The 57,671-nt window shown below is 40.5% G+C and carries 58 protein-coding genes, 3 tRNA genes, 1 other RNA gene, 1 pseudogene and 1 other annotated feature (1 of these 64 cut by a window edge); of the genes and pseudogenes, 10 read left to right on the top strand and 53 right to left on the bottom strand.

Features of this window, described 5'->3' with window-relative positions; genetic code table 11:
- The 8 genes from G576_RS0109990 to G576_RS0109955 form a co-directional block, all read right to left on the bottom strand.
- Positions 1-1,564: the 5' portion of an ABC1 kinase family protein gene (locus G576_RS0109990; protein WP_027974474.1), read on the bottom strand. 5 nt of this gene lie to the left of the window's left edge; only the first 1,564 of its 1,569 coding nucleotides appear in the window; it begins with the start codon at positions 1,562-1,564; its stop codon lies beyond the left edge, outside the window.
- An 8-nt stretch (positions 1,565-1,572) separates the two neighbouring features.
- Positions 1,573-1,866 (bottom strand): phasin family protein, encoded by a 294-nt coding sequence (locus tag G576_RS0109985; protein ID WP_027974473.1) that lies wholly within the window; start codon positions 1,864-1,866, stop codon positions 1,573-1,575.
- 176 nt (positions 1,867-2,042) lie between these two features.
- Positions 2,043-2,873 carry a class C sortase gene (locus G576_RS0109980; protein WP_027974472.1) on the bottom strand — a complete coding sequence of 277 codons (831 nt, stop codon included), beginning with the start codon at positions 2,871-2,873 and terminating at the stop codon, positions 2,043-2,045.
- Positions 2,874-3,474: 601 nt separating this feature from the next.
- The gene (gene pflA / locus G576_RS0109975; protein WP_027974471.1) at positions 3,475-4,266 is read right to left on the bottom strand and encodes a pyruvate formate-lyase-activating protein; all 792 of its coding nucleotides are present in this window, start codon (positions 4,264-4,266) and stop codon (positions 3,475-3,477) included.
- 150 nt (positions 4,267-4,416) lie between these two features.
- Positions 4,417-4,806, bottom strand: a complete 390-nt coding sequence (locus G576_RS0109970; RefSeq protein ID WP_027974470.1) for a rhodanese-like domain-containing protein — start codon at positions 4,804-4,806, stop codon at positions 4,417-4,419.
- A gap of 9 nt (positions 4,807-4,815) precedes the next feature.
- On the bottom strand, positions 4,816-5,787 hold the full coding sequence (locus G576_RS0109965) for an ROK family glucokinase (RefSeq protein WP_027974469.1): 972 nt from the start codon (positions 5,785-5,787) through the stop codon (positions 4,816-4,818).
- Positions 5,762-5,989, bottom strand: coding sequence for a YqgQ family protein (locus G576_RS0109960; protein WP_027974468.1), 228 nt, complete (start codon positions 5,987-5,989; stop codon positions 5,762-5,764). Before G576_RS0109960 ends, G576_RS0109965 begins: the two co-directional genes overlap by 26 nt.
- 90 nt (positions 5,990-6,079) lie before the next feature.
- Positions 6,080-6,802 (bottom strand): metallophosphoesterase, encoded by a 723-nt coding sequence (locus G576_RS0109955; RefSeq protein ID WP_027974467.1) that lies wholly within the window; start codon positions 6,800-6,802, stop codon positions 6,080-6,082.
- 224 nt (positions 6,803-7,026) lie between these two features.
- Here G576_RS0109955 and G576_RS0109950 point away from each other — a divergent pair, with 224 nt between their 5' ends.
- Positions 7,027-7,425, top strand: a complete 399-nt coding sequence (locus G576_RS0109950; RefSeq protein WP_027974466.1) for an A24 family peptidase — start codon at positions 7,027-7,029, stop codon at positions 7,423-7,425.
- A gap of 57 nt (positions 7,426-7,482) precedes the next feature.
- Here the strand turns inward: G576_RS0109950 and G576_RS0109945 are convergent, their stop codons facing one another.
- The 6 genes from G576_RS0109945 to G576_RS0109920 are packed head-to-tail and all read right to left on the bottom strand — an operon-like array spanning position 7,483 to position 13,763.
- Entirely contained in the window at positions 7,483-9,234 is a 1,752-nt protein-coding gene (locus tag G576_RS0109945) for an ABC transporter ATP-binding protein (RefSeq protein WP_027974465.1), read from the bottom strand.
- Positions 9,224-10,966, bottom strand: a complete 1,743-nt coding sequence (locus G576_RS0109940) for an ABC transporter ATP-binding protein (protein ID WP_027974464.1) — start codon at positions 10,964-10,966, stop codon at positions 9,224-9,226. Before G576_RS0109940 ends, G576_RS0109945 begins: the two co-directional genes overlap by 11 nt.
- A gap of 60 nt (positions 10,967-11,026) precedes the next feature.
- Positions 11,027-11,524: an AAA family ATPase gene (locus G576_RS12740; RefSeq protein WP_037618927.1), complete on the bottom strand. Its 498-nt coding sequence runs from the start codon at positions 11,522-11,524 to the stop codon at positions 11,027-11,029.
- A gap of 25 nt (positions 11,525-11,549) precedes the next feature.
- Positions 11,550-12,062 (bottom strand): VanZ family protein, encoded by a 513-nt coding sequence (locus tag G576_RS0109930; protein ID WP_027974463.1) that lies wholly within the window; start codon positions 12,060-12,062, stop codon positions 11,550-11,552.
- Positions 12,062-13,213 carry a dual-specificity RNA methyltransferase RlmN gene (gene rlmN / locus G576_RS0109925; protein ID WP_037618918.1) on the bottom strand — a complete coding sequence of 384 codons (1,152 nt, stop codon included), beginning with the start codon at positions 13,211-13,213 and terminating at the stop codon, positions 12,062-12,064. Before rlmN ends, G576_RS0109930 begins: the two co-directional genes overlap by 1 nt.
- A 4-nt stretch (positions 13,214-13,217) precedes the next feature.
- Positions 13,218-13,763, bottom strand: coding sequence for a YutD family protein (locus G576_RS0109920; RefSeq protein WP_027974461.1), 546 nt, complete (start codon positions 13,761-13,763; stop codon positions 13,218-13,220).
- Between the two features lie 443 nt (positions 13,764-14,206).
- On the opposite strand from G576_RS0109920, the gene ssrA reads away from it, so the two are divergent.
- Together ssrA and G576_RS0109915 are read left to right on the top strand one after the other, a co-directional pair.
- Positions 14,207-14,553: a transfer-messenger RNA gene (gene ssrA / locus G576_RS13415) on the top strand.
- Between the two features lie 44 nt (positions 14,554-14,597).
- Positions 14,598-15,230 (top strand): DUF3862 domain-containing protein, encoded by a 633-nt coding sequence (locus tag G576_RS0109915; protein WP_027974460.1) that lies wholly within the window; start codon positions 14,598-14,600, stop codon positions 15,228-15,230.
- A gap of 39 nt (positions 15,231-15,269) precedes the next feature.
- Here the strand turns inward: G576_RS0109915 and G576_RS0109910 are convergent.
- The 10 genes from G576_RS0109910 to parE form a co-directional block, all read right to left on the bottom strand.
- Positions 15,270-15,341 (bottom strand) — tRNA-Arg (locus tag G576_RS0109910).
- Between the two features lie 63 nt (positions 15,342-15,404).
- The gene (gene rpsA, locus G576_RS0109905) at positions 15,405-16,610 is read right to left on the bottom strand and encodes a 30S ribosomal protein S1 (protein WP_027974459.1); all 1,206 of its coding nucleotides are present in this window, start codon (positions 16,608-16,610) and stop codon (positions 15,405-15,407) included.
- Positions 16,611-16,697: 87 nt separating this feature from the next.
- Positions 16,698-16,769 (bottom strand) — tRNA-Gln (locus tag G576_RS0109900).
- A gap of 144 nt (positions 16,770-16,913) precedes the next feature.
- Positions 16,914-16,994: transfer RNA gene (locus G576_RS0109895), tRNA-Tyr, on the bottom strand.
- A 59-nt stretch (positions 16,995-17,053) separates the two neighbouring features.
- Positions 17,054-17,284 carry a DUF2969 domain-containing protein gene (locus tag G576_RS0109890; RefSeq protein ID WP_027974458.1) on the bottom strand — a complete coding sequence of 77 codons (231 nt, stop codon included), beginning with the start codon at positions 17,282-17,284 and terminating at the stop codon, positions 17,054-17,056.
- Between the two features lie 79 nt (positions 17,285-17,363).
- Positions 17,364-18,410 carry a branched-chain amino acid aminotransferase gene (locus G576_RS0109885; RefSeq protein WP_281168666.1) on the bottom strand — a complete coding sequence of 349 codons (1,047 nt, stop codon included), beginning with the start codon at positions 18,408-18,410 and terminating at the stop codon, positions 17,364-17,366.
- An 83-nt stretch (positions 18,411-18,493) separates the two neighbouring features.
- The gene (locus G576_RS13045) at positions 18,494-19,672 is read right to left on the bottom strand and encodes a hypothetical protein (RefSeq protein WP_156875139.1); all 1,179 of its coding nucleotides are present in this window, start codon (positions 19,670-19,672) and stop codon (positions 18,494-18,496) included.
- Positions 19,673-19,713: 41 nt separating this feature from the next.
- Entirely contained in the window at positions 19,714-21,120 is a 1,407-nt protein-coding gene (locus tag G576_RS0109875; protein WP_027974456.1) for a DUF4767 domain-containing protein, read from the bottom strand.
- 275 nt (positions 21,121-21,395) lie between these two features.
- Positions 21,396-23,849: a DNA topoisomerase IV subunit A gene (gene parC, locus G576_RS0109865; protein WP_027974455.1), complete on the bottom strand. Its 2,454-nt coding sequence runs from the start codon at positions 23,847-23,849 to the stop codon at positions 21,396-21,398.
- A gap of 794 nt (positions 23,850-24,643) precedes the next feature.
- Positions 24,644-26,593, bottom strand: coding sequence for a DNA topoisomerase IV subunit B (gene parE, locus G576_RS0109860; protein ID WP_027974454.1), 1,950 nt, complete (start codon positions 26,591-26,593; stop codon positions 24,644-24,646).
- Between the two features lie 157 nt (positions 26,594-26,750).
- Here parE and G576_RS0109855 point away from each other — a divergent pair, with 157 nt between their 5' ends.
- Positions 26,751-27,443 carry an XRE family transcriptional regulator gene (locus tag G576_RS0109855; protein WP_156875147.1) on the top strand — a complete coding sequence of 231 codons (693 nt, stop codon included), beginning with the start codon at positions 26,751-26,753 and terminating at the stop codon, positions 27,441-27,443.
- A 121-nt stretch (positions 27,444-27,564) separates the two neighbouring features.
- Here G576_RS0109855 and yihA read toward each other — a convergent pair whose 3' ends face one another.
- From yihA to G576_RS0109830, 5 genes are all read right to left on the bottom strand, one after another.
- On the bottom strand, positions 27,565-28,164 hold the full coding sequence (yihA, locus tag G576_RS0109850; RefSeq protein WP_027974452.1) for a ribosome biogenesis GTP-binding protein YihA/YsxC: 600 nt from the start codon (positions 28,162-28,164) through the stop codon (positions 27,565-27,567).
- A gap of 10 nt (positions 28,165-28,174) precedes the next feature.
- Positions 28,175-29,404 carry an ATP-dependent Clp protease ATP-binding subunit ClpX gene (gene clpX, locus G576_RS0109845; RefSeq protein ID WP_027974451.1) on the bottom strand — a complete coding sequence of 410 codons (1,230 nt, stop codon included), beginning with the start codon at positions 29,402-29,404 and terminating at the stop codon, positions 28,175-28,177.
- A gap of 20 nt (positions 29,405-29,424) precedes the next feature.
- Complete coding sequence (locus G576_RS13640; RefSeq protein ID WP_027974450.1) at positions 29,425-29,595, bottom strand: hypothetical protein; 171 nt, start codon at positions 29,593-29,595, stop codon at positions 29,425-29,427.
- Entirely contained in the window at positions 29,595-30,104 is a 510-nt protein-coding gene (locus G576_RS0109835; protein ID WP_027974449.1) for a dihydrofolate reductase, read from the bottom strand. Before G576_RS0109835 ends, G576_RS13640 begins: the two co-directional genes overlap by 1 nt.
- An 82-nt stretch (positions 30,105-30,186) precedes the next feature.
- Positions 30,187-31,026, bottom strand: a complete 840-nt coding sequence (locus tag G576_RS0109830; protein ID WP_027974448.1) for a thymidylate synthase — start codon at positions 31,024-31,026, stop codon at positions 30,187-30,189.
- Positions 31,027-31,231: 205 nt separating this feature from the next.
- Here G576_RS0109830 and G576_RS0109825 point away from each other — a divergent pair, with 205 nt between their 5' ends.
- A complete protein-coding gene (locus G576_RS0109825; protein WP_027974447.1) occupies positions 31,232-32,404 on the top strand; it encodes a hydroxymethylglutaryl-CoA synthase in 1,173 nt (390 codons plus the stop codon).
- A complete protein-coding gene (locus G576_RS0109820) occupies positions 32,394-33,653 on the top strand; it encodes a hydroxymethylglutaryl-CoA reductase, degradative (RefSeq protein ID WP_037618917.1) in 1,260 nt (419 codons plus the stop codon). The genes G576_RS0109825 and G576_RS0109820 overlap by 11 nt, the downstream gene beginning before the upstream one ends.
- A gap of 297 nt (positions 33,654-33,950) precedes the next feature.
- Here the strand turns inward: G576_RS0109820 and G576_RS12730 are convergent, their stop codons facing one another.
- Positions 33,951-35,108 (bottom strand): Mbeg1-like protein, encoded by a 1,158-nt coding sequence (locus tag G576_RS12730; protein ID WP_037618916.1) that lies wholly within the window; start codon positions 35,106-35,108, stop codon positions 33,951-33,953.
- Between the two features lie 142 nt (positions 35,109-35,250).
- Between G576_RS12730 and G576_RS0109810 the strand changes: the two genes are divergently transcribed.
- Positions 35,251-35,877 (top strand): Pr6Pr family membrane protein, encoded by a 627-nt coding sequence (locus tag G576_RS0109810; protein ID WP_027974445.1) that lies wholly within the window; start codon positions 35,251-35,253, stop codon positions 35,875-35,877.
- Positions 35,878-36,289: 412 nt separating this feature from the next.
- Here the strand turns inward: G576_RS0109810 and rplT are convergent, their stop codons facing one another.
- From rplT to G576_RS0109785, 5 genes are all read right to left on the bottom strand, one after another.
- Positions 36,290-36,649 (bottom strand): 50S ribosomal protein L20, encoded by a 360-nt coding sequence (rplT, locus tag G576_RS0109805; protein WP_027971442.1) that lies wholly within the window; start codon positions 36,647-36,649, stop codon positions 36,290-36,292.
- A 49-nt stretch (positions 36,650-36,698) separates the two neighbouring features.
- Positions 36,699-36,899: a 50S ribosomal protein L35 gene (rpmI, locus tag G576_RS0109800; RefSeq protein WP_027974444.1), complete on the bottom strand. Its 201-nt coding sequence runs from the start codon at positions 36,897-36,899 to the stop codon at positions 36,699-36,701.
- Between the two features lie 35 nt (positions 36,900-36,934).
- The gene (gene infC, locus G576_RS0109795; RefSeq protein WP_027974443.1) at positions 36,935-37,465 is read right to left on the bottom strand and encodes a translation initiation factor IF-3; all 531 of its coding nucleotides are present in this window, start codon (positions 37,463-37,465) and stop codon (positions 36,935-36,937) included.
- 13 nt (positions 37,466-37,478) lie between these two features.
- Positions 37,479-37,604, bottom strand: a sequence feature (ribosomal protein L20 leader region).
- A 26-nt stretch (positions 37,605-37,630) separates the two neighbouring features.
- Positions 37,631-38,308: a (d)CMP kinase gene (cmk, locus tag G576_RS0109790; protein WP_027974442.1), complete on the bottom strand. Its 678-nt coding sequence runs from the start codon at positions 38,306-38,308 to the stop codon at positions 37,631-37,633.
- A 9-nt stretch (positions 38,309-38,317) separates the two neighbouring features.
- On the bottom strand, positions 38,318-38,833 hold the full coding sequence (locus tag G576_RS0109785; protein WP_027974441.1) for an SAG1386/EF1546 family surface-associated protein: 516 nt from the start codon (positions 38,831-38,833) through the stop codon (positions 38,318-38,320).
- Positions 38,834-38,878: 45 nt separating this feature from the next.
- Here G576_RS0109785 and G576_RS0109780 point away from each other — a divergent pair, with 45 nt between their 5' ends.
- Positions 38,879-39,076 (top strand): ferredoxin, encoded by a 198-nt coding sequence (locus G576_RS0109780; protein WP_027974440.1) that lies wholly within the window; start codon positions 38,879-38,881, stop codon positions 39,074-39,076.
- Here the strand turns inward: G576_RS0109780 and G576_RS0109775 are convergent.
- From G576_RS0109775 to G576_RS0109735, 9 genes are all read right to left on the bottom strand, one after another.
- Complete coding sequence (locus tag G576_RS0109775) at positions 39,063-39,554, bottom strand: EbsA family protein (protein WP_027974439.1); 492 nt, start codon at positions 39,552-39,554, stop codon at positions 39,063-39,065. The genes G576_RS0109780 and G576_RS0109775 overlap by 14 nt on opposite strands.
- Positions 39,555-39,640: 86 nt before the next feature.
- Positions 39,641-40,867 (bottom strand): peptidase T, encoded by a 1,227-nt coding sequence (gene pepT, locus G576_RS0109770; RefSeq protein WP_027974438.1) that lies wholly within the window; start codon positions 40,865-40,867, stop codon positions 39,641-39,643.
- Positions 40,868-40,878: 11 nt separating this feature from the next.
- On the bottom strand, positions 40,879-41,745 hold the full coding sequence (gene rsmI / locus G576_RS0109765) for a 16S rRNA (cytidine(1402)-2'-O)-methyltransferase (RefSeq protein WP_027974437.1): 867 nt from the start codon (positions 41,743-41,745) through the stop codon (positions 40,879-40,881).
- Between the two features lie 8 nt (positions 41,746-41,753).
- Positions 41,754-42,083 (bottom strand): DNA replication initiation control protein YabA, encoded by a 330-nt coding sequence (gene yabA, locus G576_RS0109760; protein WP_027974436.1) that lies wholly within the window; start codon positions 42,081-42,083, stop codon positions 41,754-41,756.
- A 15-nt stretch (positions 42,084-42,098) separates the two neighbouring features.
- Complete coding sequence (locus G576_RS0109755; protein ID WP_027974435.1) at positions 42,099-42,962, bottom strand: DNA polymerase III subunit delta'; 864 nt, start codon at positions 42,960-42,962, stop codon at positions 42,099-42,101.
- On the bottom strand, positions 42,959-43,603 hold the full coding sequence (gene tmk / locus G576_RS0109750; RefSeq protein ID WP_027974434.1) for a dTMP kinase: 645 nt from the start codon (positions 43,601-43,603) through the stop codon (positions 42,959-42,961). Before tmk ends, G576_RS0109755 begins: the two co-directional genes overlap by 4 nt.
- Positions 43,604-43,686: 83 nt before the next feature.
- Positions 43,687-44,346 (bottom strand): CBS and ACT domain-containing protein, encoded by a 660-nt coding sequence (locus G576_RS0109745; RefSeq protein WP_027974433.1) that lies wholly within the window; start codon positions 44,344-44,346, stop codon positions 43,687-43,689.
- 103 nt (positions 44,347-44,449) lie between these two features.
- Positions 44,450-45,358: a YihY/virulence factor BrkB family protein gene (locus tag G576_RS0109740; protein WP_027974432.1), complete on the bottom strand. Its 909-nt coding sequence runs from the start codon at positions 45,356-45,358 to the stop codon at positions 44,450-44,452.
- Between the two features lie 45 nt (positions 45,359-45,403).
- Positions 45,404-46,264, bottom strand: a complete 861-nt coding sequence (locus G576_RS0109735) for a methionyl aminopeptidase (protein WP_027974431.1) — start codon at positions 46,262-46,264, stop codon at positions 45,404-45,406.
- Positions 46,265-46,381: 117 nt separating this feature from the next.
- Here G576_RS0109735 and G576_RS13410 point away from each other — a divergent pair.
- A pseudogene (locus tag G576_RS13410) lies at positions 46,382-46,959 on the top strand (transposase family protein).
- Between the two features lie 57 nt (positions 46,960-47,016).
- On the opposite strand, the gene G576_RS0109730 reads toward G576_RS13410, so the two are convergent.
- Positions 47,017-47,205 carry a hypothetical protein gene (locus G576_RS0109730; RefSeq protein ID WP_027974430.1) on the bottom strand — a complete coding sequence of 63 codons (189 nt, stop codon included), beginning with the start codon at positions 47,203-47,205 and terminating at the stop codon, positions 47,017-47,019.
- Positions 47,206-47,260: 55 nt separating this feature from the next.
- Here G576_RS0109730 and G576_RS0109725 point away from each other — a divergent pair, with 55 nt between their 5' ends.
- The gene (locus G576_RS0109725) at positions 47,261-47,800 is read left to right on the top strand and encodes a hypothetical protein (protein WP_027974429.1); all 540 of its coding nucleotides are present in this window, start codon (positions 47,261-47,263) and stop codon (positions 47,798-47,800) included.
- Between the two features lie 128 nt (positions 47,801-47,928).
- Here the strand turns inward: G576_RS0109725 and spxR are convergent, their stop codons facing one another.
- The 8 genes from spxR to G576_RS13800 form a co-directional block, all read right to left on the bottom strand.
- A complete protein-coding gene (spxR, locus tag G576_RS0109720) occupies positions 47,929-49,212 on the bottom strand; it encodes a CBS-HotDog domain-containing transcription factor SpxR (RefSeq protein WP_027974428.1) in 1,284 nt (427 codons plus the stop codon).
- A 28-nt stretch (positions 49,213-49,240) separates the two neighbouring features.
- Positions 49,241-49,810, bottom strand: coding sequence for a GNAT family N-acetyltransferase (locus G576_RS12725; RefSeq protein WP_051178116.1), 570 nt, complete (start codon positions 49,808-49,810; stop codon positions 49,241-49,243).
- A gap of 112 nt (positions 49,811-49,922) precedes the next feature.
- On the bottom strand, positions 49,923-52,181 hold the full coding sequence (glgP, locus tag G576_RS0109710; RefSeq protein ID WP_027974427.1) for a glycogen/starch/alpha-glucan family phosphorylase: 2,259 nt from the start codon (positions 52,179-52,181) through the stop codon (positions 49,923-49,925).
- Positions 52,182-52,234: 53 nt separating this feature from the next.
- Positions 52,235-53,746: a 4-alpha-glucanotransferase gene (malQ, locus tag G576_RS0109705; RefSeq protein ID WP_027974426.1), complete on the bottom strand. Its 1,512-nt coding sequence runs from the start codon at positions 53,744-53,746 to the stop codon at positions 52,235-52,237.
- A 67-nt stretch (positions 53,747-53,813) separates the two neighbouring features.
- Positions 53,814-54,014, bottom strand: a complete 201-nt coding sequence (locus G576_RS13960) for an IS3 family transposase (RefSeq protein WP_425423384.1) — start codon at positions 54,012-54,014, stop codon at positions 53,814-53,816.
- A gap of 1,356 nt (positions 54,015-55,370) precedes the next feature.
- Positions 55,371-56,399: a UDP-glucose 4-epimerase GalE gene (gene galE / locus G576_RS0109690; protein WP_027974425.1), complete on the bottom strand. Its 1,029-nt coding sequence runs from the start codon at positions 56,397-56,399 to the stop codon at positions 55,371-55,373.
- Between the two features lie 2 nt (positions 56,400-56,401).
- On the bottom strand, positions 56,402-56,977 hold the full coding sequence (locus G576_RS0109685) for a hypothetical protein (RefSeq protein WP_027974424.1): 576 nt from the start codon (positions 56,975-56,977) through the stop codon (positions 56,402-56,404).
- Between the two features lie 220 nt (positions 56,978-57,197).
- Positions 57,198-57,671, bottom strand: a 474-nt coding sequence (locus tag G576_RS13800; RefSeq protein WP_156875138.1) for an LPXTG cell wall anchor domain-containing protein, incomplete at its 5' end; no start/stop codon positions are given.

The raw sequence follows: 57,671 nt of genomic DNA, 5'->3' as shown, positions 1-57,671 counted from the left end.
CCCGAAAAATTCCAACAAAAATCCAAATCAGAACCAGTCCTGCAAGTACAAACAGCAGTTTAGACATAACAAGCATCTCTGCATTTAGACTGAGCAAACTGGCGCTAATCAGAAGCGCTAGAAAAACCAAGCTCAGTACGAAACGATTAGCCATCCTCGTTACGATTTTGATACGATTGCTATAATCGTATAAATCATGATTAATCAAAATGCGACCGTTTAGGATTTGTTCCAAAAGCTGATTGGCTCGTCTAGGTATGTTTTTACCGTTTTTGAGCAGGTAAAAAAGCTCGATTAGCAGCGTTTCCTTATTTAAGGCCTGTTCGAGCATGTCTGGCCCCATATTTTCGATGAAATAATCCTTGGCTAGAGTCATCAAGTCCTTATCAGGTGCTAAGTCTCGGAAAATCCCCTCACTTTGTAGCGCAGCTTTTTCCAAGACCGTTATCTGAGGGGAGGCTTTGAGATGATTATTGACAAAAACTTTCACTAAATCTTCCAGCAAATCGGTAATCGATAAGGCTCCCAAATTTAGGCTGGAATACTTATTAAGCATACGCTCAACATCTCGACTCAGCTCCGCCTTGTTCATTGAAGTATCAAAGTTGGTTATTGTCAAAATGCCCTGAGTCATACCATCAATATCCTGAGCCGTAAAACTATACAGAATATCATTTAGAGCAGCTCGCATGTCATTTTCTAAATGACCCATGATACCAAAATCGATAAAGTAAATCTGCCCATCCTTGATGAGAAGATTTCCAGGATGTGGATCACCATGGAAATAACCATCCTTAAAAACCTGCTTGATAAAGGACAACATGAGCTTCTGCCCAATATCCTCCAAATCATAGCCCGCATGAACCAAATCTTCGTAGCGATTGATTGGAATCCCTTGGATAAATTCTTCGACCACCATATGGGGGGTCGTCAGCTCATCATAAACCTTAGGAACAGCCACACATTTTACCCTGCGATTAAGCTCAGCAAACTCAAGCATGGCTTTAGCTTCATTACGGAAATCAATTTCAGTAGTCAGGCTATCTTTTAGTTGGTAGAGAACATCTGTCAGATTAACCATAGGAATGAGTCCTGATGGCACCTTTTTCGACAAACCAATCAACAAAGACAAGTCTTCATCAACAATTTCTGCCAGATGTGGTCGCTGAATTTTGACCACAACCTCTTGACCTGTTTTTAAAATAGCTCTATGGGTCTGAGCGACTGACCCACTTGCCAATGGCCTCTCATCTATCGACTGAAAAACATCAAATAAGGGTTGTGTCAGCTCTGCTTCGGTTGCTGACATGACAAGCTCCTTGTCTAATGGAAGGACATTGCTTTGAAGTTTGGTCAATTCCTTAATATAAGCATCAGGTAATAGGTCACTGCGCGTCGATAAAATCTGCCCAATTTTGACAAAACTTGGTCCCAACTGCTCAAAAGCTAGACGCAGTTTAGCTGGTGCCATCTGCTCATCCAGTGGCTTTTTTCGCTCCTTTAAAGTTGTAAAGCCTACCGAACTAAAAACCCTAACAATTTCTCTCAGGCGTTTATTTGCCATAAATAAACCTATTCTTTACTTTCAGAGGTCAGGTGTTGTAAGAGCGCATCTAATTTATTCTCAAGACGTGAGAGATCATCTTTGGTAGCGTACTGCACCTTTTGTGTTTTTGCATTGACCCTATCAAAGACACCTTGAACCTCTGCTTGCCCTTTGCGCTTGAGTTCAGACTGCAGCTCCTTACCTTCTTCAACGGTCAAGCGCCCTTTCTCAACCATGTCTTTAACAAAAGCATCTGCTTTTTCCAAAGTCATAGATGTTAGACCAATTCCAGCTAACAAAACTTTTTTCAATTCATCCATGAGTAAGTCCTCCTTGATATATGTTACCTTTATTCTACTACTTTTCATAAGAAAGCGCTGATATTTATATTTTTTGGTAAAAAAGCAGAGCGAAAATAGTTTTCGCCTTAGCAAAAAAGAGTGGACACATTTTTAGTATCCACTCTCCCTATTCAATATCTATAGAACTCTCTAACTTAACCTTTAATCAGATGACCATATAATTTACTTACGATAAACAAAATCATCAGCAAAATAAGTCCCACAAACGGCGCCACCAAGATTGGTTTAACCTGAGTTGCTTCTGAAGTGACACGGGCCTGCTTCATTTCATTTTCAATACGATGTCCTCTCACCAGTAGTCGATGAGAATTGACTCTGTAAGGTGTACAGGTCACCAAAGTGACATAGTCTTGCTGAGGGTCAATCTCCAGAGCAGACACGTCATCAGGAGTAACCGTTAAAATCTGATCCACCTCATAAGTTAAGTTCTGATCCAAAACCTGGATTAAGAAAGTATCACCTTCTACCAGTTGATCAATATCTGTAAATAATTTAGCCGAAGGAAGTCCGCGGTGTCCTGAAATAACAGAGTGTGTCCCCAAGCCCCCAACGGGTAAAGATGTACCAGGTATGTGTCCAATGGCGACTTGCAAAACAGAATCATCAGTTCCATGATAAATTGGCATGATTGTATTCAGCTTAGGAATTTCAACATAAGCCATAATCCCACTCCCATCAATATCCAAGGTTTGATTATAGGTATCTTCAGTAGCCTTATCGATGTTCAAATCAGGAATAACGGTTTGCGGCAAAGAATCATTATAGTTCTGAGCTTCTGTCAATATTTTTTGGTAATCCAACTCGTCCATATTAGCTACCTTCTCAACATATCCTGCGACTGCCTTGGATTGGTGAAAAGAATTCCAATAATCACTAACTGTCGGATAAGATAGCATAGCTAGCCCTACAAGCAAAATGAAGACTAATAAAATAGTTATGAAATTTTGTTTGATTTTGTTAATCATAAGAACAAAGGGCTCTCCTCTTATTTGTCAGATTAGTTTAAAGTTAGATTAATTTATTTTGGAAAAGTATTAAAAATCTTGACAGTAGAATACCACACCTGCAAGAAAGGAGACAGCTCTGCCATCTCCTGACCTTATGTTTTAGAGTAAGCTATACTTAAGCGTAAAGATGAATTACGTTGGAATTGCTATGTTCACATTTGTAAAACTAAATAGATATTTTATTAGAGGGATATCAACAACAAAAAAGCCACTTCTAATATATGAAGTGACTAACGACCAGTCTATTTTATGGTATTAATTGGTGTCAATTTTATCCAAATTCATGGATTTTTGTCCATTTTCATGGAAGTTTCTTTTTCTTAAATGTTGATGTAAAGGGATTTGTAAGTGTTGAGTGCCCATAGTTTCTGATAGAGAAACTTTAGTAAACATGTTCTTCTAACAGCTTGAAATATAGATAAAAGCTGAATAGCAACTCAAATGTTGACCTAAAATTGAATATACTACACGATAAAACGCATAAAATAAAGGTTTTAATAACATGATTTTATGCGTTTTTCTATATTTTGAGGCTTTTACTCAGCCTCTTTTTAACCTGTTATGCATTTTGCATGCGTTTCATATAGTCCGTATAACTTTCTGTTTCCATCAGGTCTTTAGCGTTTTGGACCCGTTCGCGTGTCGGAGGTTTGACCCCCTCAAGCGGATATGGAATGCCTAGTTCACGCCATTTGAATTCACCCATGGTGTGGTAAGGCAGAATTTCAAACTTATCAACATTTTTCAATGTTTTAACAAATTTGCCAAGTTCAATCAAATGCTCGTCAATATCCGTCAAACCTGGCACCAAAACGTGTCGAATCCAAACCGGAATCCCCTTGTCAGACAAATAGCGAGCAAACTTAAGGATATTGGTATTTGGCTGACGCGTCACGAATTTATGCTGTTCAGGGTCAATTTCTTTCAAGTCCAGCAAAATCAAGTCCGTCACGGCTAACAATTTATCTAAAATCTCATGGTATTCAGGCGTTGGTCGATAAGCAAATCCACAAGTATCTAAAGTAGTATGGATCCCGAGCTTTTTAGCCTCTGTAAAGAGGGCTGTTAAAAACTCGATTTGAAGCATGGCTTCCCCACCTGAAACAGTAATCCCTCCATTTTTACCCCAAAAATGGCGGAAATTAAGTGCTTCATTCAAGACATCTTCTACTGTACGTTCTGTTGCTTTATTTGACACCATTTCCCAAGTGTCTGGGTTGTGGCAATATTGACAGCGAAGCTTGCAGCCTTGCAAAAAGACAATAAAGCGAATACCTGGTCCGTCAACTGAGCCAAAACTTTCTGTGGAGTGAACCAAACCTGTCACTTTCTTATAATCAATCTCAGTCATCTTATCTCCTTGTAACCGTTTTTCTTACTTTCATTATACACTTTTCAAAGTAACCTGACTAGCTTTCTGTCTTGATTCAAACAAAGTCTATGCTATAATAAGCGTTTTCTCGTGTACTATAAAAGCTGAGCAGTTGCCCAGCTATATCCTTTATTTCCCTGTCTTGACTTTTCCTTTCCAGTAATCAAAACCGTCTTTGAGAACATAAATGTCCTTAAAACCAGCCTTTTTTAGGATTGTGATGACTTTAGGAAGTTCTGTTCCTCGCGTAGCATCATAGAGCAAGACAGGCTTGTCCTTACGAAGAGCACTGATAGATTGGGCAAAGCCAGGCGCTGGCAGATTGCGAGCTCTCAGGATATGACTTTTTCGGAAACTACCCGTGTCCCTGATATCAATCAGCTGTGCGCCCTGCATTTTTACTTCAAAATCATCAGAGTTAAGAAAGGTTGCCGCTCGACGAACACGGATATAATTCCAAACCAAATAGGCTACCCAGATAATTAGAATAATCCAAAGAGCAATAGATAAAGGGGTCATAATCTCTCCTTAGTTTTGAACAAATTGTTGAGCCAAACTAGCTGCACCAATGATACCTGCGTCATTACCAAGCTCTGCAATTTTAACCTTGGTCGTTTTACGAACTTGCGGGAAAGCAAAGCGATTAAAATGTTTTTCAATGCGGCTACGCAAAAACTCTCCTGCGGCAGATACGCCTCCACCAACCACGACCGAATCAGGATTGAGAATGTTTCCAAGATTTGCCGCAGCAAGACCCAGATAGAAACCAACTTTTTCAACGACAGAATCTGCAAATGTATCGCCTGCCTGAGCTGCTGTAAAAATATCTTTACTGCTTACTGCTTCGCCATTATCAATGCTGGATTTTATAGCTGAGTCGCCTTCATAGCTCTCAGCCAAGAGACGCGCTACACGAACAACACCCGTCGCAGAGGCAACGGTTTCAAGACAGCCTTCATTGCCACAAGTGCAAGCAAAACCATGCTCAGGTTCGACAATCATATGTCCAATTTCCCCACCAGCACCTGCCACACCGTGAATCAGATTACCATCTGCAATGATACCACCACCGACACCAGTTCCCAGAGTCATAAAGACCACGTCAGGATTGTTTTCACCAGCACCAACCCAGCGCTCCCCTAAAGCTGCCACATTAGCATCATTATCAATAGCAAAAGGAATGCCTGTCTCAGCTTCGATGACAGAGCCTACTTTTTGCGTCTCTTTCCAGTTGAGATTAAAAGCTCCCGTAACCGTTTTTTTCTCACGGTCAACAGCCCCAGGAGACCCCATTCCAATTCCCACAAAATCGTCTTTTGTCAATCCATAAAGGTCCAAGCGATGCTTAATAGAAGCAACAATATCAGGAACGATGTGCTTGCCATCTTCCAAAATGTTGGTCTCAATCGCCCATTTTTCCTGAACGTGACCTTCCAAAGTCAAAATCCCAAATTTAATAGTTGTGCCACCTAGGTCAATCCCTAAAAGTTTTTTCGCCATTCGTTTCTTTCTCCATTTCTAAACGATGCTCCCGCCTTAAAATCAATTCAGCCAAGATATAATCATCCTTATCAATCAAGCCATTTTGATAAAGCCCTTCAAGTTCAATTTTCATGAGTTCAATGTCAAAAAGGCGCTTGCCTAGATAGATAATAATGCCAAATCGTTTCAATAACTGCTGCACATCATAAAGTGTTTTCATATAGAAATAGTACCAAAAAAACTGCCCTTTTTCAAGCGATTTTTGCAAACGATTGCAGTTTTCAGGAAAATGTTCCCTAGAACGGACTATTTAGTTTTTTAAATACTTTGGATGGAAGATTTGATAGTCCGCCTCAAGGCCCTCCTCCCCGATAACAACTCCGTGAAGACTGCCGTAATAGACTGCTCCGCCATCAATGTTGAGCTTGTTTTTCTGATAAAAAAACTGTGTTTGGCTAGAATCTTGACGAATCGAAATCACCGGCGTGTGACCATGGACAATCAATTTATCTGGGACAATCTGGCTATCGTAAAAATCTTCTCGAATCCAGATAGCATCATAAGGGTCCGTAGTCCGATAATCATCCAAAGTTAAATCAAAACCTGCATGAACGCAGATTGCATAAGGGTGTTCATAGTAAGTCGGAAGATTTCGAATAAAGTCCAGCAAGTCAGCGTAATCTTTCTTAAAAAGCTCAGCGATTTCCACAGGAGATTTTTCCTTAACAATGCCAGGATAAAACAGACTGTCAAATGTTGTCTCTGCTCCATTTTTCAGATACCAATTCATCTTTTGCTCTGGGTTTTCCAACCAGCGCAAAATCATATCTTCGTGGTTACCAGTTACACAAACAGCATGCTCCTTACTGACCAACTGTCTAACCAATTCAAAGCATTCCTTAGATTTCGGACCTCGGTCAGCCAAATCACCCAAAAAGACCAGTTGCTGAGTCTCCCTATCCCAGTGCTTGAGTAAGTCTTTCAAAAGGTCATATTCCCCATGAACATCTCCCACAATAAATAATTTTTTCATCTCAAACCTCCCGTCTCTTTTATCATACACTTTTCAATGAATTTTAGCTATGCTTTAGTGTTTCTCTGAACTTTTCAGCCACATCTCAAGAGATATAGTCGAATGAATTAGCTTTCAGGTAATGAACTGAGGTGCGGGCAATAAGAGTATGGCAAGCAGAAAGTGACAATGTATCAATGCTAATTCAAATGACAATAACACTTTGACTTTACGAATAGACAAGTATGAACACTATTTTTTACAGCTACACCTTTATCCTAGGTCTTATTCTCAGCTACTTCGACTTAAAAAGTCAGGAATACCCACTCATCATCTGGCTAGTCATGACCTTGATTCTGTTGCCCTTCTACCCTGCTAATCTGACATTTTTGCTTCTTTGTCTATTGGGGATTTTTTCAATCATTAGAAACATTGCCATCGGGGCAGGAGATTTTTTCTATCTAGCCACCCTTGGATTGTCCATTCATCTGACTGAGCTCCTTTGGACGGTGCAGTTGGCTAGCCTACTCGGTATTGCCTTTTATCTGCTAAAGCTTAACAAGCAAAAAACAATAGCTTTTATCCCTTTTTTGCTTGCAGGGTACGCCATCGTCTTGATAGGAAAGGTTTGGGGATATTTTTAAATCCCTAATTTATCGACACAAAGCAACCTTCTAACGAATCGCTAGAAGGTTCTTGTTTTAATCTCTTTGCATGGCACCTGCTTGGAGCTCATACATCTTGTGGTAGGTGCCACCAAGGGCTAGAAGTTCCTCGTGCGTTCCCGACTCGATAATTCGTCCTTTGTCAAGAACATAGATGCAGTTAGCATCTTGAATTGTTGATAAGCGGTGAGCGATAGCGATAGTCGTCCGCCCCTGACGCATTTTAGCCAGAGAATTTTGCACGATACTCTCCGTTTCAGAGTCAATATTAGCCGTTGCCTCATCTAGTATAAGAATTTTAGGTTGGCTAGCTACTGTCCTGGCAAAGGCCAAAAGCTGGCGCTGACCAGTCGAGAAAGATGACCCTCGTTCTGAGACTGGAGCTTCATATTTCTCAGGTAACTTCTGAATGAACTGGTCTGCATCTACAAACTCGGCTGCTGCCTGAATGTCTTGATCCGTCAGCTTCTGATACATGGCAATATTTGACTTGATTGTGCCGTGGTAGAGAAAAGGATCTTGCAGAACCAGACCAATATTCTTACGCAATTCAGCCTGGCTGTAATCACGAATGTCCACACCGTCCAGCAGAACCTGCCCTTCTGAAAATTCATAGAAGCGCATAAAAACATTAATAATAGACGATTTTCCAGATCCTGTATGCCCAACAAAGGCGATGGTCTCCCCCTTTTTCACTTCAAAGGAAATATCATCAAGAATCTTACGGCTACCGTCATAAGAAAAGCTGACATTTTTAAAAGTGATATTACCCTCCGCAACCCTTGCTCTGCTATTTTCCACCTGAACAGGCTCAAAGCATGTCTCGTCAATTAACTTAAAGACACGGCCGGCCGATACCATAGAAGTTTGCAGAGTCGAGAAGTTCTGACTAACCTCGATTAGCGGATCAAAAAGACGGTTGACATATTGGATAAAGGCGTAGATTGTCCCTGCCGTCACTGCCATTTTCATCCCAATCATACCAAAGTAGGCCATAAGCACGGCGTAGGCGAGAAGTTTTAAAAGGGACATGGCAGGGCGAAGCATGAGGCTGTCCAGAGCCATGAAGCGATTTGAGTAGAGTACATGCTCCTCATTGATGGCATCAAATTCATCCTTGAGACGTTCTTCTTGATTGAAGGCCTGAATAATGCGAATCCCTTCGATGCTTTCAGCCAATTTAGAGTTAATGTCTGATAGTAGGGAACGTGTTTTCTCAATGACAGCTGTTGACTTCTTGCGATAGAGATTTACCAAGATAAAAATAAAGGGCAAGAAAATCGCAACCAGACCGGTCAATTTGACGTCTAAGATTAGCATCGTATAAAGGGTCACTGTGAAAACAAAGATGGCTGAGATGAAGCTGGATAAAATGCCCGAAAACATCTCGCTGATGGACTCCGTATCATTTGTTAAACGAGAAACGATAGAACCCGCAGGTGTTTTATCAAAATAAGACATACCCAATCGTTCCATATTGGCAAAAGCATCGCGGCGAATGTCACGGACAATGCTGTAAGACACGCGGGCAAAAAGAAGGTTTCCCAGATAGGAAAAAGCTGCGCGCAAAAGATAGAGCACATAGTAGGCAGTCAAAATAAAAACGGCTGTATGGGTCATATTGCCCAGATAATCATCGATAAAGCGACTGGCTACCAGAGGAATAACCGTCTGTAAAACCGTTGTCGTCAAGAGAAAGGCAAGAGCCAAAAAGGTCAGCCACTTGTAGTTTTTCAAATAAGACAGGAGACGTTTCAGTACAGCCCATTGACTTTGATTAGTTTTCATCAGCTTCCTCCATATCTAATTGCTGGCTAGCATAGGTCTCCGCATACCATCCATCTTGCGCCAGGAGTTCCTGGTGAGTTCCTCGTTCAATGATACGACCGTCCTGCATAACCAAAATCAAATTCGCATGGACAACCGCACTTAACCTATGAGCTGTGATAATCGTCGTCTTATCCTGGCGAGTAGCTTTAAGATTTTCAATAATGGCATGCTCAGTTTTAGCATCTACGGCAGATAGACTATCATCCAATATCAAGATATCAGGATCCAAAATCATTGCTCGACTCATGGCTAAGCGCTGCTTTTGCCCTCCAGAAAGAGAAACACCTTTTTCACCGATAAGGGTGCTAAAGCCATCAGGCAGGAGCTGGATATCCTCATAAACATGAGCCAGCTTTGTTGCTTTTTTCACTTGTTCCAATGGCAGAGCAGGATTTCCGAAACGAACATTCTCTAAGATGGATGTTGCAAAGAGAAATTGGTCTTGAGGCACATAGCCCATAAGACTACGCAAATCAGCTAAACGGTAATCACGAATATCATGCCCATCAAGTTTGATACTACCATCATTGATATCATACTCACGCAGTAGCAACTTAATCAAAGTCGTCTTACCTGAACCCGTCTGACCAACAAGCCCCAGAGTTTGACCTTTTTCAAGACTAAAATGAACACCTGCTAAGGTCGGTTCTCCCTCATATGTAAAGGAGTTAATATCGTATTCCAAACGGCCATTTGAAATCGACTCAATCGGATGCTCTGATTCCTGAACATCAGATTCTTGGTTCAAAAGTTCAGAGATGCGGTCGTAAGAGACATTTCCGCGTTGAGTAATATTAAAGAGGAAACCAATCGCCATCAATGGCCAAACCAACATATCCAGATAGGTCACAAAGGTCACCAGATTCCCGACTGTGACCTGCCCTGCTTGTGCCATAAAAGAACCAACCAAAAGGGTCAGAACATAGGAAGCACCGACAAAGAGCATAACCGTAGGATCAAACATGGAATTATACTTCATGGAAACCATATTTTTCTCAAAAGCAGCCTGATTGACGTCTTGAAAAGCTTGCGCTTCTTGCTTCTGATAACCAAAGGACTTAGTCACTTTAATGCCCGACACCGACTCTTGAACCTTATTATTCAACTCTGAAAAAGCGGCTTGTGACTGGCGGAAAGACTCGTGATTTTTTCGTCCCAAACGGCTAGTGGCTAGAGCCATGAAAGGGAGAGGAATAATCGAAACAACTGTCATTTGCCAAGAAATGCTAAAGAACATGGTCGCTAAGGTCACAAGAGCAGTCACCGACGCGTCCACTGCAGACATGACTCCCCCGCCCGCCAATCTGGTCAAGGAGTTAATATCATTGGTTGCGTGAGCCATCAAATCGCCCGTTCGATACTTCTGATAGAAAGATGGGGACATTTGGGTAAAATGCTCGAAAAGTCGAAAACGCATGATTTGTCCCAAACGATAGGAAGTCCCAAAAATATACATACGCCAAACATAGCGTAAGAAATACATGCCTAGCGCCGCTAGCAATAAGTAAACAATATTGATTACCAAATCCACACTTGTCAAATTCTGACTAGCGATGCGGTCAACAATAACCCCCATAACAAATGGAGGAACCAAATTGAGCACCGCAACTAAACTCAGTGCCACAATTCCAATCATATAACGGCGTTTCTCTTGATTAAAAAACCACCACAGTTTAGAAATAATTTGCATCTTTTTCCCTAACTATTAAATCACATCATAACTTCCATCTGGTGCCTTAGCCCTAGAGGATTAAGTATTTTCTCTCAAAAATGCCTGGATTTCTGACCACTCTCTCACCCTTAACAGACTCACATTCGGAAAGTCCTTCAAAAGTTCCTCCGTCCGCTGATAGGATTTGGGAAAATTCCAGACAAAGCGAACAAAATCCCAGTCAATTCGCCTTGGATTACCAGATAGATTTTCTTGCAGCAAGCTGAGCAGAAACCGTTTGACAATTCGGTACAGACAAATAAGTCTAGGTACCTGCAGCCAGATGACCAGCTCTGCCCTTTTCAATCGAAGCGCCATGGAAGACTCATAATTGCCATCAATAATCCATGACTTCCCCGCTACTGCTTTATTTAACCTTTCCAGAAAAATCTCTTCTGAAACTGTCTCTTTATCATCAATCCAGTTAAGCTTGTCTAGATGAATCAAGGGTAGCTTCAAGTCTTGCGATAGTTTCCGAGCTAAGGTTGACTTGCCAGAACCAGGCGAGCCAATAATCATAATACGCTGATAGGTCATAACTTCTCCCACAAATAAAAATCTCTCAATCGAGAGATTTGAAACGTCTGGTTACCGCTCTGTAAGCCAGATAAGCCAGAGCACCGCCCAAGGTATTTGTCCAAAGATCATCAATCTCAAAGACACGATTGGCATCAATAAGCAAGTCTAATATTAACTGCCCCGTCTCAATACTTAGTGAAATGGCAAAGCTGAGCAAGAGTACCTTCTTTAAGTTTCTAAGTTGAGGAAAGAGAGCTAGAAGTCCCAGTATCAGTGGAAAAATGAGAAAAACATTAGTCACATTTTGCCCAAAAACCCAGAATAGTTTCTGGAAACTATCCAGCTGATTTAAGGATAGCAAGGAGTTAAAAGGAACTAAGAGAAAGACAAGCCGTCCTAGGTAGATAATATTTGGTGTGTCAATGCCCTCAATTTTAAAAGGCTGGGGCGCCCAACAGAGTCGTATCAAGACAAATACATATATCCCCACCAAAAACCACGTAACCTGGCGACCACGTTTTGTCAACTCCGCCTCATTATCAAAAAAACCAAACATCACTTACCGGCAGCCTCAACCACAGCCTTTCGACGGTCAGCTTTCATGGTATTTGAACGTAACTGTCCACAAGCCGCATCAATATCGGTTCCATGTTCTTGACGGACAACACAGTTGACACCATTTTTCTTGAGAACATCATAGAAAGCAGCTGTACGCTCCTTGGTCGAACGGCTGTACTGGTCGTGTTCAGAAACTGGGTTATAAGGAATCAGATTGATATATGATAGCTTACGAATCTTCTTGGTCAAATCAGCCAATTCCTGAGCGTTTTCAACATGGTCGTTGACTTCATTGAGCATGATGTACTCAAAAGTCACACGACGGTTGGTCGTTTCGATGTAGTATTCAATGGCTTCAAATAGTTTTTCAAGCGGGAAAGAACGATTTATGCGCATAATACTTGAGCGCAGGTCGTTGTTGGGAGCGTGAAGGGAAACAGCAAGGTTTACTTGCACTCCTTCATTTGCAAAATCCTTGATTTTATGAGCCAGACCTGAGGTTGACACGGTGATATGGCGAGCCCCGATTGCTAAGCCCTTATCATCATTGACGACACGCAGGAAGTTCATGACGTTTTTATAGTTGTCAAGCGGCTCACCGATTCCCATGACCACAATGTGGCTGACGCGTTCGCCTTCATTACGCTCATCAAAGTATTTTTGCACCAACATGATTTGTGCCACAATTTCGCCACTGACTAGATCACGTTGCTTTGGAATCAAGCCAGAGGCACAGAAAGTACAACCGATATTACAGCCTACTTGAGTAGTGACACAGACAGAGAGGCCATAGTGCTGACGCATTAAAACTGTTTCAATCAACATCCCATCTGGCAACTCAAACAAGTACTTGACCGTACCATCTTTAGATTCTTGAACAATGCGCTGCTTAAGGGGATTGATGCAGAACGTCTCGTCCAATTTTGCAATAAAATCTTTTGAAATATTAGACATGTCCTCAAAAGATTGCACGCGTTTACGGTAGAGCCAGTCCCAGATTTGAGTGGCACGGAACTTCTTCTCACCATTTTCAAGCGCCCACTCAATCAACTGTTCCTGAGTCAGGTTGTAGATAGAAGGCTTATATCCTGGCATATCTTCTAGTTTTGGACGACGCTTTGGTCGCGTCGTTTTTACATCATCTGTCATTATCTTATTTCTCTTTCTTTCTGATTGTAAAATGCTGCTGAGCTTCTTGAACATCACGTTCAAAATCACGGCGGCGCATCTTTTCTTGTTTGTTGCGATCAATGCTGGTCATTTTAAAATCTTTTTGATTTTTAGCGCCAGCTGGCTTACGGCGACGTCTGCGGCGACGTTTGGTTGGCACCTCGTCTTCTGAAACGAGCTCGCGGGGCTCTGCATTTTCCAAAACAAAATAGGCACATCCAAAAGCACAGTACTCTTTCAGATAATCCTCTAAGTGTGAAATCTTATAAGGACTTGCCACTGGCCTATCGTCCTTGTAAAATCCTTTGAGACGGAGCTGCTCATTGCCCCAATCACCAACGATATAGTCGTACTTGAGCAACCACTCTGAAAATCGCTGGCTAAAAACCTCCGCATCAAAAGCTTCTTTATGATTATCTAAGAGGATAAAACTGATGTCATCCGACTTGACAATCTGGTCAAAATGGACAAAGACCGGACCTGGAAACTTGTTGTAATTGTACATTTCTGGGGAAATCTCTTTTCGCATAGAATCCCTTTCTTTTTTCTACTATCGTAACCTTATTATTATACCTTATTTTTTGAAAAATTGTTAGCAAAAAGAGAAATCTGAAAGTTTTGTCTTCCCATGCCATTTTCTTAGAGTCAGTTTACCTGTCCTCCCTAATCTTGCAGGACAAACGCATGAAGAAAATCATTTATTGAAAAAGTTTTGAAAATATCAAAAGTCTAAATTTTTAGGTGTTTTGTGAAATTTTACTCAAAAATATTTGGTTTCTTTTCTATCAATAGCTCTTGAAAAGATTGCTTTCTGTAACTATTGTTCTTGACCGCCTAACTTTTCAGAATAAATTTTTGTATTTCAGAAATTTATTGGAACTCTTTTCTTCATGCGTTTGTCGTGCTAATCTTGCCAAAAGATTGCAAGAGCTTTTAAAATTTGTTATACTTAAAAAGTATTTATACTCATAAGGGGTCGTTACGGATTCGACAGGCATTATGAGGCACATTTTGCAACCCGCGTGACGGCGTTAACGTTCAGTTAAATATAACTGCAAAAAATACAAACTCTTACGCTCTCGCTGCCTAAACACCAGCAGACGTGACTTCACTCAGATTGCTTGTGTCTGGGCTGAAGTCTTAAAATAGCAAGCTACGTTTCATTATTGTCTAGCTGATGAAAAAGAGATCGATAGACTCGCAAGGTTTGGGCTTGAGCTATGTGTCAAAAACTTGTTAAATTAAGACATAGCCTATGGTTGTAGACGAATGTGTTGGCAGGTGTTTGGACGTGGGTTCGACTCCCACCGGCTCCATAATTACTTTGGCAGGCTAGATCTGCCATTTTTTAAAAGGAAAAATCATGAAAAAGAGTTTAATAAGTTTATGTCTCTCTTTAGCCTTGCTAAGTTTAGCAGCTTGTTCTTCTAAAAAAGAGACTAAGGTGACCAATACTGAGCTGGAGACTACCATTGTTAAAGAGGATACCACACCTGCACATCAGGATATTCGCATAAAATTCAATGACATTAAGCTAGCAAGTGCTGCTGACAATTTTGTCGGAGGAACCAACCTTGAGACCCTGAAAAAATTGTTTGGCGAGCCCGTTAAGCACGAGTCTGTTCCAGCAGGCGATGTTACAGTGGATCTCTACAGTTGGACTTTCGATCAGGTAGCACTCAGTGTCCATCTTTACAAAGATAGCAGTATTGTTCGCTCCATCTCACATTTCCAGTTTAATCGTGAACAAACTGTCAAAAAATCCGATGTTGATGCCTTAAAAATCAGCCAAAACGGTGATAAAGGCGATACATTCAAAGCAATCTCAGATCGATTCGGTCAGCCTGATGTCATGTCCCAAGCCATCTCTTCTGAAAAAGAGGAAATCCAAGCTATTTGGACCAGCGGTTTAAAAACTGATAAGGGAGCAACTCTAATTCTCAACTTTGAAAATAACCACCTGATTCATGTCGAGCAGACTGGTATCAAGGACTAATAAGTGACAAAAAGACTTGAGCATCTGCTCAAGTCTTTTTCCACTCTAAGGGAATCGAACCCCTATTTCAAGAACCGGAATCTTGCGTGATATCCATTACACTAAGAGTGGGAACCTGTTTATTATAGCACGAAAATCAAAAAAATAAAAGACCCATCGGGTCTTTTAACTGAATTACAATTCAATATCACCAAAAAGGTCAGCCATTGAGAAACCAGTTTGTGTTTCTGGCAATTCGTAGTCACGTTTTGCTTCACGTTTTGGTGCACGACGACGTGGTTGACGTTTTTCTTCGTTGTTTTCACCTTCAGCTTGTGCTGGACGTTCTTCCAATGCTTTGATTGAAAGTGATACACGTTCAGCATCAGCATTTACTTCAAGTACTTTAACAGTTACATCTTGACCAGCTGAAAGAACATCTTTTGGATTTTCAACACGTTTGTGTGAAATTTGTGAGATGTGAACAAGTCCATCAATACCTGGCAATACTTCAACAAAGGCACCGAAGTCAGTCAAACGTTTAACTTTACCTTCGATAACATCGCCAGCAGCAAGTTTTTGCTCAACGCCATCCCAAGGTCCAGGTGTTGTTGCTTTAAGTGAAAGTGATACACGTCCTTCTTCTTCATCAATAGCAAGAACTTTAACTTCGACTTCTTCACCAACAGATACTACTGATTTTGGAGAAGCATTACGCTCGTGTGACAATTCAGTCACATGAACAAGTCCGTCAACTCCACCAAGGTCGATGAAAGCACCAAAGCTTGTCAAGCGTGCAACTTTACCGGTAACAACTGAACCAACTGCAATGTTTGAGAAGATTTCTTGGCGAGCTGCAGCAGCTACTTCTTCTACAACTTCACGACGTGACAAGATGAAACGGTTTTCTGCTGCATCAACTTCTTTGATTTTAGCATCAAATTCTTGACCTACAAATTGCTCTGTGTTACGAACAAAACGAGTGTCAATCATTGAAGCTGGGATGAAACCACGAAGTCCTTCAAATTCAACTGAAAGGCCACCTTTAACTGCGCGAGTACCTTTAACAGTAACCACTTCGCCTTCGCGACCAACCAATTTGTCCCAAGCTTTGCGAGCTTCCAAACGTTTTTTAGAGACAAGGTAAGTAACTGTATCAGTATCTTTACCTACTACTTGACGAAGAACAAGCACTTCAAGTGTTTCGCCAGCTTTTACTAGGTCGTTGATATCTGCATTTCGGTCGTTTGTCAATTCACGAAGAGTCAAAACGCCTTCAACACCAGTTCCACTGATGATGAGGTTAGCTTGACCAGCGTCAACTGTCAATACTTCAGCAGTGACAACATCACCTGGGTTAACTTCGCTAACACTGTTTAGCAAATCTTCAAATTCATTCATTCTAAAAAATCCTCCAACAAAACCCAGCCAATTCTGGGTCTTGGTATATATTAAATTTTCAAGGTCACTCGCAAGAGCTTACCATGACTGGGGTAGCTGGATTCGAACCAACGCATGAGGGAGTCAAAGTCCCTTGCCTTACCGCTTGGCTATACCCCAAGATGTGTAACAGAAAAACAAAAATGCAAAGATGAACACGGACTAAAATCCTAGTGAAAATGATAAACTTCCTTGTGTGTTTAGCACACTGCATCAGTTTCCTATTTTCGTACGAATTTTTAACGTCCTTTGTATCCTGTTATATGGAAAGAGAGGGATTCGAACCCCCGAACCCGAAGGAGCGGATTTACAGTCCGCCGCGTTTAGCCTCTTCGCTATCTTTCCAAAACACAAGGAATAGTTTACCACAGTTCCTTATAAAAATCAAGTGTTTTATTTGAAAATCAATGGTTTAAATTGTAATTTTCAATAATTTTTTCGACAGCCTGATCTATATTTTTGAAAAAGCTATCAACTTTACCATTTTTAACCAAGGCAAAGCGGTCATCAAGCTCAGCAATTTCACCAATCAACTTTTTAGAAATATTAAGTTGGTATCCGTCGACTTTAGTTCCGTTTACCTCTACCTTAGCGTCTGTAATCTGAATTTCAATTTTTTTATCTTTTTTGCTCATGTTAACTTTCCTTCTTCAGTCATTCATTTTATTTTACCGAAAAGCTAAAAAGCTTGCAAGCGCAAGCCTTTAATTTTTTCTACAAATCGACTGGAACAATCCAGCCTTCTGGGGCTTCCTTGTCTCCAAACTGAATGCCCGTCAGTTCGTCATAGAGTTTTCGAGTAATTGGTCCCACTTCAGTTTCGCTATAAAAAACATGGAAATCATCGCCGTGCTTTACTCCTCCAATCGGTGAGATAACCGCCGCTGTTCCGCAGGCTCCAGCTTCGACAAACTGGTCTAATTCTTCGACAAGAACTTCTCGTTCCACTGCCTTCATCCCCAGACGATGCTCTGCCAAGTACAAGAGAGAATACTTGGTAATGGACGGCAAGATTGATGGCGAAATCGGTGTGACAAACTCGTTATTGACTGTGATACCAAAGAAATTTGCAGACCCTACTTCTTCAATCTTGGTGTGGGTAGCTGGGTCTAGGTAGATGACATCAGAGAAGCCCTGCTTTTTGGCATATTGGCCCGGTAAGAGCGATGCCGCATAGTTTCCTCCAACCTTAGCAGCACCTGTTCCATTCGGAGCAGCACGGTCATACTCATCTTGAATTAAGAAGTTGGTCGGTGCAAGGCCACCTTTAAAATAATTTCCCACAGGCATGGCAAAAACAGTAAAAATATACTCATCTGCTGGTTTTACGCCGATGATGTCGCCGACGCCAATCAGGAGTGGGCGGAGATAGAGCGTGCCACCAGTTCCATAGGGAGGAACGTAGTCCGCGTTGGCTTTGACCACCTCTTTACAAGCCTTGATGAAAAGGTCAGTCGGTACAGGCTCCATGAGCAAGCGGTCAGCTGTTCGTTGCAGGCGCTCAGCGTTTTGGTCTGGACGAAAGAGCTGTAGTTTTCCCTCCTTGGTGCGATAGGCCTTGAGGCCTTCAAAAGCTTGCTGGCCATAGTGAAGAGCTGGTGAGCTTTCTGAAATGTGCAGTTCCGCATCTTCTGTCAGCTGCCCCTCAGACCACTGGCCGTTTTTGAAATGAGCGATGAAGCGGTAAGGTAGTTTCATATAAGAAAAACCAAGGTTTTCCCAGTCGATTGTTACTGTCATAGTGTCATCCTTCTTTACAATTGATTCTCTTATTATAGCTTTTTTTAAAGAAATCTACAAGGAAATAATGGAATTTTCTGAAAATTTTAGAATCCTATGAAATGTTATTCATAATAGACTTTTCCGAGACTAAACCAGGTACTTCCTCTCTCTCCACTCGCTACAGCTCCATGTGACTCCAATTCTCCCATAGCATTCACTCGATAAAGCCAAACTTCCTCTTGAGTTTCGTCTATAAGGCTAGCATAGACCAGCCCATCTTCCGCTTTGTTTACTACAACATGCCAGCCCATGTCTCTATAATATGAGGCTGTTGAGTGCATAGAAAGTGCATAAGAAGCTAAAACCCAATTTTCTAATTGTCCTTGTGTTAAATTCTTAGTATCGACCTTTGGAATATAAACCACCGCTGATTTCCCCAATAAAATCCTATCTCCTGGATATAGATTCATCGAAGATTGGGAATCTATATCTATTTTATCGTAATCAAAGGATTCATTTATATCAGCTGTTATGTAAAATGGTTGGATGAAACTATAGTCTGGATCAATGTATAATCCAAAATCATATACTATTCCTGTGCCTCCGATATTAGCAATACCAAAATTAATATGATCTCCTCTCTCGTTTTCAAAAACATAAAAATTTTGTCGGACTTCATACATGGAAATGGCATGAAATCGCTCTCCATTCACATAAAAAGTGTTCCGTATTCCTCCATCTTCTTCAAAAATCAATGACCATCCCGAATGCGTTAGAGGATGTATCCCCGTCCACGAACCAATCAATCCTTCTGGGAATATATCTTCATCATTTTCTTCAGGGAATGATTCTTCGTCCTTAAAAACAATTGGATTCTTTCCGCCACTGGTAAGGATACGCTGTCCGAATTCTGTCTGAAATCCATAGAAAATCATATCCTGTCCCTTGATTGAAAATGTTACCATTACTTCTGGAAGTGTTTGATAGATTGTTGCATCACTTGGAGCTAGTATATTCAAACTGGTAACTTTTTTATCCGAATCGTATTTTTGACTTTTCCAACTTCCCTGAACTTCTTCTCCTGAACCATCTATTGCAACAAATTCAGCATTATTTTTTATCTCTACAAGATTCAAACTGCTATGACTACTAACCTGTCGATAACGCCCCTGCCAAGCAGAGTTATTTTTTTCTGTTGTGGCTGTCCCTTCAGCCACATTTTCTACTGTGACCTGTTGTTTTTGACATCCTGCGTGGAGCAAACAAACAACTGCAGCCAGCAATAGATTTAGCTTTTTCAAATTTACCTCCATTTTTGTAACACCTCTACAATAACCTGATACTACTGTTCCACTAACCGTTCCGAACTGATTGGTAGATTCACAATTTCAGAAAATCCTTGCAATAATTCTTGGTTTTCTGTGGTTTTTACATAATATAATGACGCATCTCTGACATTAGTGTACAGAACGGTTGCAGTTTGGTCTTCTCGTATAGCAAAATAATAACGATGAACGGTAGATTGATCAATAATATACTCATAAGTAGCTACGATTGTATAATCTTTGGGTATCAACAAATTGTAACTTACTTCTAATTGATTCTCGTTGTATAAAATATGTTCACTTTGATGTATCAAGTTATAAGGACTTTGCCCCATTCTCTCTCCAAAACTCGCCATAAAAGTTGCAAGTTCTTGGGGCTGATTGCGACTCCAAAGGTGCATCAATCCATTATTCAAATCACTTGTTAATAGTTGTTCCTTATTTCTTATCATACTATAGGAATGTTGAACATATCCTTGGAAAAAACTAGGGTCTGGACGATAATTAAACTCTTCATCTTCTTTTAATCCCCATACAATCGAATTGAGGAATTTCCCTTCTGGATGCACAAATATTCCATATTCAACTTTAGGGGTAAATATATCGCCGAAACCATCATACACTGCAAAGATGCTATTTTCTTTATCGGTATCTAAAATATAATGGTAAAGATGTGGAATCGTTTCTATTGGGACCATTCTCTTCACATAGGCAACATCGATTCGTCCATTCGATCCCCTCTTCTCCACACGACCGTCCTCATAAAACGTTCTAGCAAAAGTAGTTTGTGAGCTAGGTTCCCAACCATACCACGTCCCTAGCATAGTATCTGGGAAAACTGAAGATGATGTTTGTACAGCATCATTGGAAGCTATGAAGACCTGCAAGTCTTCGTCTGTCTTACCATTTGTCAGCACCAAAATCCCATCTCTTGTCTGATAGGCATAAAAAGTAGTTTTCTCATCCCCTTTACGCTCAGGATCTGCTTTTTGTAATTCTGCTTCAGAAACATCAATTTGCACAACTAAATCTGGTAAAACTTTTATCCTTTCTGGTTCCGTACCAGTTGTCGTTTTTGCATCCAAAATCAAATACGTTTCAACAGTTTCCTTTTTATCATAGGATTTTAGTCTAAAGGTCCCTCGTACAATCTTTCCTTGATTCCAAGCCATCAACTCACTACCTGAACGATAGAGTTGAACCTCTTGATTGCCCTCCAAAGAAAAACCTGCCATCATCAAAGTGGAAGTATCCGATGCTACAAATGCATATCTAAAATTCTTCTGCCATTTTCCATATAATTTGTCTGAACTATCAATGTATGAAGTGCTAATAGCTGTATCTTCTACACTATCAGTCTTTTTTGGTTGACAAGCTGTAAGACAGATCAGTAGCAAAACCAAAAACGGAACAAGTCTTTTCATATTCTCACCTCTATAAAATTTTAAAAATTATATAAATCAAACGATGATAATTCAACGATACATTCTAATTATATCATTTTACAGAAAATGCTTAAATAAATTATGTAATAGAAAAACCCACCTGAGCGGGTTGATTTCTTCATTTGTTAATACCAACCAATCAGCTGGTGAAGCCATTCCTCAAAAGCAGGAAAGAGATTCATGGCAAGCAATGTCAAAATCAGGACTGCTGTCAGAATCAGGAGTACAAGGCATTTCTTCTTCACTTGCTTCTCCTATTTCACCCAGGCAGATTGAACTTCCTCATCAGAAATGGTATCTGAAATAAAGCTACCGTTGCTAGTCCGTTCAGACAGGCTGATTTGGGTCACATCGACTTCATAAAGTTTGCCAGTTTTGGACTGTACATGAAGCACTTGACTAGTCGTTTCATCTTCATTTGCCGTGCTAAAGAGGTCAAAATCACCCTGATCTGTCAAGACTGGACCTGCCGTAAAGACACGGTGAGGCTTAGCCTTGAGTTCGCGGAGAACTTGAAGACCACGGCCAGCTCGCTTCGTTTGCGGAATGTCACCTGTTGCCACACGCTTGAGGCTACCACGTTGGGTCAGAAGGTAGAATGAATCCGTATTGGCGATAAAAGCTGATTGAATAACGTCATCACCCTTGAGGTTGATAGCTTTAACTCCTGCTGCTTTCGCCCCAATGACCGGTACTTCCTCGATGGAGAATCGCAGGGCATAGCCACTGTGAGTGATTAGCATGACGTCATCTAGCAAAATTGGCGATACGGTTACAATGCTGTCGCTAGCATCTTTGACTTTAGCAAACTTGACCGACTTGGACTTATAAGTGCGCCAAGGAGTAAATTCCTTGCGCTCCACGCGCTTGATTTGTCCATATTTTGTCACGGCAAAGTAAATACCAGACTCAAAATCATTGACAAGTTCAGCGTAGAGAACTTCTTCATCAGTAGCAAAATTAGTCAAAGTTTGAGAGAGATGTTCACCTATATCCTTCCAACGAATGTCTGCCAGCTCATGGACAGGTCGGTAAATCACATTACCTTGATTGGTAAAAATCAGCAAGTGCTGCGTTGTTTTTGCCTGACTGTAGAAGATCAGCTCGTCTTCATCTCGTTTTCCGATTTCGTCTAGAGAGGATGCGTTAAAGGAACGGGGGCTAGTACGCTTAATGTAGCCACCACGCGTGATACTAACAAAAGTATCCTCTTCAACGATAAGGCTTGCTGTATCAATTTCAATAGTTTGAGTTGTTGCTTGAAGTTCTGAACGACGTGGGTTCCCAAAGAGTTTTTTGATTTCACGGAGTTCACGTTTCATAACATTGTACATGGTGCGTTCATCGCCGATGATAGCAGCTAGCATAGCAATTTTCTCACGAAGTTCTGCTTCTTCATTTTCCAAGGTCACAATGTCAGTGTTTGTCAGGCGGTAGAGTTGTAGGGTCACGATGGCTTCAGCTTGTTCTTCTGAAAACTCATAACTGACTTTGAGATTTTCCTTGGCGTCAGCCTTGTTCTCGGAAGCACGGATAAGGGCAATGACCTCGTCTAAAATCGAGATAACTCGAATCAGTCCCTCCACGATATGGAGACGGCGCTCTGCTTTTTCCTTATCAAAAATCGAACGGGCAACAATAACCTCACGGCGGTGGGCGATGTAGCTTGATAGAATTTTCTGCAGGCCTACCTGACGCGGTGTGAAGTTGTCAATCGCTACCATGTTGAAGTTGTAGTTGACCTGAAGATCCGTGTACTTGAGCAGGTAGTTGAGAATGACCTGAGCATCGGCATCCTTTTTGAGCTCAATGGCAATACGGAGCCCCGTACGGTCCGACTCATCACGAACCTCTGCAATTCCTGGCACCTTGTTATTGACGCGAACGTCGTCAATTTTCTTGACTAAGACAGACTTGTTAATCTCGTAAGGGATTTCGGAAATGATGATTTGTTCTTTACCACCCTTGAGTTTTTCAATCTCTGTACGGGAACGAACAACTACGCGACCTTTACCAGTTTCGTAAGCCTTACGGATTTCATCAGCTCCTTGGATAATGCCTCCAGTCGGAAAATCTGGTCCAGGCAGAAACTCCATGAGTTTATCAAGCTTGGCAGATGGATGATCAATCATATAGACAACCGCATCAATGACCTCTGCTAGATTGTGTGGTGGAATATCTGTAGCATAACCTGCTGAGATACCAGTGGCACCATTGACTAAGAGATTTGGAAAGGCAGCTGGTAGAACGGTCGGCTCTTTCTCAGTATCATCAAAGTTCCAAGCCCAAGGAACCGTTTTTTTGTCTATGTCTTGGAGAAGGTAGCCTGCCATTTCAGACAGACGTGCCTCCGTATAACGCATAGCAGCTGGTGGATCCCCGTCCATAGAGCCGTTGTTTCCGTGCATTTCGACCAAAATCTCACGATTTTTCCAGTCCTGAGACATACGGACCATGGCATCATAAATAGAGCTATCACCATGCGGATGGAAATTCCCCATGATATTACCAACCGATTTGGCTGATTTGCGATAGCCTTTTTCAAAAGTATTACCATCTTTATTCATGGAATAAAGAATGCGACGCTGAACGGGCTTGAGCCCGTCACGAATATCAGGCAGCGCACGCTCCTGAATGATGTATTTGGAGTAGCGACCAAAGCGCTCTCCCATGATGTCCTCAAGGGACATGTTTTGAATATTGGACATTGTAATTATCCTTTTTTGTCAAATTTTCTTTTTGTCTCTTTGGTAGTCCTCTTAAATAGTGCGGACGTCGTGAGCTAAGTTTGTGGAGGTCTAAGATTCTCTCTTCCGTTAGCCTAAGGCTATCGGGGAAAAATCAAGTCCAACATCAAACTGAATTTCACTGACTAACTCTTGAGCTTAGAGTCTCAAGAGTTCTGAGTTGAGCAGCTCTAGGCTGCTCAACCTTCCACTATTGCGAGGAACTATCGTTTTGCGCTCACTGCGTTCGCAATGACGGAGCTTGCTTGGGAGTATTTTTTTCAAGTTACATCGGAGTATAGCAATATTAGGCGCTAAATGTCATGCTGGTTTCTTCGTTTTTTATAGTCACTTTTTTGTGTTCTTTGTAAGTAGTCCACTAATGATCAGAAAAATTACTAAACAAATAGCTAACACATTTGTTTGAGTACTAATTTTAGAGTTATAAAGGGAAATTTGAACAATGCTAATTTCAAAGCTACCAACAATCGTTTGAAAAAGTCGCTTATCCTTTATTTTTCATACTTACGGATCTCCTCTATAAAAAAGTCTATTTGGGTTTTCTCATTATTAAATTTATTAACTTGATATTTCATCATATCATTACTTTACTAACCCAATAATCAAACTCAAAAATTTTCACAATTTCTCCTACGACGCGAGAAAGCAAAATCGTTATTATTTTGCTTTCGGGCTAGTAAGGCGCTTAGGTAAGTCCAGGATAGGACTTACCCTGCTAGAAATAGAAAGATTTCCTTTTATTTCTAGCTAGCGAGTTAAAACACCGTATTCTCCTCAAGGGTAAACTTCACATTATCCTCAATCCATTGGCGGCGTGGGGCTGGTTTGTCACCCATGAGGACAGAGACTCGGCGTTCTGCACGCGCTAGGTCATCAATGGCAACACGGATAAGGGTACGAGTTTCTGGATTCATGGTGGTCTCCCAGAGCTGGTCTGCGTTCATTTCACCCAACCCCTTGTAGCGTTGGAGAATGGCTCCTTTGCCAAAATCACGGCGCAGATCTTCTAACTCACCATCTGTCCAGGCGTAGGCAATCTTTTCTGCTTTGCCTTTGCCCTTAGACATCTTATAAAGTGGAGGAAGGGCGATATAAACGTGGCCTGCTTCTACCAAGGGACGCATATAGCGGTAAAAGAAGGTGAGGAGCAGAGTCTGAATGTGGGCACCATCGGTATCGGCATCGGTCATGATGATAATCTTATCATAGTTGATGTCATCTAAGCTAAAGTCTGCACCTACACCAGCACCAATGGTATAAATCATGGTATTGATTTCTTCATTTTTGAGGATGTCGCTCATCTTGGCTTTTTCGGTATTAAGCACCTTGCCTCGTAATGGCAAAATAGCCTGAAACTTGCGGTCACGGCCTTGCTTAGCAGAACCTCCTGCGGAGTCTCCTTCGACCAGGTAGAGTTCATTTTTCTTAGGATTTTTAGACTGAGCTGGGGTCAGTTTTCCTGATAAAAGCCCCTTATCTTTCTTGTTTTTCTTACCATTTCGGGATTCATCACGCGCTTTACGAGCGGCTTCTCTGGCATCTCTTGCCTTAATAGCTTTGCGAATTAAATTGCCTGCTAACTCACCATTTTCAAGAAGGAAAAAGGTTAATTTCTCAGAAACAATGCCATCCACCACAGGTCTGGCAAGTGGCGAGCCTAGCTTATCCTTGGTTTGCCCTTCAAACTGTAAGTGCTCCTCAGGAACAAGGATTGAGAGAACAGCTGATAGGCCCTCTCGGTAGTCTGAGCCTTCCAAGTTTTTATCCTTGTCTTTTAAAAGCCCTGTTTTACGAGCATAGTCATTCATGGCCTTGGTGATGGCAGTCTTGAGACCTGTCTCATGGGTACCGCCATCCTTGGTGCGGACATTATTGACAAAGGATAAGATATTGTCCGAATAGCCATCGTTGTACTGCATGGCAATCTCGATTTGGAAACCTTGGTCTTGCCCCTCAAAATAGATAACGGGTGTCAGCAATTCCTTATCTTCATTGAGGTACTCAACAAAGTCCATTACCCCATTTTCATAGTGAAATTCTTCAAAAATGTCTTCATCGCCACGCTTGTCCGTCAAGGTCATGGTGACATTTTTTAATAAGAATGCTGATTCTTTCAGACGCTCGGAAATGGTATTAAACTTAAAATCGATCGTTGAAAAAATACTGTTATCTGGCATAAAGGTGACCTTTGTTCCAGATTTGGACTTGGGTGCTGTCCTAACTTTTTTCAAAGTCGTGACAGGAACTCCACCATTTTCAAAACGCTGACGATAGGCAGCACCATCACGTATAATCTCGACTTCTAGCCAGCGTGACAAGGCATTGACAACCGAAGAACCTACTCCGTGCAGACCCCCAGAGGTCTTGTAGCCCCCCTGACCGAACTTACCGCCAGCATGAAGAACAGTAAAAATTACTTCGACCGTCGGCTTTCCAGTTGCATGCATACCAACTGGCATGCCACGCCCGCTATCCGCCACGCTAACAGAACCATCTGCATTCAGGGTCACATCAATCTTGTCCCCAAAACCTGAAAGAGCCTCATCGACCGCATTGTCAACAATCTCCCAAACCAAGTGATGAAGCCCTGTGCTATCGGTTGATCCAATATACATGCCTGGACGCTTACGAACCGCATCTAACCCTTCTAGCACCTGAATGGCGTCGTCATTGTAATTGTTTACGTTAATTTCTTTTTTAGCCAAAATAGCCTCCAAAATTTTTCATCCCTATTATTCTACCGATTTTTGTTCTATTTTGCAAAATAAAATTTCTTTTATTGACTTTTTTTCAATTAACTTGATTTATTTTCAACTACATGTTAGACTATGTTAAAAGGAGTAATGGAGGGATTTTATGTCTTTGGAAATAGCAGAGCGCTTAAAAGTGTTACGAGTAAAAGCAGGATTTGAGCAGGCAGAACTTGCTAGTCAGCTGGGCTACAAATCAGATAGCACTATCTCCAAGTGGGAATCAGGAAAAACATTGCCAAGAGGACGACATTTGAGTAAACTAGCAGAACTCCTGGATACTACAACTGACTATATTCTCTACGGTCAGAAAGACCTGTCCCCTCAATTAGAAACCGTCTTTTCACGACTGGAAAATGACCGTCAGGAGAAAGTCATTGACTTTGCCAAGGAGCAATTAGACGAGCAAACACGTCTTGCTAAGCCCCGCTTTGAATACAAGGTCTATGAAAAATTATCAGCGGGTGGGGGGTTCTCCTACTATAACGATGGTAACTATGACTCTGTCTTTTACGAGGAAGAACTGGATCACGACTTTGCCTCTTGGATTTTTGGTGACAGCATGAATCCTGTCTATCTCAATGGAGAAGTTGCCCTCATCAAGCAAACAGGATTTGATTACGACGGAGCTGTCTATGCTGTGGATTGGGATGGACAAACCTATATCAAGAAAGTCTACCGTGAACCCAATGGGCTTCGTCTGGTCTCACTCAATCCAAAATACAAAGATAAATTCGCCCCTTACAAGGAAGAACCTCGCATTATTGGAAAAATCGTTGGCCACTTCATGCCTATGGAAGCATAGATAAGGGAAGGCAAAATAAAACGTTGAACTAAAACCTAAAGACTATTTACATAAAAAGCCTAAAATCAAGATTTTGATTTTAGGCTTTTTACTATTTTAAGATTTTTCTAAAATTCTTTCCCTATAGATGGTCCAGAATCGCATCCCATGCCTCGTCGTAACCTTGACGAGTCTCTGATGAAAAGATGATAAAACTATCTTCTTTATCAAAATTCAGTTTCTTTTTGATAGCAGACTCATGCTTGTTCCACTTACCACGAGGAATTTTGTCTGCTTTGGTAGCTACAACTATGACTGGAATCTCGTAATACTTGAGAAATTCATACATCTGGACATCATCTGTTGAGGGATCATGACGCATATCTACCAGACTGACCACCGCACGCAAATTGTCACGACTGGTCAAATATTCTTCAATCATTTTACCCCACTTAGCACGTTCTGTTTTTGAAACTTTGGCGTAGCCATATCCTGGTACATCGACAAAGCGGAGCTTGTCATCAATGTTGAAAAAGTTGAGCAACTGCGTTTTCCCCGGTTTGCTGGAGGTTCTAGCTAAATTTTTTCGCCCCAGAAGGCAGTTGATAAAACTAGATTTTCCAACATTAGAACGACCAGCCAAAGCAATTTCTGGCAAGTCATCTTGAGGATAGTGTGACTTATTGGCTGCGCTTAAAAGAATCGAGGCGTTATGGGTATTTAAAAAGGTTTCTTCTGCCATTACGTCCCCCTCAAGCTGTTTCCAAGATAGGATTGGCCTTACCTTCAACAGCCTCCTTGGTAATACGTACGCTGGTCACTTCCTCTTGACTTGGAATCTCAAACATGACATCTAACATGGTTTCCTCGATAATGGAACGCAATCCACGCGCCCCAGTTTTGCGCTCGATAGCCTTAGCAGCAATGCTTTCAAGCGCTTCTTGATCAAATTCCAAATCAACACCGTCGTAAGAAAGTAGGGTCTTATATTGTTTAACCAGAGCATTTTTAGGTTCAGTCAAAATTTTCACTAAATCATCAACTGTCAGCTGTTCAAGCGCTGCAACAACAGGTAAACGTCCAATAAACTCAGGAATCAAACCGAATTTTTGAATGTCCTCAGCAATAATTTCCTGCATATAAGAGGCATCATCATCAATTTTTTTATTATTTTGCCCAAAACCGATAATTTTTTCACCCATGCGTTGCTTTACGATATCTTCGATTCCATCAAAAGCACCGCCAACGATAAAGAGAATATTTTTTGTATCAATCTGAATCATCTCTTGGTTTGGATGTTTACGACCACCTTGTGGCGGTACGCTGGCTACAGTTCCCTCAATGATTTTCAACAGAGCTTGCTGAACCCCTTCGCCAGAAACATCACGAGTAATGGAGACATTTTCACCTTTTTTGGCAATTTTATCAATCTCATCCACGTAGATAATCCCACGCTCAGCACGCTCGATATTGTAATCAGCGGCCTGAATAAGCTTGAGTAGAATATTTTCTACATCCTCACCCACATAACCTGCCTCGGTCAGCGAAGTCGCATCGGCGATAGCAAAAGGAACATTAAGGCTTTTTGCTAAGGTTTGAGCTAGGAAGGTCTTCCCAGAACCCGTCGGACCAATCATAAGGATGTTAGATTTTTGCAAATCCACATCGTCATCATTGCGACTTTCCGTAAAACTGATGCGTTTGTAGTGGTTATAAACCGCAACTGCAAGTGCACGTTTTGCACGGTCTTGACCGATGACATAACTGTTTAGAATCTCTAGAAGTTCTTTTGGCTTTGGTACTTCAGATAAATCAGCCAGAACTTCTTCTGCTAACTCTTCGCGAATGATTTCTTGGGAGAGTTCCACACACTCATTACAGATAAAAACGCCATTACCAGCGATAATTTTGCGGACTTCTTCTTGATTTTTACCACAGAAGGAACAATATACTCTGTGATCCATTTGTCGATTTGAGGCCATGATATTTACTTTCTAAATGTTTAAAATAGGGTGCCGTAAAAGGCGTGAATGCTGTTGACAAGGTTGGTAAAAGCGTTAAGCAGGAAAAAAATGGCTAAGCCATATCGTTTTTTGCGAAGCGCAGGCATGATGGCCAAGATGCAAGTGACGCAAAGACAGGCGGTAAAGACACCAAAAAGGCTACGTTGCACTATCTTTCCTCCTTTTCAAAAATCGTGACGGTGAAGTCATAAGCATTTTTCTCATCCCGACTCACCTTTTTTTCTGCCCTTGGGATAAAGCGTGTCATGTCTAGTTCTGGGAAGCTAGTATCTCCCTCAAATTTAGCATGAATCATTGTTTGTATCAAGCTATCATAGTGCTGTTCAAAAGCCTTGTAAATAGCAGATCCACCAGCGATATAGAGGTTTTTATCGTTTTGTTCAAACCAAGCCAGGGCTTCCTCTACTGAGTGTACAACAATGACGCCCTCAACTTCAAAATCCATATCACGTGTCAAAATCAAGATCTCACGTCCCGGTAAAATGCGGCGGTTCATACCATCAAAAGTGACCCGCCCCATCAATATAGCTTGCCCCATCGTTGTCTCTTTAAAATGCTTAAACTCAGCGGGCAAATGCCAAGGCATGGTCTGATTTTTTCCAATGATGCCATTTTCAGCCTGAGCCCAGATGGCAATAATTTTTTTCTCTTTTGTCATAAGTCTAGTTTACCAAAAAAGCGCTAAAATTGCAGGATTTTGCTAGCTTGAACAGTAAAATGAGTGTCTGTCAGCCACCATCTTAAATTGCCAAATCAAATTTCAACTGCGGTTTTACTGGTTCATAATTTACTAATTCAAAATCCTCAGCCTTAATATCAAAGAAATCTGTCCCATCAGGAACATTTAAAACCAAGTGAGGTTGGCAGTCGGACGGCTCACGGCGCAACAATTCTTCTGCATTGTCAAACTGATTGTCATAGATGTGGAGATTGTTGATGAAGTAGAAAAATTTTCCAACTTTCCAGCCAAAATGCTTGGCAATCATCATCTGCAAAGCCACGTATTGCATAGCATTAATGTGATGAGCCACTAGCATGTCGTTTGAGCGTTGCGTCAGCGTTGCATCTAAGTAAATATCACCATCAACACGACGAACATCAAACATTGTTTGAAAGGCGCAAGGTAGCAATCCTGCTGTTTGCTCAAAAGCTTCGTAATCCCAGAGGGAAATGACATTACGACGGTTCCAAGGATTATCTTCTAGCTGTTTGAGAATTTTAGTCATAATATCATGCTTTTTGACCACCGCACCATAACGCTGACCAATCGTACGGCTACCTTCAACCTCCCAGTCATTCCAATAATGGACATTGTACTTTTCTTCAAGAAGATCCAGGCTATTTGACTGGTCTTGGTAAATCCAAAGCACCTCTTTAATCGCAGACTTGATTGCGATCGGACGAAGGGTAGTAATGGGAAATTCTCCCTTGCTCAAGTCATACTCAGCAAAGGATCCCGTAATGTATTTAGAATTAGCAGTTGTCCCATCCTTATACTTTGGTCTGGCTTGTTCTGACCAAACTCCTTCTTCCAAGATTTTTCTGATATTTTCTTTAAAAATGCCATCTGCTTTTGTCATTTCTAGCCCAATTTCCTTATTCTTTTAAACTTTATTGCTCTGTTATTTTACCGAAAATCCCCCTAAAAATCCAACGAAAAAATTGGTCTCAAGTCTGAGGCTTTTTTCCTAAAATATGATAAAATGAAGAACGGTAAAAACGTTTAATAAACTTAATAAACTAAGATATCCTAAAAATAAAACGATGAGTATCGGAGAAAGAAAGATGAGTATTGGAATTGATAAAATAGGTTTTGCGACCTCGCAATATGTCCTCAACATGGCCGATTTGGCTAATGCTCGCGGGTCCGAACCTGAGAAATTTTCGATAGGTCTCATGTTGGACGCCCTCAGCATTACCCCTATCTCAGAAGACGTCGTGACCTTGGCAGCCTCAGCTAGTCAAGAAATCCTAACTGAGCAAGATAAAGAAGCTATTGATATGGTCATTGTAGCTACCGAATCTGGAATCGACCAGTCAAAAGCTGCCAGTGTTTACGTACACAGCCTTTTAGGGATTCAACCGTTTGCGCGCTCTATTGAAATGAAAGAGGCTTGTTATGCAGCAACGGCAGCTCTCAACTACGCTAAACTCCATGTGGCTACACGACCTGACAGCAAGGTTTTAGTGGTCGCATCTGACATTGCACGGTACGGTATCGGATCTGCTGGTGAATCGACACAAGGTGCTGGCGCGGTGGCTATGTTGATTACCTCAAATCCTCGCATTTTGGTCTTCAATGACGATAATGTGGCGCAAACCAGAGATGTTATGGACTTTTGGCGTCCCAACTATTCAAGCACCCCTTTTGTCAATGGAATTTTCTCCACAAAGCAATATTTGGATAGTTTGAAAACAACTTGGTCTGAATATCAAAAGCGCAACCAGACTGATTTGACTGATTTTGCAGCTTTCTGCCTGCACCTACCATTTCCAAAACTAGCCCTCAAGGGCCTCAACAAAGTGATGACAAAGGATCTTCCAGAAGTCAACAAAGCCCAGCTTTTAGGTAATTTCGAACACTCGATTGCCTACAACCGTAAAGTTGGCAATATCTATACCGGTTCTCTCTACCTTGGACTCCTATCACTTCTAGAAAACAGCACTAATATCAAGGCTGGAGATAAGATTGCTCTCTTTTCCTATGGTTCTGGCGCTGTTTCTGAGATTTTCTCAGTAGGTTTGGTGGAAGGCTACAAGGACATGCTAAAATCTTTCCGTACGGCTGATTTAGAAAAGCGGATTCCGCTTTCCGTAGCTGATTACGAAAAACTTTTCTATCAAGAAGCTGACTTGGATCAAAACGGTTCAGCAAATTTTGACCTCTACAAGGCTGGCGCCTTCCGCCTCAGCCATATTCAAGAACACCAACGGATATACACAAAAAATGAAGATTAACTGGACTGGATTTTCCAAAAAAACACCTAAAGAACGGCAAGAATTAGTGTCCTCTCTCTTGTCCCAAGACAAGCAAGTTTTCCTCACCCAAAATCAGCAACTTCCCATCCAAACTGCTGATCAGATGGCGGAGCACTTGCTAGGAACTTTCTCACTGCCTTTTGCTCTGGCACCCGATTTTCTTATTAATGGCAAGACCTATCATATCCCTATGGTGACTGAGGAGCCATCCGTTGTCGCGGCAGCTAGCTTTGCTGCCAAGCTCATCAAACGTTCTGGAGGCTTCACGACCACTGTCCACAATCGTCTTATGATTGGGCAGGTCGCTCTTTATAATGTTCCAGATAAAAAAATGGCCGAACAAGCTATTTTATCTCACAAATCACAGCTATTGTCCCAAGCCAATGATGCTCATCCTTCTATCGTCAAGCGAGGCGGAGGTGCCTGTGACCTCTGGCTGGAGGAAAAAGAAGATTTTCTCGTCACCTACCTGTCCGTGGACACCAAAGAAGCTATGGGGGCTAATATGCTCAATACAATGCTAGAAGCTCTGGTGCCAGAACTCGAGGAGCTTTCTGGTGGTCAAAGCCTTATGGCAATTTTGTCCAACTACGCCACTGAAAGTTTAGTGACCGCCACCTGTCGCGTGGAGGTACGCTATCTCAGCCGCGATAAAACCGAAGCTCAGCAACTAGCCCAAAAGATGGAACTGGCTAGCCAGTTAGCGCAAGTTGATATCTACCGTGCTGCCACCCATAATAAGGGCATTTTCAACGGTATCGACGCCGTGGTACTTGCCACTGGTAACGACTGGCGCGCCATCGAGGCTGCTGGACACTCCTATGCTAATCAACAAGGCTCTTACCGTGGTCTTTCAACTTGGACCTATGACCTAGAAAATCAACAGATAGTTGGTGAATTAACCCTGCCCATGCCAATCGCCACCAAGGGAGGCTCGATTGGACTCAATCCAACCGTTCAAGTAGCTCATGAGTTATTGGGAAATCCAAATGCAAAAGAACTGGCAGGAGTCATCGCATCACTTGGTCTGGCTCAAAACTTTGCAGCTTTAAAAGCTCTGACTGGAACTGGTATTCAAGCAGGCCACATGAAACTACAAGCCAAATCTCTCCTCCTGCTAGCTGGAGCAAACGAAGCTGAAGTTACCCAGCTCCTCCCAAAACTCCTCAAAGAAAAACATCGAAATCAAGAAACTGCCCAGCAACTCTTAGCCCAATTACGCCACTGATTAAAACAAGTCAGGTTGAAGAAAAGCCCATTTTCTTCAACCTTTTTATCTTTACAAAAAAAACTCTTAAAAATGGTATCAAATCAACATTTTTAAGAGTATGCTTTAGTTAAAATCACAACATATATTTCAATTTTCCCATTCTTCAGAAAGCATGCCTTCAGCCTGAGTCTTAAGATTCCTCATCACTAACTCTGCAAACAGATTACTTAAACATAGAAGACGAATACTGCTGATTTCTGAGGTATGCTCTGAGCATCAGAAAACTAGTCGTGTTCGCCTTTTTTTAACTTGAGATTAAACTTTTGTCTCAGATTCTTTTAAATTAAATTTTTTCAGAAGCTCATCGACATGCCGACTAGGTTTGAACTCAGGTTTACTATTTTGAGCAAAAGCAGCAATCAGATTCCAAAGTGATTTTTGGAGTAGAGTTTGCTGGCTCTTATTCAACTGTTTCATAGCAGCCAGAGCTGATAAGAGTTTTAGACCAAACTCTCTAGTGCCTAGATCATTCAAACTTGTGATTCCAGCGTCAATCAAGGTGTCAAAAAGCAAATCAACAATCAACTTCAACTCAGACTTACTCAACTCAGATATCCACTGATCAAAGGTTTTATCCAGCCTTTTACTAAGATCCGTTTGTTGGCCAGCAATAAAATTCCCCTTTTCCGAGACTTTCCAAGTAGTAACCGCATGTTGCATCACCCCAAATTGATTGGCATCAACGACAAGTGCAGTCACATCTAGCTTCAACATGACCCCCACAATGGATTCCTTAGGCTTGATGACCACTAATTTGCTCCTAATATTTTGATAGCCTTCCTTTTGAAAAAAAGCGGTGCTAAAGCCAGGAGCATCAAGCATATAGATTGCTTTGATTTTTTGCTGAAGTTCTGGTTCCTGAAAGCTAGCCGCATAAACAGCTAAATTACCACCTTTTGAGTGACCCGTTACATATACTGGATGCTCTGCCTTCTCCAAAAAATCCCGAAGATACATTACCGCCGAACGCTGAGCTGGAATCTCGCTCAGGTAGGTAAGTTTGAAATCCTCTTTCCACCCAATCAACGTATCATCAGTCCCGCGAAAAGCTACCTGCCAATAGTTAATTGATGGCAGACAGAAAACAGCTGCCGCAAACTGCTTCTCAAACTCCGAATTAATGTCATTTACATAGTGGGATAGCTCCAAATCCGAAAAGCGGTGGCTATTAAGCATCAAATCAAATAGCTCAATCCTCTCCTTGGTTACTATAAAATCCGTCTTAATATCTGCCTTTACCTCCTCGAATCTTTGGCGAATATCAGCAAACTGAACGGTGCAATCCACTTCCAGATGCTCACCAAAAGGTAAATAGGCCAACTCATTGAGACAGACAATATCCAACTCATTCAAAGACAACTGCTGAAAGTCCAATTCGGCAACAGACCTGACATAATCACTAATTGTTGACATGATTTCTCCTTTACTTAATCTCTTGATTTTACCGATTTTTCAGTCGCCAGTCAAGAAAAAAAGTGATATAATATAAAACAGTTTGAATATCAAAGAAAGGTAATGACAGTTCAATCACTGACTGTTTAAACGATTTAAAATTATGTCAAAAACACAGCTCTATCGCCTTATCATTGCCCTTTGCGGGCTGACGGGCGTTACCATGCAAATCAGCCAAGATGGTTGGAATATGCTACTCTACTACACTGTCCTTTCAAACATTCTTGTCTTTGTCACCCTTTTTTTCTTGATTTTTTGGGAACAAAAAGTTGGCACTACCAATCAATTTCCAACCTTGCTTAGACTCAAAGGTGGAGTAACTATGGCTATTGCCATTACGTTTATCATCTACCACTTCCTATTAGCACCGCTTGTGACCGATCCTCAAGATTACTGGAACATCCGTAACTTCTTGGTTCATTATATCGCACCACTCGGACTGATTTTAGATACTTTGTTCTTGGATAAAAAAAATACTTATAAACTTTCCGACCCTATCCCATGGACAAGTTTTCCAATAGCCTACTTTGCGCTAGCCATTTTCAACGGTATGGTCTTAAAACTCCCAATTCCAGGAGCTACTAATAGTCCTTACGCCTACTTCTTTATTAACGTCAATAAATTCGGACTGACCAGAGTGATTACAAATGCACTGGTCATTGCAATCGCCTACCTGTTTGTTGGATACCTCTTAGTCCTTATCAAAAGATTTGTCGGGCAGAGAACATAGAACATTGCCAGCTCTAAGCTGGTTTTTATTATACTTTGATACACTCTATGCTTTCAAAGAAAATGGGAGGGACCTTATTTTCTACTAACCATTCTAGAACACTTTGTAATACTATCGTGATTGGGGCAAAGTTTTTCGTTTCATCTCCAGTTTATTGGTCTCTAATAGACCACATAGGATACAATCAACAATTTATTGTTGGTGGATATCAGTTCCACAATAAGAAAAGGTTCGGATTATTTGGCTACGGACTGAAAAGTGAGTGAGTCAGAAACCAAAATCAGCCTTATCTTATCGACTTGACACAAGTAGCTTATACTGTTCAAAGATAAGGGAGTTAAAAAAGAGGCTAGAACCTTTGTCCTAACCTCTTCAATCTGAAGAACCGAGTCAACTCAGTTCTTCTTAATGATTATTTCCCAAGTTTTGCTTTAGCAGCATCTGCAAGAGCTGTGAAAGCTGCTGCATCGTTTACTGCCAAGTCAGCGAGCATTTTACGGTTCACTTCGATTTCAGCTAATTTCAAACCATGCATCAATTGTGAGTATGACAAACCGTTCATACGAGCTGCCGCATTGATACGAGAAATCCAAAGTTTACGGAAATCACGTTTTTTCTGACGACGGTCACGATATGCATAGTAGTAAGAGTTCATTACTTGCTCTTTTGCTGTACGGAACAAGATGTGTTTTGCTCCATAGTAACCTTTAGCTAATTTAAGAATACGTTTACGACGTTTGCGTGATACAACGCCACCTTTAACACGTGCCATTTATATTTTCCTCCAAATAATTCAGTAAGTGATTGAATGCTTGTAGCGATTAACGCATTTGAGTAAGCATTGCTTTGATACGTTTGAAGTCACCAGCATGTACCATGCCTGCTTTACGCAAGTGACGACGTTGCTTTTTCGTTTTACCATGGAAACGGTGTGACGTGAAAGCACGGAAACGTTTAAGTCCACCAGAACCTGTACGTTTGAAGCGTTTAGCTGATGCACGGTGTGTTTTTTGTTTTGGCATTTTAAAATTCTCCTTAAAATAATTTCAACGACAAGTTACTTCTTGTCAGGGATTGGTGCAAGTTGCATGAACATTTGGCGTCCATCCATTTTAGCGCGTTGCTCAATAATGGCAATGTCTTGCGTTGCTTCAGCAAAATCAGCCAACACTTTTGCCCCAATTTCTTTATGGGTAATCATACGTCCTTTGAATCGGATAGAAACCTTAACTTTATTACCTTTTTCAAGGAATTTACGACCGTTACGGAGTTTTGTCTCAAAGTCACCTTTGTCAATAACCGGGCTAAGACGCACTTCCTTGACAGTCACAACGCTTTGCTTTTTACGTTGTTCTTTTTGTTTCTTCTGATACTCAAACTTGAACTTCCCATAGTCCATAATTTTGGCAACAGGTGGTGTCGCTTGTGGCTGGATAAGAACCAAGTCAACATTTGCCTGATCGGCAATGGCTTGCGCTTCTGACAAGGGCTTGATACCTAATTGTTCACCTTCAAGACCAACCAAACGAACTTCGCGAACACGAATTTCGTCGTTGATGAATAGATCTTTTTTAGCTATGATCTTCACCTCTTCATTTTTTTAGAGAAAAACAAAGCGGACTTGACAAATCAAGCCCGCACACATAATTTCTACCCAGTAGAATTTGACATGTTGGGCCAGACAACCTAAGTCGCAAGGCGAGAAGTTCTCACTTCTGCTTTTCTCATTGTTACTATGATAACAGAAACCCAATCACTTGTCAATCATTTTATTTGCTTTTTCTTTAATAAAGTTGACAACACCCTCGATAGACACACCCGTTGTATCAAAAGTGATGGCGTCGTCAGCTGCTTTCAGTGGTGATACCTTCCTATGGCTATCCTTGTAATCACGCGCAGCTATTTCTTCTTTCAAGGTTTCAAGAGTCGTCGGAATACCCTTTTCAAGATTTTCCTTATAGCGACGCTCTGCCCTTTCATCAACAGAAGCAACTAAGAAAATTTTCAACTCAGCATCTGGAAGCACCACTGTTCCAATATCACGACCATCCATGATAATAGCGCCACTACTAGCGATTCGACGTTGCTGAGCCACTAGCTCCTCACGTATCTCTGGTAAAGCTGATACCCAAGAAACATTATTAGTAATGTCATTTTGGCGAATAGCAAGACTGACATCAACATCGCCAAGAAAAACCAACTGATTGCCTTTCCCGTCTCTACCAAATGAAATGGGATGTTCGTCTAACTGCGCTAAAATCTCTGCGACATTTTCTTCTTTTAGGTCATTTTTTAGGGCTAGATAGGTTGCACAGCGGTACATCGCACCTGTATCCAAATAAGTATAGCCCAAATCTTTTGCAATAATCTTAGCTACCGTGGATTTTCCACTAGAAGCTGGGCCGTCAATAGCAATTCTAATATCTTTCATAAGAACTTTCTAATCAATATAAACAACATCGCCTGGATTTGCCCACCAAGTTCCTCCTGGGCCTGTCATTTTTTCTGGGTTTAGGGCATAGAGTTTTTCCAAAGAAATACCAGCGCGTGCTGCGATGTTCCCTGCTCCTTCACCTGCTTCAACTACTGTTGTGCCCCCATTTCGAACAACGGCCTCTGTCTCGCTGGTACTACTTGCACTTGTGGTTTCCGTGCTCGACTCAGTCTCTTTGGAAGTTTCAGCCGCTGTTGTTTCAGCTTCTGATTTTGACTTGCTGGATTCAGCATCCGCTTGACTAGTAGAAGCTCCATAAAAACCAGTAGTGGCTTCCTCACGATTAGTGTTTCCATTTGAGGTGTAGAAGAAAAACAGTAAAACACCAACAAATATTACAAAAAAGACGCTGAGCAAAATCGTTAGGATAGGTGTCCTTACCCCAACTTTCTTACGATTTTGTCGTGAAGTTCCTTGTTCATCTTCAGGAAATACTTGTTCTTCCCACGGCTCTTTACTCATGATTTCTCCCTTGTTGAATCTTAAAAATTTTATTACAATAATACCATGAAAGTATCGATTATTCCAGAAAAATGTATTGCTTGCGGCCTATGTCAGACTTACTCATCTGCCTTTGATTACCACGATGATGGTATTGTCAAATTCACTGATAGCGACAGTCTTTACCAAATCTTTGACAAGTCAGATGCAGCTACTCTTCTTGCTGTCAAATCTTGCCCAACAAAAGCTCTTACAAGCGAGTAGGAGCTTTTTTATCTCCCTGATAATGCTCAAAATAATCCAGTTTGATAAAGTTATCTAACAACTCCACTTCTCCCACAAAATCTGGGTTAATGACTAAAGCGTCCAAAAAATATTTTTTTGGCCATTTTCTCATGGAGTAACGCTTGGTTTGACCATTTTTCAAGACCAAACTCAAGGTCGTTTTGGTTACTTCAATCTTACTAATGTCTGCAATAGGCACAAAGGTTTTCTTCCAGAACTGACTATCCACAATCTCCAGCCGACCATCTTCTCCGATGATAAAATAGCGGTGCAGACCTAGTCCAAAAAGTGTTCCAAAGACAGCTATCATGATGAAAAAGGCCAAAGGTACATCCGTCTTTTCATAAAGCAGGGATAAGCCGATAAATATAGGCATAAAGGTCAAAGACCAGTAAATCAGGGACCAAGATAATTCTGGCTGCCAGTGATATCTGATTTTACCAAAAAGCTTAATCATGTCACTTCCCCTTTCTTAACGTTGCGTTGCAAAATCTGCCTTTTTGCTAGCTTCATTGTATCACAAATTGTTATTTCTTTCTATCTTTAATCCCTATAAGTAGAGATTCCAATAATCACATCTACGGCTTTTTCCATGGTTTGCAGGCTGACGTATTCAAAACGACCATGCATGTTTTCACCACCTGCAAAGATATTTGGTGTTGGGATACCCATAAAGGAGATTTTCGACCCGTCCGTACCGCCGCGAATTGGCTCGATGATTGGGGAAATGTCTAGATTTTCCATGACAGATTTTGCTATGTTAATTGGTGTCATGTCTTTTTCAATGACCTTTTTCATGTTGTAATATTGATCGTGAAGACTTAGAATGACACGCTCCTCTCCCAACTCGGCATTCATCTTAGCCGCGATACGCTCCATCTCAGCTTTGCGATTTTCAAAAGCCTCGTCCTCAAAATCACGAATAATATAAGAGCTGGTTGCCTCATCGACCGTTCCGCCTAGTCCATGGAGGTGATAGAAACCCTCGTAACCCTCTGTATGCTCTGGACGGTCTGTGGCTGGGAGTTGATTGTGGAAATCTGTAGCCAACTGCAGGGCGTTAATCATACTACCTTTAGCTGTTCCTGGGTGGACATTGCGACCAATAAAGCGGAGTTCCGCTGCTGCTGCGCTGAAAGTTTCGTACTGAAGCTCCCCTAATGGTCCACCGTCAATGGTGTAGGCAAAATCAACATCAAAGTCTGCGACGTCAAACTTATCTGCACCAACACCAATTTCCTCATCTGGGCCAAAACCAACGCGTATCTCCCCATGTTCGATTTCTGGGTGACTGGCAAGGTATTCCACCGCTGTCATAATTTCAGCGATACCAGACTTGTCATCTGCACCGAGAAGCGTTGTTCCATCAGTTGTGATCAGGGTTTGGCCGATATATTTGTTAAGGCTTGGAAAATCTTGGGGGCTCAGGCTATAGCCTGATGTGCCAAGAGTAATATCGCTACCATCGTAGTTATCAATAATCTGTGGAGTCACATTTTCGGCGTTAAAATCTGCCGTATCAATGTGGGAAATGTAGCCAATCGTATGCTTAAATCCTTTGCCATTGGCAGGCAATGTTCCCACGATATAGCCATTGTGCTCCAAGTAATGCACATCAACTAGACCAATTCGCTCCATCTCTGGTTTTAAAACATTGAGAGCAAAATCAGTCTGACTAGGCGTTGAGGGCGTTGTCGTGCTCATAGCATCTGAGCGCGTATTAATCTTCACATAAGTCAAAAAACGATTTAAGAGATTTTCGTATGTCATGTTAGTCCTTTCTAAATCTTGTGATAAGCGTTATAAACCTCTTGGCGATTGAGGTTATAAGTTTTTGCAACTTCTTTAATAGCCTGATTTGGTTTCTTTCCTTGGGCAATCAGCTGAGCAACTAAATCAGCGGAATCTATAACTTCCACTTCCTGCGTTGAGGTTATCGTTCCAGAAGCTCCTGCCACCAAAATCAGACATTCTCCCTTGAGAGGATTTTCAGAAAGGTAAGCTAAGACTTCTGAAATCCTTCCTCGCTGGTATTCTTCATAGAGTTTGGTCAGCTCTCTGACCACAACCACTTCACGGTCTCCGTAAACAGACAACATATTTTCTAGCGTATCAGCTACTCGATAAGGACTTTCGTAAAAAATCTGAGTCTCTGGATAAGCCATCTTTTCTTGGAAAAAAGACTTTTGCTGCCCTGCTTTTCTCGGTAAAAAACCATAAAAAACATGAGGCTGGGGGGCAAGTCCTGAGGCGATTAAGGCCGTAATCCCAGCCGAGGCTCCTGGCAATGCAACCACAGAAATTCCCTCTGAGATAGCTGCCTTTACCAAATCATGACCAGGATCGGAAATAGAGGGCATCCCCGCATCAGAAACCTGCGCTAGCGATTTCCCAGTCTTCAAAAGCTCAATCAAATCAGGAAGTTTCTCAAAGGCATTGTGCTCATGAAAAGAAACCTGCTTGGTTGCAATCTCGAAATGCTTGAGCAAAAGCCCTGTATTTCTAGTGTCCTCCGCACAGATGATATCCACGTTTTTCAAAGTGTCTACTGCGCGGAAAGTCATATCCTGAAGATTTCCTATGGGAGTAGGTACCAGATAAAGGATGCCGTACTGACTTTGTCCCTTAAAGGATTTTTGTACTTGCATAACTCCTCCTACTTTCGGCTGTAGAGAAGTTCCATGCAAAAAGCACAATCTTCCTTATTCTCGCGGTGCTGTCCGTAAAAATCATTGCAGACATGGAAACCTTCTTCATAGATTGACTCCACATATTCCTTGCCTCTTGTTGAATTTTTCAAAGGTTGTCGTTCTTCAACAACAAGCTGGCTGAGATGCTCACGTAAGACTGTATTTTCCATGCGCAAGCGGGCATTTTCTTCAAAGACTTCCTGCACTTTCTTTTTCATGGCATCAAATTCAGCTAGAGTCACCATGAATTGTTGGGAGAAGGTTTCCATTTGATCTAGTAATTCTTTTTTGTTCATTGTTTCTCCTTAATTCTAAGCAATCACAAAATATTCCAGAACATTTTGAAAGCTAACATTAGCCTGCCACATGCGTCTGGCTTGGTAGCAACGGTTGAGCAAGTCAGGATTTTGCCTTTGAGACAAGATAACTGTTAGAAGCCTAAAAGACACCTCCTGCAAATCTTTGTCTGAGGCTAAAACAGCCAGCCTAGCGACTTCAAGATAGGCTCTATTTTTATCTTTTTCTAAATAGTTGACAAATTTTTCTAGAGTCTGTTCAAGGTCTAAAATTTTGTTATTTTGAGAAAAAGCGAGTGCTTCTGCTTCATTTCTAGCCACTTGCGACAAGAGGGTAGCTTGATTTTTTAAAAGACTTTCTTGCAGTAGCAGATTTTCTAGATACCCTTGATTTTTGGGGAAATGAAAGAGCTGGCAACGGCTTTTAATAGTCGGTAAAACCTTACCTTCATCGTCCGTCAGCAAAATCATATAAGACTGACTTTGGGGCTCTTCGATAAATTTCAAAAGGCTATTAGCTGCATTGCTGTGCATTTTTTCAGCATCTTTGATGATGAAGACCTGTGCTTCTCCCTCAAAACCTGATCGTGAAAAATCACGAGTCAGTTCTCGAATCGTGTCAGTTTTGATAAGTTGTCCCTGAGGTTCAATGACTTTCACGTCTGAAAATTCCTGATTCTCAATCAGGCGACAAGCACGACAATTCTGACAAGGTAAGCCATCTGAAAGTTGCTCACAAAAACGACTTTTAGCAAGCCAAAGAGCCAGGTCAAAGGAGCCAAAATCTCCAGAAAAAAGGTAGGCATGGCTCATTCTGTCAGCTTTTAGAATCTGAGTAAAAGTCTCATAAAGTTTTGGCTGGAGTTGAGCTAGATTCATTTGTTTGCCTTTTCTAGAGCTGCTAAGATGACCTGATAAGCATCAGAAATAACGGCTTCAAGCGGTTGGCTAGCGTCAATGGTCACCACACGATTACTTTCCTGCTCAGCAATTCTCAGATAACCCGAACGAACTTTTTGGTGCATACTCAACGCTTCCAAATCAAGGCGGTTGACTTCCCGATTAGCATTTTGCGAAATACGCTCTAAGCCAATGTCTGATGGCACATCAAAATATAGGGTCAAATCTGGTTTGTGACCATCTGTTGCGTAATCATTGAGCCAATTGATGGCTGGGATATCCAGCCCACGTCCGTAGCCTTGATAGGCAACTGAACTGTCGATAAAACGATCCACCAAAACCAAGTGACCTGCTGCTAATGCTGGCAAAACCTTCTCAACCAAGTGCTGGCGACGAGCGGCAATATAAAGCAAAAGCTCCGTTTTATCATCCATATTGGTGTGGGCTACATCAAGGATGACTTCTCGAATTTTTTCTGAAATGGCAATGCCACCAGGTTCTCGGGTAGTGATAATAGTCTCACCAATTTTTTCTTGCAAAAGTGGCACCAAAGCCTCTAAAACACTCGTTTTACCAGCTCCATCTGGACCTTCAAAGGATATAAAAAGACCTGTTTTCATGTGATTTCTTTCTGTTTTCAATTTCTTATATTCTACCAAAAAATCATGTGAAAAGCACTAGCTAAAATGGCCAGTGCCTCATCTTATATGCCAGCTTTGGCGTGTGTTTTCACTAGACTGTCAATCGTAATGCCTTGATTTTCTAGTTTCGCTCTCAGTAATTCTAGGTCAAAGTTTCCGTCAATTTGGACTTCGATGATTACCTTACCATGGCGCTCGTCCGCAATCACCGTCCGTCTGATGTTAAGATTTTCATCTGAAATGGTTTTGGTGATTTTTTCAAGAACACCAACACTATTTTCAGTCAAGACACGCAAACGAAGTCCTTCCTCACCATAGCCTGACACTTTCAAGAACGTTCGGAAAATATCCTTATCCGTAATGATACCAGAAACGTAACCATCTTCGGCTACTGGAAGGACACCAACATTGTGGGTCATCATCAGGTAAATGGCATCTTCAAGACTAGCATATGGATGAACCGTCACCACATTTTTAATCATGACATCACGGATTTTTGTCTTATTAAGCAGATAGTTCATCTCATAAATGGATAAGCTAGTCGCCTTAGACGGCTGTGCTTCTGCCATGGTCCCTTCTGTGACTAAGCCAACCAAGCGATCATTTTCAATAACAGGAAGTCTGCGCAAGCCTTGCTCTCTCATCAAATCAGCCGCATGTGCGACCGTTGTATCTGGAGAGACATAGACCACTTTTCGAGTCATAAAATCTTTTACTGCCATAGGAAATCCTCCGACTATTTTCTTATCCTTATTATACCATTTTTTGGAAAGGTTTACATAAAAGTATGAAATTATATTGAAAAAGTTGCTTACTTTTTTAGGACTATTCTCGTTTTTCTCGACGATCATGAATGATTTGCAAGACATCACCCCGTCTAGTTTCAATAGTTCCTTCTCGCTTACGTTGGAAAGAGGAATTGAGCAGGGCTCCTATAATCAAAATCTTCGCCAAAAAAATAAACCAGAACATAATCACTAGAATCGCCACAGAACCAAAGAAGCGTAAATCTTCTAATCTGGCAATAGCCAAATTAAAATAAGCACCGGAGAGACTCGTTGCCAAGATAAGGACGATACTAGTGAAGAGGGTTCCTGGCAAAACATTCCGAAAGCGTCTAATTTTAACATTTGGCAAGATAAAATAAAGTAAACCAACCGCCACCAGAAAGACTAGAAAGGTGATGGGTTGAGTTAAGTTAGACAGGGCATCGTAAAGGCTACGTTCCATGTGCCAGTGCTGATAAATGATATTGAGCACCGCTTTGCCAAAAGTCGAAATAAAAATTGCCAAAATCAGAAAAATAACTAAAATAACACCAGCCAACACACCAATAGCATGCGCCAGCACAAAATCACGGTGTTCCTGTACGTCATAAGCCTTATTGATGGCCTTCTGCAGGAAAGTCATGCTCCTAGATGTGGTCCACAAACCCGTCACCACAGAGACCCAAAGGAGACCACTCGATGGGGTGTCAAAAATGCTTCGCACAATACCTGTGGTACTCAAATAAAGCTGACGAGGCAAGGTGTCACTTAGAAAACTCAGGAGCTGACTGGTATCAATGTGGAGATAAGGAAAAATATTTGCCAGCAAAATCAGAAAAGGAAACATGGTCAAAATGAGGTAGTATGCAACTGCTATACTGGACAAATCCATATCTGATGCTTTGTAGTGTTCCACAAAAAAAGCCAAGAATTGACTATTTTGAACACGCTTCAATAGTTTTTTCATCCTGACTTTCCTTTCGTTTTGGTAATTTTCTACTTCTTGATTAATCTAGTAGCTACCTTCTTCACCTTGACTGGTTAAAATAACGGGACCATCTTTGGTGATGACAAATTGATGTTCATACTGACAAGAAAGGCCTCCATCAAGTGTTTTATGCGCCCAGCCAGTCTTAACATCGGTATCAATCTCCCAAGTCCCCGTGTTAATCATAGGCTCGATAGTTAAAACCATCCCTTCTTTAAGACGAAGACCACGACCAGCTACGCCATAATTTGGTACCATTGGTTCTTCGTGCATGGTAGGTCCAACTCCATGTCCAACTAGATCACGTACGACACCGTAGCCACGACTTTCAGCATATTCTTGAATAGCTGCGCCAATATCACCGATGCGGTTTCCAATAACTGCTTTTTCAATTCCCAAGTACATGGCTTTCTTGGTCACATCCATGAGGTTTTTCACCTCTTCAGAGACATTACCAATAGCGTATGCCCAGCAGGAATCGGCCAAACCACCCTTGTAACCTTCCGTGTGCTTTTTCATCTCAGCCACGTTGTCAAAATTGAGTTTTGAGACATCCAGAACAGCTTTATCCAAAGGCTCAGATAAAACCATATCTACCTTGAGCAGGTCGCCATCTTTGAGAATATAGTGACGAGGGAAAGCATGCGCGACTTCATCATTAAGCCCACAGCAAGTGGCATAAGGGTAGTCCATGATGTGCCCATCCACACCGATTTGTAAAGGAAGAACATTTTCTTCTTTACAGCGACGGCGGACATATTCTTCAACCTCCCACATGTCAACACCAGGTTTCAAAATATCACGAAGTCCAATGTGGATAGAGGCAAGAAAGTCTCCAGCCTTATCCATAGCTTCAATTTCACGTTGCGATTTTAATGTAATCATGTTTTCTCCTTTGTTTTTGTATAATTACTTACCCATGGTGCTAGTAAACATCAATATACACTAAAAAGCCCAAATAGACTATACTGTAAGTGACGAAACAGACAGGAGGTGACCTGAATAAGACAATTATCACAAACTTGTTATCAACTTTATCGTGAGTGCAATCCTAATTCACTGAAACCTCCTCATAATGTTATGCTAGCTAAAGTTTCAGACGAATCTCTATTAGTCTTACTGCTATTGTAAACTGAACTAGGGATTAAATCACAACGACAGTTTTAAAGAATCTACCAACTATTCCCATAAGGTCGGCTCCTTGACAGAAGTCGTTTTAAACGTCAGTCAAGACAATTAATTGGTCACTACAACGCATTCGACAAGCTATGAATGACCAAATCCTCCTCCCCTATGCGATTGTCATCGTAGATAGTGTCATCCTGCTCTCAACTATAGAGCAAGGATTTTTGAAGGTCTAGCAGACATTGGTTACAATGTGTTAAACACTTATGGACACCTCTGCATCAGAATATGGAGGGAGGGAGTTAGCCATGAGGCAGACTATTGAAACGCGTATTTCGGAATGAGGCACTCTATATCATACGGAACAAACCTTTGCCAGAGGACTCCCGGGACTACAGGTTAGGGTTGAGCAAATCCCGTTGACTTATAATCTAAGATATTTTGCGTTTAACTAGCACCAAGGGTAATTACTTGATTTTTCACAAAAAGTATATATAATAATATATGTAAAGTTATTTTTTTCTATCTCGCCATTTATTTATAAAGACAAAACATATTGATACAATCATAATTATTGACCAACGTTGCATATCTAAAATAAATTCTCTTCCCCAAAATATTATTATAATATTTGCCACAAAGCCTAGAATTTTAGAATAACAGTCAAAAACTGCATTTAAAAATGATAATATTTTCTTCATTTTATCTCCCTTTTAAATTAAACCTTTATATTTTATGGTTATGAGGTATTATATCATGATTAAGAAATTTTCAAAACTATTGCTTGGTCTTTTAGTCTTCAACACATTATGTAGTCCTATATTTGCCATAGTTCACGCAAATGAAAGATCCGTTCCTTCTGAAGAAATCATTTTAAACACTTGGGCAGACGAATTTGAATATATCTTCACGGAACTATACACAAAAACTTCATCAGGGTACATTTTAAATTCTCATAAAATGGCTACAAGTGGTTATACTTATCAAGAACAACAAAATATAATTACATTCGTTAGCTACCTTCAAAATACTGCAAACTCAAAACCAGAGAATTGGTATTCAGAGCAGATACGCCCTTTGTATGATGTCGATGGGTGTATCAGTAAGACTCTTGGAATATCAAGAACCGTTGCAAAAGAGATTTTAAATCACACTAGGAAAGGTAACTATCTGGCAGCAGTTGGTGCATTGACAACAGCTTTAAAAGTGGCAGGTTTGATTAGTAAATTTCCAAAAATATCAATAGCTTTATTGGTAGGATATTTAATTATTTGTGGTGAGGAGACTGTTTCTTAAAAACTTTTAAATTTTAGGTGTGGCGCTTACCGTCTAGATTATCTAGACGGTTTTTATATCATCGTCTTTTGGAATATCATACGATAAAATTTTAAACCAACTCCTGATGTAGCATTTCCTCAATTAGGCTAAGTCGTCTTAGTCGTTACTACAGCTTTAGCAACCACTTGATTATCTAAGTAAATGTTAATATCTAAAATGCTACTTCGACGGCTTTCCATAACCACTTTAGGGACGATGGTTAGACGGTCGTCAATTTGAACAGCCTCTAAAAAGTATATCATCATTTGGTCAATTATGACATTTTTTTTGCTTTTTTTGGTTAGAAGGCGGTGCGCCACCTCTTTAAAATACTCTGCTAGAACGCCTTGCGCTAGCTGCCCCATGTGATCAAGCATAACTGGTTCCACAACAAATGAAAAGTCGTCTTTCTCATGATGGAGATGCGCCAGCATTTGTTCACTATAGGTGTGGAGATTGGGATGACGGAGATTTTGTATCCCCTCCAAAATCTGACGGCGTGTGATGACGCCTAAGAGTGTCACATCGTCTGCCACAACAGGCACCATATTATAGTCTTCAAAAATCATCTTCTGACTAATGTTCGCCAGACTCACACTAGGTTTTGTCGTAAAAGGAATGCTAGTCATTACGGTAGCAATCTTCTCGTCCACTTCTATTTGTGCAATGTCACGCATACTGACAACGCCCACAACCCTCTCATGATCATCAACAACAGGAAAGCGAACGTGGTTTGTCTTCTTGGTTAAATTATGAAACTCCTTGATGGTATCTGTTTGAAAAAGATAGCCATAGTCTGATTTAAACTGATAGATTTCATCAACTGTTTTGACATCCGTTTTGATACGGGCGTTAGAAAGAGCCTGATTAATCATGGTTGCCACACTAAAGGTGTCATAGCTGGTCACCATAACTGGAATACCTGTCTGCTCCGCCATTACCTTAACTTTATCAGAGACAGGAAAACCACCAGTAACTAAGACAGCATTATGGTGTTCCAACGCCAAAAGTTGAATGTCTTCACGGTCTCCGACGATGAGAAGTCCTGAATTAACCAAATAGCGCAAGATATTTTCCCGAGTCATAGCCCCGATAGAAAACTTGCTAAATTCGTGACCTAAACCGCTGGCTCCCGCTACCACGTCCGAATCGGAAATTCTAGCAATTTCAGCATAGGTCAACTTATCTAACCGAACCCGCATTTTTTTCTCGACACGGACAGTTCCAGAACGAGGGCGAGTTTCTACAATCCCACGATTTTCTGCTTCTTTGATAGCCCGATAAGCAGTACCGTCGCTGACCTTGAGATGATTAGAAATCGAGCGTACGCTGACACGCTTACCAACCGCAAGATTCTCTAGGTAATCTAAAATTTCTTGATGTTTGCTCATATCAGATCCAAAGTTCGATCTTACGAACCTATTCCTTTCCTCTCTTGCTGCTGTTTGAGCTAGATTTTGTCATCTCAAACTCCAAATAACTACGAACCTTGTGAGTGTAACGATCACTCCCTTTGTAACGGCGCTTAAGCTTGAAACCAGCTTTTTCTGCCACTTTTTGACTAGCTTTATTTTCTTCATGGGTAACAAGGCAGAGCTTTTTAAGTCCAAATTCCTGAAAGCACAGAAAAGCAATAATCTTCAGAGCTTCCGTGGCAAAACCTCTTCCCTGAAACTCTTTTTTCACAAAATAGCCCAGCTCCGCCCATTTTTTAGAAAAATCAAGCTTGTCAAACTTGATAGCCCCAATCATCTGTCCTGACCTTTTGTCTTCCAGCGCCCAGACGCCTAAAGGGTTCTTCAAAAAAGCGTGAACGAAAAGATAATCACTCTCGCCTCGACTGGCCTGCATAGGAAAGATAAAGTCTAGATTATCAGGATTGCTAGCCAACTCGTAAAAGCTATCAGCATCTGCAAAAGTGAAGGGTCGCAGGTACAGACGCTCTGTCTCTATAACAGAATAAATCGCTAAAGTAGTAAAAATGTCCACAGTCAAGCCTTTCTGAGGATTTATTACCCACATTATACCACAAAAATCCTATTCTTTTATATAACAGATGAAAAAGAGACACAAAAAACGCCCGCAGGCGTTTCTTGAGAGATTAGTTTGAATGCCAGATATCATCGTTGTACTGTTCAATCGTACGGTCAGATGAGAAGAATCCTGCTTTGGCAATGTTCTTAACAACCTTAGTCATCCAAGCATCACGATCTTCATAATCTGAAAGCATTTGTTCTTTGACTGCAATATATTCTTTCAAATCAATGAGGGTCATGAACCAGTCTTTGTTGATCAACTCGTTGTAAAGACGTTCTAAGCGTTCTGCTTTACCAAGCGCTACCAACTCATCACTAACGATAAAGTCAACAGCTTCTTTGATAACTTCGTCACCGTTATAGTAATCAGCTGAAACATAGCCTGCCTTGTCATAAAGATCAATAATTGTATCTGAATCTTTACCAAATGTGTAGATATTTTCCATACCAGCAAGTTCTGCAATTTCAACATTGGCACCGTCCATTGTACCAAGTGTCAGAGCACCATTAAGCATGAATTTCATGTTACCAGTACCTGAAGCTTCTTTTGAAGCAAGAGAGATTTGTTCAGAGATATCTGTCGCAGGAATAAGGTGTTCAGCAACAGTTACGTTGTAGTTTTCAACAAGGTGAACATTAAGGTATGGTGATACTTCTGGATCGTTGTTGATAAGTTCAGACAAGCTGAGGATAAGGTGAATAATATCTTGCGCAATGGTATAGGCTGGAGCTGCTTTACCACCGAAGATAACAGTTACTTTACGTTTTGGCAAGTTTCCACGTTTGATTTCCAAATATTTGTGAATCACATAAAGTGCATTCATTTGTTGGCGCTTGTACTCGTGGAAACGTTTGATTTGGGTGTCAATGATTGAGTTTTCATCAAGCTCAATACCTTTGTTATCTTTGAGGTAACGTTTAAGAGATAATTTATTATTGTATTTGATCTCAGCCAACTTAGCATGAACGTCTTTGTCATCAGCGAAAGCAAGTAGTTTTTCAAGCTTAGTTGCGTCAGTCAGATACTCATCACCAATCAATTCCTTGATGTAGTCAGCCAAATCTTGGTTAGCAAACTCAAGCCAACGACGGAAAGTAATACCGTTTGTCTTGTTATTGAATTTTTCAGGATAAAGGTCGTAGAATGCTTTCAATTCACTGTTTTTAAGGATTTCTGTGTGAAGTGCAGCAACCCCATTAACTGAAGTTGAGAAATGAATATCCATATGTGCCATATGAACACGACCTGATTCATCAATGATTTGAACAGCTGAGTCAGCATATTTCGCACGAACAAGTTCATCTAATTTTTCAATGATTGTTACCAAATGAGGTACTACTTCATTGAGGTAGTCAAGAGGCCATTTTTCAAGTGCTTCTGCCAAGATTGTGTGGTTTGTGTAACCAACCATCTTGCTAACGATTGAAACAGCTTCATCAAAGTCAATACCATGTTTTTCTGTCAAAAGACGGATAAGTTCAGGAATAACCATTGATGGGTGAGTATCGTTGATTTGAACATAAGCATAGTCAGCCAAGTCGTGCAAGTCTGAACCACGTTCGATAGCTTCGTCAATCAAAAGTTGAGCAGCATTTGACACCATGAAATATTGTTGGTAAATACGAAGCAATTCACCGTTTTTATCAGAATCATCTGGGTAAAGGAAGAGTGTCAAGTTCTTTTTGATTTCAGTCTTATCAAATGAAATTCCGTCTTTAATCAAGCCGTAATCAAGACCATCAATATCGAAAAGATTCAAGTAATTTTTAGTGTCTTTTTTGTATCCAAGAACATCAATACGATCCAAACGAGATTTCAAGGTAAAATCTTTAAATGGCACATCGTATGAAATGGCTGTTGGAACCAACCAAGAATCATTTTCAATCCAGTAGTTAGCTTCTGCTTCTTGTTGGTTGTTTTTGAAAACTTGTTTGAAAAGTCCGCAGTGGTAGTTAAGACCAACACCTTCACCGTTGATTCCAAGGCTAGAGATAGAATCAATGAAACATGATGCCAAACGTCCAAGTCCACCGTTACCAAGAGATGGTTCTGGTTCAACATCTTCAACTTCTGCAATTGATTTACCAGCAGCAGCCAATTCTTCTTTGATATCTTTGTAAATACCAAGGTTGATCAAGTTATTTGACAAAAGTTTACCAATCAAAAATTCAGCTGAGATATAGTAAACTTTACGTTTAGCAGTGTTTTTAGTCTTAGTTGCTGCCGCTTCTTTGACAAAGTTTAAAAGCGCTACGTAGATATCCTCATTGCTCATTTGAGCCAAAACTTGTCCTTTAGTCTCTAAATAATTTGTAAATGTCATTGTTTTTACTTCCATTTTAAGAGTGTTTGAGTGCAATCACTCTCAATCCTTTCCTAATGTTTAGTTTTATTTGGAGTACGAGCATAAAGCTCAGTGAGGTCACGTAAGAAATCCTTACGTTCAGGAGTCAAATCCTCTGGCAACATACGCCATTGCCAGTTGCCTCCAACTGTATTTGGCGTATTGATACGAGATTCCGCACCTTTATCCAGAATATCTTGCATACAAGCAATAGCAACATTACTTACTGTTGCAAAAAGCGTGCGCAGCATCGCCTGCGTGATAGTTTCATCAGCTGAGCGGTGAGTATAGTTGTTCACATAGTTTTGTTGCTCCGCTGTTAAATTATCATACCAGCCATTGATTACCTCGTTATCATGGGTACCAGTATAAGCAATTGAATTTGGAATACAGCTGTGTGGTGCATCGATACTCTGACCAGTCACATCGTAAAAACCGAATTCTAAAATTTTCATACCCGGGTAACCACAATCTGCCAAAAGCTTGCGAGCTTTCTCATCAATATTCCCAAGATCCTCAGCAATAATCGGAAGATCACCAAGTGTTTCCTTTACTGCCTTGAAAAGGGCATATCCAGGTCCTGGTTCCCAAGTACCAACCCTTGCAACTTCAGCCTTGCCATCTACTTGCCAATAATCTGAAAAACCTTTGAAGTGGTCAATGCGAAGGAGGTCATAAAGTTTAAAACTTTCACGAATCCGGTAAATCCACCAGTTGTAGCCTGTTTTCTCATGCTGTTCCCAGTCGTATATAGGATTTCCCCAAAGTTGACCATCTGCTGAGAAGTTATCAGCTGGGACACCTGCCACAAAGAGTGGCTTACGCTGACTATCCAACTTGAAAAGTTCTGGCATTGTCCATACTTCCACGCTATCTGCTGAGATGTAGATAGGCATGTCTCCAATGATTTGAACACCTTGTTCATTTGCGTAGGTCTTCAAAGCATGCCATTGTTGGAAGAAGAAATATTGGGTCACTTTAAAGTAAGTGATTTTATCTGCCAATTTCTGGCGATAAGCTTCTAACGCCTCCGGTTGACGTGCAACAATAGCTAAATCATCCCATTCTTGCAAAGCACGATTTCCAAAGGATTCTTTGATAGCCATGAAATCTGCAAAATCTTGCAACCATGACTGCTCCGCTTCTTCAAAAGCCGCCAAGCGAGTCTGACCATCATGACTAGCCAAAAAACCAGAAACCGCTTGCTCTAAAATTGGACGTCGCGCCTCATATATTCGAGCATAGTCCACTTCTTCAGGATTGTCCCCAAAATTAACATTAGCATATGCTATTCGATCCAAATAGCCAGCCTCAGCCAATAAATCTAGGTCAATCAAGTGTGTATTTCCTGCAATAGCAGAAAAAGACTGATAAGGCGAATCACCATAACTTGTTGTTGTCAGAGGCAGGATTTGCCAGTAAGTTTGTTTTGTTTCTTTTAGGAAATCTACAAAATCATAGGCAGCTTGACCAAAAGTGCCAATCCCTTGTTGTCCTGGGAGTGAGGTTATTGACATCAAAATGCCACTTAATCTTTTTTTCATAAGAAACTCCTTCTGTGATTTATCTATATCTATCATAACGCAAGCGTTTGCGTAAGTCAAGTGTATTTTAAAAAAAATCTGAGTTATGAACTACATTCCAAAAAGTTAGACAAATAATATTATTGGAAGGATTTAGTTCTGTATAGAACAGGACTATGTCCTTTTTATTATGATTAATGCGTTTGTTATTGTAGTACCAAATATGTTCAACAATAGGTTGAACCAAGCAATCCAGTGATTTGAAATCTTCCTCAAATCCATAAAACATCTCTATTTTCAAGAATAGTATACCTGTTTTTCTCGTATTATACTTTCTCGTTTGGAAAAGTGCCTTAATATGAACAGCACCCCAAAAGTTAGATTTTGTATCTAACTTTTGGGGTGCTGATTCACTCAATTTGATACAATATAATAATGGTCGCTAATTGGATTTCATTTCGTACGATACCCTCTCAAACTTATAATTACTAAAAAATCTTATGAGTCTTTATTATGTACTATGAAAATACTTTCAGAAAACGATGAAAAACATCATTCTTAGCAAGTTATATCAATTCAAACTTGTTCAACTAACTCCCCTATAAAGTTATAAATAAATCACGCGCTTGGTAATAGCGTCAATATTTTCTATAAAATTATATCATGAAAAGCCTCTATAAGACGGGATTGATCTGAAAAATAACCCATAGCTTTTCAATTAAAATGTCACTTTAGTATAAAATTGTCTCATAATATATTCTTTCCAGATTACATTATTATATGTACTGCAAGAAAAATTAGCTAGATCAGCCCAAAAATTCAAAAAACTGAATACATTTATTCTTGTCAAAATTGGATAAGTCTTTTCAATGTACGAAATAGCCTATAAAAGACATTTCAAGTCACTGGTATCTGTTACATTCTACATGCAATAATCTCAAAACAAATCATTCAAAATTTGCAGCCTGTCAATTATTTTTAGTTCAGAATCATAATGCAAGCGAAGCAATCGTTCTTTATTAATCAACTTTCACTAACAGAAATAGGTTCAATAATTGCACTATACAAATAAACAATGAGATAATCTCATAAATAGCCTTTGTTCTTCATAGCATGAGTAGCTTGGCTCATTTCCTAGAAATGCTTTAAAAATTCAAAAATAAGATTGACTTAGAAGAAGTCACCAGTAAGAGATAAAAATAAATAAACAGAAAATAAAGAATGCAGCAGTGTGATAAACTGCTGCTATTTCTTTATATCATCCCAAAACTAGTAAAAGTCTTCATGATAGTTTGTTCTTGTTGGGGTGGACAATTTGGAACTCCTCGATTTTCTTTCTTAAAGTGATTATAATTCGTTTTAGCAAGCGATAATATAAAATTTGAACAATCACTAACATATTTTTTAAGTGGTTACGTTTCTATTCATATAAATTCCTTGTCAATGGAAACAAACGCATTCTCACAGGATAAATGGAAATAGATAATTTCTAGCCATCACACCATAAACTATCTACACCTAACCCTACAATTTTTATCTAGGTATAGCTCAGGATTAGTTTTTATATCTTCAAGAAGATCATTATCGATTATCCCTTTAAAAATTTGATAAATTTTCTCATTCATTATTCACATTCCTTTTCCAGTTATTTATTGTATCCTTTAGGATATTTCTGTTGCCAATTCCAACTATCTCTACACATTTCTTCCAATGAATATTTTGGTTCCCAATTTAAAATTTCCTTTGCCTTGGTGATGTCAGCATATGATATTGGAATATCTCCTTTCCTTCTATCTGCATTTTCTTTAGGTAACTCTGAACCAAGAATATTTTCAAAAGATTTAATAATCTCCAACACACTATATCCCTTACCACTCCCCAAATTAATAATTGAGTGGCCAGAATCTTTGCTTCCTAAATATTCTAGAGCATCAACATGACCTTGAGCTAAATCTAAAATATGTATATAATCTCTAATACATGTTCCATCAGGCGTGTTGTAATCCCTACCATAGATATATAGTTTTGGTCTTTCTCCAACAGCAACTTGTGTTAAAAATGGTACTAGGTTATTTGGGATTCCTTGTGGATTTTCTCCGATTTCTCCACTTTTGTGAGCTCCGATCGGATTAAAGTATCTAAGTGAAATAATTTTCCAGTTCGAATTAGTAGTACATAAATCATTAAAAATAGACTCACTCCAAAGTTTTGTTCTACCATATGGGTTAGTTGCACCAGTCGACATTTTCTCATCTAATGGCATTTTTTTCGGAACTCCATATACAGTAGCTGAAGAACTAAACACAAAGTTGTATACTTTATATTTTTCCATTAATTCAAGTAATATTATTGTGGAAAATAAATTATTATGATAGTATTTCAAAGGCTTAGCTACTGACTCTGCAACAGCTTTATATCCTGCAAAGTGAATTACACCATATATATCGTTTTCCTCAAATATTTGTTGTAATTTATCTTTATCGCAGACGTCCAAATTATAAAAACTAATTCTATTTTCTTTATCTCCTAAAATTTTTCTAAGTTTCTGTAATACCTGAGGATCTGAATTACTATAATTATCTAAAATAATAACTTCATACCCTTTCTCTACCAAGTTTACAGCTGTATGAGAACCAATGTATCCTAATCCTCCAGTAACTAAAATTTTTTTCATCTTTATTTCTCCATATTTGTAATTACTACCGAATGAGCTTGAATTTGAAATTTTTTAAAATTTGCAATTAACTCTTGTAAATCTTCCTCATAGCAATTTAAAAATTTTAAATTTGTTTTCGAATAGCAAATTGAAAACCATTTATATAGGTTATCAATACTTTGTCTCAATTTATCAATAGTAATTTTCATTTGGTGATAGTCATTAGCGTTATCGTCTAACATTATCCTTTCCCAAGCAATCAAAACAGGAAGCAACTTGTTAGAAATATTTTTATGCATCCTAAGTTGCCAAATTTTAGAAATTCCTTCCTTGATGAACTCCTCTTTATGGTCTCTAAAACTTTCAAGAAATTTTTCTAATGCAACAGTATCAGGGACAATCTCTACGTCATCCAGTAGTAATTTGCTATTTTTGAGTGAATATCCTAAAATATCTCTCATTACATATTTTACTGGATTTTTCAAATATTCTTGGTAGTTTATATTAAATACAGCATTTGAATTTTTTTCAAATGTACTGATGGTTATGATATTATCATCTTTACCAATGAGAGAGATAAACTCTAGTAAAGGCATTGGATAAAATATCCGTGAATTATTAGCAGCATAATTTTTTAAGTGAAAGGTTGACCAAAAATTGACCAAAAACAAAAGAAAACCGATTAAATCAAGGTTTCTTTCCTATATTTTTAACCACTACAGTTGACAAAGAGCCAAATTTAACAAAGACCCTCAAGATATGAAATCTCGAGGGTCAGGCATGCTAACAAGCCCGTAGAAGACTAGTCATTATGTACTACTGGTCTTCTTCTTTTTTCTTCTTCACCAAACCAAAGAGTCCTGCTAGACCTGTAGCGAGAGAAAGTACTCCATATAAAGGACTAGTGCTGGCTTCACCAGTATTTGGCAACTGTGCAGTGCCTGCTTTTGGTGTAACAGTGATTGTACCAGTCGGTGGAGTTGGTAGGGTCTGCTCAACTGAGGTGCCTGGGTTCGGATCAGTTGGATCGGTCGGATCCGTTGGGTCCGTTGGTTCTGTTGGATCGGTCGGATCGGTCGGGTCCGTTGGTTCTGTCGGATCTGTTGGATCGGTCGGATCCGTTGGTTCTGTTGGATCCGTTGGTTCCGTTGGATCTGTCGGATCTGTCGGATCAGTAGGTTCAGTCGGATCAGTTGGATCTGTCGGATCTGTTGGTTCCGTTGGATCTGTCGGATCAGTTGGTTCCGTTGGTTCCGTTGGTTCCGTTGGATCGGTCGGATCTGTCGGATC

It is taken from the genome of Streptococcus porci DSM 23759 (genome assembly GCF_000423765.1).
In the GTDB taxonomy this organism is placed as follows: Bacteria; Bacillota; Bacilli; order Lactobacillales; family Streptococcaceae; genus Streptococcus; species Streptococcus porci.
Note: the sequence above shows the minus strand (reverse complement) of the source record. Positions and strands in the feature narration are given on the sequence as shown.

Excerpts from the sequence above, each read along its gene's own strand:
- G576_RS0109955 (WP_027974467.1), bottom strand. The coding sequence starts at position 6,802 with ATGAAAAAATTATTTATTGTGGGAGATGTTCATGGGGAATATGACCTT.
- G576_RS0109810 (WP_027974445.1), top strand. The coding sequence starts at position 35,251 with ATGTCAAAAACACAGCTCTATCGCCTTATCATTGCCCTTTGCGGGCTG.
- G576_RS12730 (WP_037618916.1), bottom strand. The coding sequence starts at position 35,108 with ATGTCAACAATTAGTGATTATGTCAGGTCTGTTGCCGAATTGGACTTT.
- G576_RS0109915 (WP_027974460.1), top strand. The coding sequence starts at position 14,598 with ATGAAAAAGAGTTTAATAAGTTTATGTCTCTCTTTAGCCTTGCTAAGT.
- G576_RS0109950 (WP_027974466.1), top strand. The coding sequence starts at position 7,027 with ATGAACACTATTTTTTACAGCTACACCTTTATCCTAGGTCTTATTCTC.
- clpX (WP_027974451.1), bottom strand. The coding sequence starts at position 29,404 with ATGGCCTCAAATCGACAAATGGATCACAGAGTATATTGTTCCTTCTGT.
- G576_RS0109875 (WP_027974456.1), bottom strand. The coding sequence starts at position 21,120 with ATGAAAAGACTTGTTCCGTTTTTGGTTTTGCTACTGATCTGTCTTACA.
- G576_RS0109825 (WP_027974447.1), top strand. The coding sequence starts at position 31,232 with ATGAGTATTGGAATTGATAAAATAGGTTTTGCGACCTCGCAATATGTC.
- spxR (WP_027974428.1), bottom strand. The coding sequence starts at position 49,212 with ATGAGCAAACATCAAGAAATTTTAGATTACCTAGAGAATCTTGCGGTT.
- G576_RS0109830 (WP_027974448.1), bottom strand. The coding sequence starts at position 31,026 with ATGACAAAAGCAGATGGCATTTTTAAAGAAAATATCAGAAAAATCTTG.
- G576_RS0109945 (WP_027974465.1), bottom strand. The coding sequence starts at position 9,234 with ATGAAAACTAATCAAAGTCAATGGGCTGTACTGAAACGTCTCCTGTCT.
- parC (WP_027974455.1), bottom strand. The coding sequence starts at position 23,849 with ATGTCCAATATTCAAAACATGTCCCTTGAGGACATCATGGGAGAGCGC.
- G576_RS0109820 (WP_037618917.1), top strand. The coding sequence starts at position 32,394 with ATGAAGATTAACTGGACTGGATTTTCCAAAAAAACACCTAAAGAACGG.
- rsmI (WP_027974437.1), bottom strand. The coding sequence starts at position 41,745 with ATGCAAGTACAAAAATCCTTTAAGGGACAAAGTCAGTACGGCATCCTT.
- pflA (WP_027974471.1), bottom strand. The coding sequence starts at position 4,266 with ATGACTGAGATTGATTATAAGAAAGTGACAGGTTTGGTTCACTCCACA.
- rpmI (WP_027974444.1), bottom strand. The coding sequence starts at position 36,899 with ATGCCAAAACAAAAAACACACCGTGCATCAGCTAAACGCTTCAAACGT.
- G576_RS0109785 (WP_027974441.1), bottom strand. The coding sequence starts at position 38,833 with ATGAGTAAAGAGCCGTGGGAAGAACAAGTATTTCCTGAAGATGAACAA.
- G576_RS0109890 (WP_027974458.1), bottom strand. The coding sequence starts at position 17,284 with ATGAGCAAAAAAGATAAAAAAATTGAAATTCAGATTACAGACGCTAAG.
- rpsA (WP_027974459.1), bottom strand. The coding sequence starts at position 16,610 with ATGAATGAATTTGAAGATTTGCTAAACAGTGTTAGCGAAGTTAACCCA.
- galE (WP_027974425.1), bottom strand. The coding sequence starts at position 56,399 with ATGAAAAAAATTTTAGTTACTGGAGGATTAGGATACATTGGTTCTCAT.
- G576_RS12740 (WP_037618927.1), bottom strand. The coding sequence starts at position 11,524 with ATGACCTATCAGCGTATTATGATTATTGGCTCGCCTGGTTCTGGCAAG.
- G576_RS0109980 (WP_027974472.1), bottom strand. The coding sequence starts at position 2,873 with ATGATTAACAAAATCAAACAAAATTTCATAACTATTTTATTAGTCTTC.
- G576_RS0109965 (WP_027974469.1), bottom strand. The coding sequence starts at position 5,787 with ATGGCGAAAAAACTTTTAGGGATTGACCTAGGTGGCACAACTATTAAA.
- cmk (WP_027974442.1), bottom strand. The coding sequence starts at position 38,308 with ATGAAAGATATTAGAATTGCTATTGACGGCCCAGCTTCTAGTGGAAAA.
- G576_RS0109725 (WP_027974429.1), top strand. The coding sequence starts at position 47,261 with ATGATTAAGAAATTTTCAAAACTATTGCTTGGTCTTTTAGTCTTCAAC.
- G576_RS0109685 (WP_027974424.1), bottom strand. The coding sequence starts at position 56,977 with ATGCCTTTACTAGAGTTTATCTCTCTCATTGGTAAAGATGATAATATC.
- G576_RS0109740 (WP_027974432.1), bottom strand. The coding sequence starts at position 45,358 with ATGAAAAAACTATTGAAGCGTGTTCAAAATAGTCAATTCTTGGCTTTT.
- G576_RS0109940 (WP_027974464.1), bottom strand. The coding sequence starts at position 10,966 with ATGCAAATTATTTCTAAACTGTGGTGGTTTTTTAATCAAGAGAAACGC.
- G576_RS0109920 (WP_027974461.1), bottom strand. The coding sequence starts at position 13,763 with ATGCGAAAAGAGATTTCCCCAGAAATGTACAATTACAACAAGTTTCCA.
- G576_RS0109735 (WP_027974431.1), bottom strand. The coding sequence starts at position 46,264 with ATGATTACATTAAAATCGCAACGTGAAATTGAAGCTATGGATAAGGCT.
- tmk (WP_027974434.1), bottom strand. The coding sequence starts at position 43,603 with ATGAAAACAGGTCTTTTTATATCCTTTGAAGGTCCAGATGGAGCTGGT.
- G576_RS0109930 (WP_027974463.1), bottom strand. The coding sequence starts at position 12,062 with ATGTTTGGTTTTTTTGATAATGAGGCGGAGTTGACAAAACGTGGTCGC.
- G576_RS0109985 (WP_027974473.1), bottom strand. The coding sequence starts at position 1,866 with ATGGATGAATTGAAAAAAGTTTTGTTAGCTGGAATTGGTCTAACATCT.
- G576_RS0109775 (WP_027974439.1), bottom strand. The coding sequence starts at position 39,554 with ATGATTAAGCTTTTTGGTAAAATCAGATATCACTGGCAGCCAGAATTA.
- yihA (WP_027974452.1), bottom strand. The coding sequence starts at position 28,164 with ATGGCAGAAGAAACCTTTTTAAATACCCATAACGCCTCGATTCTTTTA.
- yabA (WP_027974436.1), bottom strand. The coding sequence starts at position 42,083 with ATGAACAAAAAAGAATTACTAGATCAAATGGAAACCTTCTCCCAACAA.
- G576_RS0109970 (WP_027974470.1), bottom strand. The coding sequence starts at position 4,806 with ATGACCCCTTTATCTATTGCTCTTTGGATTATTCTAATTATCTGGGTA.
- G576_RS0109780 (WP_027974440.1), top strand. The coding sequence starts at position 38,879 with ATGAAAGTATCGATTATTCCAGAAAAATGTATTGCTTGCGGCCTATGT.
- G576_RS0109835 (WP_027974449.1), bottom strand. The coding sequence starts at position 30,104 with ATGACAAAAGAGAAAAAAATTATTGCCATCTGGGCTCAGGCTGAAAAT.
- G576_RS0109730 (WP_027974430.1), bottom strand. The coding sequence starts at position 47,205 with ATGAAGAAAATATTATCATTTTTAAATGCAGTTTTTGACTGTTATTCT.
- rlmN (WP_037618918.1), bottom strand. The coding sequence starts at position 13,213 with ATGACAGATGATGTAAAAACGACGCGACCAAAGCGTCGTCCAAAACTA.
- rplT (WP_027971442.1), bottom strand. The coding sequence starts at position 36,649 with ATGGCACGTGTTAAAGGTGGCGTTGTATCACGCAAACGTCGTAAACGT.
- G576_RS13960 (WP_425423384.1), bottom strand. The coding sequence starts at position 54,014 with ATGTTTTATGGATTTGAGGAAGATTTCAAATCACTGGATTGCTTGGTT.
- glgP (WP_027974427.1), bottom strand. The coding sequence starts at position 52,181 with ATGACATTTACAAATTATTTAGAGACTAAAGGACAAGTTTTGGCTCAA.
- pepT (WP_027974438.1), bottom strand. The coding sequence starts at position 40,867 with ATGACATACGAAAATCTCTTAAATCGTTTTTTGACTTATGTGAAGATT.
- malQ (WP_027974426.1), bottom strand. The coding sequence starts at position 53,746 with ATGAAAAAAAGATTAAGTGGCATTTTGATGTCAATAACCTCACTCCCA.
- G576_RS0109755 (WP_027974435.1), bottom strand. The coding sequence starts at position 42,962 with ATGAATCTAGCTCAACTCCAGCCAAAACTTTATGAGACTTTTACTCAG.
- G576_RS0109745 (WP_027974433.1), bottom strand. The coding sequence starts at position 44,346 with ATGGCAGTAAAAGATTTTATGACTCGAAAAGTGGTCTATGTCTCTCCA.
- G576_RS0109960 (WP_027974468.1), bottom strand. The coding sequence starts at position 5,989 with ATGAAAACACTTTATGATGTGCAGCAGTTATTGAAACGATTTGGCATT.